The sequence below is a fragment of the Tunturibacter empetritectus genome (genome assembly GCF_040358985.1).
Taxonomy (GTDB): Bacteria; Acidobacteriota; Terriglobia; order Terriglobales; family Acidobacteriaceae; genus Edaphobacter; species Edaphobacter empetritectus.
This window is the reverse complement of record NZ_CP132932.1, coordinates 3,678,243-3,733,860: the sequence shown is the minus strand read 5'-3', so window position 1 is coordinate 3,733,860 and position 55,618 is coordinate 3,678,243. Positions and strand designations below refer to the sequence as shown.

The window sequence follows — 55,618 nt, the reverse complement described above, 5'->3', positions numbered from 1 at the left end:
TCTGTTGCACTAAAAGCCTTTCATGAGGCCTCAAAAGTCTGCTTTATTATCATTGGCGTCTGGCTCGATAATGATCGTCTGATTGTCTACAACGGAGACCTCACGGGAAGGGTCGTATCTGTTGATGCTGATACCTGGACCGAAGAAGAACTTGGCTCAGTGATTAGCTGGGCGCAAAAATGCTCAACGTTACTTTTGATCCAGCGTTTGCAACGAGTCTCATTAAGTTTTCTAAGTTCAGTGTCTACGTTGTTCAAGAGGGTTGCCGCCTAGCTTGCTTGGAAGCAAACGTGACAAGTACAGCAGAAAGCCAAAGAGTCGTTGGCAAAGAAATTAATGTTGAAGCACTGATAAAAAATATCGTCGATCAACAAAGTGGTCGGTATACCACCTTCATGAACCTTTTTGCAGGTGGCTTTCAGGACACTCAGCTTAGGATGTATCGATGGCTTCTACATCCGGTCTTGACGGCAAAGTCTGAAAAACTTCAGGCAGGCTTCACGTATGCAGAATTACGGAAACACCTTCAAGAACACCACCCCTCAGGCAAGGCTTTGAATCCCGGTAATTTGACACAAGCACTACAGTACTGTTCCTCCCTTCAGGTCGAGAAAAATATTAAGCCAATTGTGCTTGATTATGATCAGACGGGTCTTCGACTCAATATTGTTGATCGTGGATTTATTGTGTGGCTTGAATACCAAGACAAAGCAGAACTTCTAGAGGCGCTGGATCTCGACAATCCAGATGAACCAACTTTGCCAGGATTTGAAGCGTCAACTTAGATGAATTGCGGGCCCTATTCACGCAGTCTCATCGCATGAGTAGGCATTCGCGCGCGGCGCGAACCGCACTACTCCCAACCCGCCCGGCACAAATTCATGCGAAAAATAAGGATCTTCTGCGAAGGGTAGGAACGTAAATCCACTAGGCCGCAAATAGAGGCATCACTTCATCTCCCCCACCGTCCCATCCGACCACGCCGTCACCGGAACCATAAAAATCGTCACCGGCTCAGGGTTCCCCTGCGCAGCGAAGACCTGTGACCCGTCGAGGTTCGCACCCCAGCTCGCAGCATCCGTAGTCGGCAGGAAGAACATCAGATGCGGACGCCAATGGCCGTCATGATCGTTCAGATTGCCCTGCTTCGACATCATGTAGCACATCGCCCCCTGCTCCGGCGCGCCAATGACCTTCGTCGCCACCGCCTCCTTCATGCGTGCCTCCACCTGATCCTTCGGCATCCCGGACAGCACCAACTCCGTCCGCTTCAGATACGCTGGCATCACCGACCGCGCAGCCGCCGCATTGAAGCAGTGCGGCGCACGCAGCTTCGGGTTCCAGAACTGTGGATCGTCAAAGGTGGTAGCCCACGAGCGCTCCACCAGGCAGACGAATCCGTTCTTCCCTTTCGCCGCCGTCTCGTAGCCGTGGCTGCCGAGCACCATCACCTCCGCATCACCGCTCACTGCCACATTCGCCGCACTGCGCGCCAGCGCAACCTCCTCCGCCACACTAGCCACGCGGTACTGCTCAATCGGAGCCATCGCCGGATACAGCGCCTTCGCTCCCTGCCCCCAGCCGACACCAGCCGCACCGAGTAGAGCCACACCACACACCACGCCAGACACTATCGTTCCAATCATTCGATTCGCCATCGCACAGCCTCCTTGAATAAGTCGCTTCACCTGCCTGGGCCGTCATTCCTGACCGTGAGACCGTTCACACGCGACAATGTTATGCCCAATGCCCATACCTCGCTTCTGAGATTTGGGCACTGACGCCACACGCGAACGGAAGATCCCAAACCTCTAACCGCGTGCTAAACTCCTCGCCACAAGGAGACACCCATGAAGCACGCCACCCCCGTGGCCGCCTTCTTAGCGGCCGCCCTCAGCACCACCGTTCTCATCTCGCAAGTCGAACAGAAGACCCAAAGATTCCCTCAGTTTGAAAATGAAGACGTCAAAATCTGGAAGACGATCGTCACGCCGCACCAGCCACTCGCCATGCACCACCACCATCATCCCCGCGTCATCATCGCACTCACCGGCGGTACCATGAACATCGTCGAGCCCTCCGGCGCATCCGAAACCCACGTGTGGGAGACAGGCAAAGCCTACTGGCTCCCTGCCATGGCTCCCAACACCCTCCACTCCGACATCAACGCCGGAGACAAGCCAATGGAGGTCATGGTCGTCGAACTCGAGAAGGAAAAATAACCCGAAACGAGAAGGGCAAAACCTGACAAGATGGCCTGACCACGGTCAACCAGCCCTACATCAAACTTTATGTAGCGTCTCTACAACTTTCAGGCCATCCAAACCGCCTCTCATCTCGTACCCCTTGCGAACGTCTCTTTCCAAAGAAGGAGGCACGAGATGTCGACTCATTACTGCCCCGAGGGGACACTGCTCCTCCAAAACCTTGCCGAAGCCATGCGCCGCCAGTGCGAACTCCCCGCAAAATCTAAAGCAATCGAAGAGATCGCCCGCGAAATGGACACCGCGGAAGCCGTCCAGGCAGCAAACCGGCACGCCGCCGACCATCTGATGGCCTGCCCCATCTGCCGCACCCCCTCGCCCACCCCAAGGATGACCTCTGTACCCAATCGCTTTCAAACGAAAGGACAGACCACCCAGGACCATTCAAGACAAAATTAGACCCATCGAAAACAGCCGAAAAATCGCATGTCAAGCCCCATATGCGCGAAAACCCGCTCCAGACGCGACTTTTCGCGTGGCGTATTCACTCCCCTCAAACAGTTATCCTGTAAGAGTGCGATATCGACTCTCACCAAGCGAGTTTCGAGACTCCATTTCGCCGTAAGTAATTCAAAACAAGTATTTTGCGCGCAACCCTCTTGTTTTCAAGATTTTACAGACACACTCCACCCCTAAGTCAATGTAAAGAAATAACTTCCTCCCAAAATACCCCGAGGGGGAGGGGGAGGGGTGCCTGCGCCGGAGCACAAAAGAGATTTGTTATCACGTTCGTAACAAAATCTGCATCACATCTCCATCTGGCGAATCTTCGCCGAACGGAGAAAAACTAAAGATGCTTATCGTTCTGATTATTCTGATCCTGGTGTTCGGCTTTGGAGGCTTTCGCATGGGACCTGGCCTCGGCTACTACGGAGGCGGTGGAATCAGTCTCATCCTCCTCATCGTCCTCATCCTGCTGTTGCTAAAGGTTATCTAGCCCAAAGTTATCTAACTGGACAGGCCCATTCCGCACGCCCGAGTGGGCCCGCTCAGTCCTCCCTGCCTCATCCCCCAGTTGAAACCCTAGTTGAGACTATCTTCGCAACAGGCTAGGATTAAGACGCTAGCCAAGCGTGCTCATGCCATCGACCATCCAAACCCGCAACACCCGCCAGAAAGATGCCATTCGCGCTGCCTTCGTGGAAGCCAACCGTCCGCTGTCCCCAGACGAAGCCCTCGCACTCGCCCAGAAAGAGGTCGATGCCCTCAGCATCGCCACCGTCTACCGCAACATCGGCAGCCTGGTCGACGACAGGTGGCTCACACCCGTTGACGTCCCCGGCCACTCCACCCGCTACGAGGTCGCCGGCAAGGCCCACCACCACCACTTCCAGTGCAACACCTGCGGCACCGTCCACGAACTTGAGGGCTGCGAGATGCAGTCCCGGCCGAAGCTCCCTCGCGGCTTCAAGTACGCCAGCCACGAGTTCTTCGTCTACGGTACCTGCTCCTCCTGCGCCAAATAGCGCCCTCTACCTCTTCGACCCACCCAGCAGCGATCCCAGCACCCCACGGATCAACTGCCGTCCTACCGTACTCCCCATCGTCCGCGCCGCGCTCTTCACCGCAGCCTGCAGCACCGTATCCCCCCGCTGCGAACTCCCCTGCCCCAGCACCCCGCCCAACGCAGTCCCAGCCGCCTCCAGGCTCCCCAACCACCCCGAGCCCGAACCCGCCGGAGACCCTGCTGAACCCGCCGCCCCACCCGAAGCCACAGCCTTCCCCTTCAGCCGCTCATACGCCGACTCCCGATCCACCACCGTCTCATACACCCCCGCCACCACCGAATTCTTAATAATTGCCGCTCTCTGTTCCGGAGTAATCGGACCGATCTGACTATGTGGAGGCATAATCATCGCGCGCTCCACAATCCCGGGAATTCCCTTCTCGTCCAGAAACGAGACCAGCGCCTCTCCTACACCCATCTCCGTAATCACGGCCTCCACATTCAACTTCGGATTCGCCCGAAACGTCTGCGCCGCCGCCTTCACCGCCTTCTGATCTCGTGGCGAAAACGCACGCAACGCATGCTGTACACGATTCCCCAGCTGACTAAGAACCGTATCCGGTACATCGATAGGATTCTGTGTCACAAAGAACACCCCAACCCCCTTCGACCGAATCAATCGCACCACCTGCTCAATGCGATTCTGCAAAACCGAAGGAAGGTCGTTGAACAGAAGATGAGCCTCATCGAAGAAGAACACCAGCTTCGGCTTCTCCTGATCTCCAACCTCCGGCAGCTTCTCAAACAGCTCACTCATCAGCCAAAGCAGAAACGTCGCATAAAGTTGTGGCGACCGCAGCAACTGATCCGCCGCCAGAATATTCACGACCCCTTTGCCACTAGAATCGACCTGCAGCAGATCATCAATGTTCAACGCGGGTTCGCCAAAGAAAAAGTCTCCTCCCTGCTGCTGCAGCACCACCAATCCACGCTGAATGCCGCCTATACTCGCAGTCGAGATATTTCCATACTGCGTCTGGTAGCTCTTCGTATCCTCGCCCACATGCAGCAACATCGCCTGCAGGTCCTTCATATCCAGCAATAGCAGCCCGCTGTCGTCAGCAATCTTGAATACGAGAGTCAACACACTAGCCTGCGTGTCATTAAGATTCAGAATCCTGCTCAGCAGCAGCGGTCCCATCTCACTGACAGTAGCTCTCACCGGATGCCCCTGTTTGCCGAAGACATCCCAGAACACCACGGGACATCCCGCAAAACTCCACTTACCCAGGCCTATCGCCGCAACTCGCGCATCGAACTTCGGCGAACTCTTTCCCGCCTGCGAGATTCCCGACAGATCTCCCTTCACATCTGCCGCAAATACCGGCACTCCAATCGAACTCAACGCCTCCGCCATCACCTGCAGCGTCACCGTCTTGCCTGTACCCGTGGCTCCCGCCACCAGGCCATGTCGATTCGTCATTCCCGGCAGCAGGTATAGTTCGTCCGCGCCCTTCGCAATCATCGGCATCTCAATCATCGATTCACTCCCAACTCAATCTGCCTGAAGACTACACGGCGTCGTGCCAACCTCAAAGCCACGCCGCTTCACCATCCGCACGACCTCAATCGTCTCCCCACTGCCTACTGGAACCTGCCTCCGTTCCACCTCTCGATATCCCTTTCGCGCATACAGCGACACTCCGGTCAACGTACTACCCATCTCAAAGTCCGTGAAGCCTGCTGCCACCGCCGCCTCCTCAGCAGCGTCAAGAATCAAGCCACCCAAGCCCATCCGCGCATAGTCAGGATGCACAAAGATCGCCCGAATCTTCGCCGCATTCTGCCGCGGATCCAATCTCTCCGGCGCGATCTTCTCCACTTGGTGATCCCCGCCATAAAGTGTCTTGCGAAAGCTCCATCCACCACATCCTGCAATCTCACCGCCTTCAGCGAAGGCTACAAAGTAAGTCCCATCCGCGATCAGCTGGCTATCCACAGTAAACACCGTAGCCAATGCGCCCTCTCTCTGCGCCGGAGAATAATCCGTAGTTTGAAGTCCCCGCACCGACGCCACGATGAGACTACGAATCTGAGCTACATCGTCCGAAGTAGCAATCCGCAAATGAAATCTTTTCATCTGAAAAGTGTATAAAAAGCGGTTCTGAACACGCCTCGCTCGCAGTCTTCTCAGTCAACTACAACCGCTTCAATGCTTTTATCAATCTCATCAATGTCCGGCCAAAATCGTAGCCTCCACCTTGTCCGTCTACTCAATCGCGTACTACACTCCTCCCCATGACGTTCACAATGCCTTACACTCTCAAGCTCGTCGCTGCAGCTCTTCTCCTCCCACTCACCACAGGCGCCGTCCACGCACAGGACTGGGCCAAGACCCGCCTCGAAGCCTCGCCCCGCCATCACGAATACGTCCCGCTCAAACACGGCGACCGCACCGTTCAGGCCTTCGTCGTCTACCCCGAAGTCAAGACCAAGGCCCCCGTCGTCATTCTCATCCACGAGATCTTCGGACTCAGCGACTGGGCCAAAGAGATGGCCGACGAGTTAGCCGCGCAGGGCTTCATCGTCATCGCTCCCGACCTGCTCACAGGCTTCGGCCCCAACGGAGGTGGCTCCGACGCCTTCCCCAATCAGGACGCCACCATCAAAGCCGTCTCCGCTCTTGATCCCGCCATCGTCAATGCAGACCTGGACGCCGCTGCGGACTACGGCAAGAAGCTCCCCGCAGCCAACGGCAAACTCGCCGTCACAGGCTTCTGCTGGGGAGGCGGCAAATCCTTCGCCTTCGCCGCTCACCGCAAAGATCTCTCAGCCGCCTTCGTCTTCTACGGCCCCGGCCCCTCGGACGTCACCACAATCACCGCCCCTGTCTACGGTTTTTACGCCGGCAACGATGCCCGCATTGGTGCAACCCTACCCGCTACCGTCGATGCCATGAAAGCCGCTGGAAAAAAATATGAGCCCATCACCTACGACGGCGCAGGCCACGGCTTCATGCGTGCCGGCGAAGATCCCAGCAACAACGTTCCCGGCAACAAGACCGCTCGCGAGCAAGCCTTCACCCGTCTCGTCACTCTCATCAAGGAGATGAAGGCGGCCCCGGTTGCCGCCAACGCCAGTCACAACAAAACCGTAGCGCAAAGATCGCAGCCGACCGCCTCCTGCCACGCCACAACAAATACTGTGAAAGCCAGCCCAACACCACAACCCACAGAGACAGCTGCAATAATGTAACTGTGGCCGCTGCGCTCAACATCTCGCTTCAGGATCAACTGGACCGCATCACGCAAAATACCCGTGCCCTCGTGCAGCCCGAGCGCCTCGCTGTCTCCGAAAGGGCGACCGAAGACCTCTTCAACACCGGCATCGAAGATCGCATCATGAAAACCGGAGATCAGGCTCCATCCTTCACCCTTGAAGACGCTCTGACTCACAAGCCCGTCAATTCAGCTGATCTACTCGCCCTCGCCCCACTCGTCGTCAACTTCTTTCGTGGCCGCTGGGACCCCTATTGCGTCACCGAACTTGAAGCCTGGAGAGATCTGTATACCGACCTACGCAGACGCGGCGCTATCTTCGTTGCGATCTCCCCGCAAACCACCCGCCAAAACAACTTCACCCTCGAGCAGCACGGCTTGCAATACCCTCTCCTCTCCGACCCTGGCGCAACCACTGCTGAAAAATTCGGCATAGCCCATACCATCCCGCAGCCTCTCCGCAGCTACTACCAGTCCATCCTCATCAACATCCCCTTCAACAACACCGGCCTCAGTTATCACAACGCCACAGAAGCCAGCTGGCGCCTCCCGATGCCTGCGGTCTTCGTCATCGACCAGACCAATACCATCGTCTTCGCCGAAGGCCACGCCGACTTCCGCGTCCGCCCTGAACCCGCCGACGTCCTCGCCGCTCTCAACCTGAGATAAAAACGCCGACCTCGCAGAGTTGCGAAACACCCCGTCAACATTCCACTTAATATTGAAGCTGTCTCGTGAACATCTTGCGATATCTGAGCCGTGCGTTTATCGTAGTGATAGTCCGTCTATCGAACACCTCGATAACGTCACGGAAAGGGATCCCGCATGAGCCTCACGCCTCGCCAACCCCTCGCATCGGCAGCCGAATCTCTCCCGCCCACTCCGCCCGCAGCCGCCAAACCCACTCCCGCCTCCTCTCTCGACGTCTTCACCGGCGATCCCAACTTTATGACCTCGCTAGCCCGCGGTCTTATCGTCATTCAGGCCTTCACCCAGCAATCCCCGCAGATGACCATCTCGCAACTCAGCGTAAAGACTGGCCTCTCCCGCGCCGCAGTTCGCCGCTGCCTCTATACCCTCACCAAACTGGGCTTTGCCGGCGCGGAAGACGGTTCGCGCTACTCCCTCCGTCCGCGTATGCTTACCCTCTCCCATACCTACACCACCTCCAACACCCTCTCCACCGCCGCCCAGCCTATCCTCGAACGCATGTCCGCTGCTCTCCGCGAGTCCTTCTCCGTCGCCACACTCGACGGCGAAGACATCGTCTATATCGCCCGCACCCAGGTCAACCGCGTCATGGCCGTCGACCTCCACATCGGCAGCCGCCTGCCCGCCTACTGCACCAGCATGGGCCGAATTCTCCTCGCCTACCTCCCGGCCGAACAACTCGAGCAGTACCTCGCCAAAGCCGTCCTCACCCCACACACCACACGCACCATTACCTCCGTCGAGAAGCTCCGCCTCACCCTGCGCAATGTGCGCCGCAACGGCTACGCCCTCGTCGATCAGGAGTATGAGGTCGGCCTCCGCTCTCTGGCCGTCCCCGTCTTTGCCTCTTCGGGCCGGGTCGTCGCCACGCTGAACCTCAGCGGCAATGCACCCCGTCTCTCCGTCCTCGAGATGCAGAGCCGCTTCCTCAACCACCTTCGCAATGCCGCCAACGAACTAGGCGCCTTCCTCAACTAGCATCAGCAAATCCTGGCGAACGAAGCTCGCGCGTCAAGCCATCATCTCCGCGAGCTTCAACACCGTCCGCCAGTTTCGCATCGTGCTCACGGTCTTCAGCTTCGAGTCAAAATACGCATTCGTCAGCTTTGTCTTCGCCGCTCCGGTCACGAGTTTCATATAGATCTCCCGCCCGATGACGGCAAACTCATCCGGTGCGGATCGCATCGCATCCAGCCCCGCCACCAGGTCCTGCCCCGGCCGATCAGCCAGAAAACAAACGTGCAGCATCTCTTCCGCAGTCCCAACCTTCAAAAACGGATTTGTCCGAATCGCTGCCTGCATCTCCGAAGCCGTCCGCAGCACCACCGGCACCTTCAACCCAAATTGCAATTCCACCTGATTCGTAATTGCGTCCTGCACTCCACCTGCCACCTTATCGCCTGCGCAGAAGACTACATTCCCGCTCTGAATGTAGGTCACCACCTCTTCACATCCAGAAGTGACGAAGAGTCCCGCCAGCTCTTTCATCGGCAGCATATTTTTACCGCCAACGTTGATGCCGCGCAGCAAAGCAACATATTTTCCAGTCGCTTTCGCCTTCATACTGTCACCTCTCAGACCGGCGCCACGCACCGCGCAAACGAAACTCCAGCCTTCGTCTCCACAACCACATCCCCGTCTCCCATCGGCACCACCACAGCCCTTCCGGGAATCAACTCCAACTCTCCATCAGGTGTCCTGACCACACCACTCCCCGCCAAACCAATAAGACAACCCGCTCCTGCAAAATCGACCGTCCGTTTCCTCGTCGCAGAGATCTCAAATCGATCCACCATAAAATATCTCTGCTCAATCAACCTCGTAAATCCATCCATCTCCCGTGGCGCAACCTTCCCCGCCTGTGTCTTAGACTTAATCACCTGTAAGCCCTTCTCCAGATGCAACTCCCGAGGCCGTCCATAGTCATAGAGCCGATAGGTCACATCGCTCGTCTGCTGCGTCTCCAGCAGCACCACCCCGGGCCCGATAGCGTGCACTGTCCCTGCATCCACGAATAACATGTCCCCCACCGACACTGGCACATGCTCCAGCAGCAGCTCCATCGTCCCACTCTCGACCGAAGCCGCGACCTCCTTCGCGCCAACGCCCGCCTTCAATCCCAGCGCGACCGTCGCACCCGGCTCCGCCTCCAGCACATACCAACACTCAGTTTTTCCCCGCGTCTCCCCCATCGCCCTCGCCTGCGCATCATCCGGATGCACTTGCACCGAAAGCTTATCCGCCGGAAACAAAATCTTTACGAGAAGCGGAAACTCGCCACCCATCTTCTCCCCAACCGAAGCCAGCGTCTGCCCCTTGAACGGTCCACTCTCCACCAGACACTGCGGTCCAGTCAGCCAGGCCTCCCCCACCAACTCGGTCGTCCCAGTCTCATCAAACCAGGGCTTGAGATCGCTCTTCCCCCACACTCTCTCGCTAAACCACGGCTTCAATCCAAACGGCGCAACTCTGGTCCCACTTGTCATACTTCAAGGGTATCAACTCCCACCTTTGGGTGGCATTACAAAAGTCTTACACCACGTCTGCCTTCACCCCTGATAGCGTCAGTAGTAGCAGTTCACCGGTACCCAAAACACAAGGACAGCGATACATATGACCCCGATCACCACCATCGAAGAAGCCCCGGTAAAGGCGCCCAAGCTCGCCGCCGTAGTCCCAGCTGTCGCCGAAGTCACCCAGAAGATCAAGCAGGACCTCCGCATGGGCCGCGAGCACCAGGAAGGCCGCATCAACTGGATCACCACCATCGCGATGGGACTCTTCCACGTCGGAGCCATCGCTGCTCTCTTCTTCTTCTCTTGGAAAAATCTCGCCGTCTTCCTCGTCATGTACTTCTTTGCGATCAACGTCGGCATCGGCGTGGCCTATCACCGCCTGCTGACCCATCGCGGTTATAAAGTTCCCAAGTGGGTCGAATACTTCGTCACCATGTGCGGCTGCCTCGCGCTCGAGGGCGGCCCGATCTTCTGGGTAGCCACCCACCGCGTTCATCATCAGAACTCCGACCAGGAAGGCGATCCGCACACGCCGCACGACGGCACCTGGTGGGCTCACGCCGGTTGGATCCTCTCCGGCCGCGCCCTCCACTCCGAGACCGCCCTCCTCGGCCGTTACGCCCCCGACCTCACCAAGGATCCCGTCCACGTCTGGCTCAGCAAATACCACTATGTTCCCCTCGTCGTCACCGGCCTCCTTCAGGTCGCACTCGGCGCAGCCCTCGCGCCCGCAGGTCATCACGCAGTAGGCGCTCTCGGCATGGTCCTCTGGGGAACCTTCCTCCGCGTCACCATCGGCCTCCACGCCACCTGGCTGGTCAACTCCGCCACCCACCTCTGGGGCAAGCGCCGCTTCGAGACCAAGGACGACTCCCGCAACAACTGGTGGGTCGCCATCCTCACCGGGGGCGAAGGCTGGCACAACAACCACCACGCCCATCCCGTCAGCGCCCGCCATGGCCTCGCCTGGTACGAGTTCGACATCAACTACTACTGCATCTGGCTCCTCAGCAAAGTCGGACTCGCGGAAAAAGTCCAGATCGCCAAATTCGATCTGAGTAACCCCAAACCGGCTGGCGTCATCTAGTCCACCAGTTAGAAGGAAAAATGGCCGTCACCCCAAAAGGTGACGGCCGTTTTTTATTCTGGATTCAATGTCGACAACCACCCAACTCCGCGCTATTCTCATCCGGAATCGAAACCGCTTCACGGGCCAGTGGCAATCTTCAAACTCGAAAAGAGGGCAAAATGAAGCGCAGAACCAAGCTCCTCCTGACCGCCACCCTTCTTATCGCCGGCGCCTGCGCCGTACCCACCCCCGCGATCGCGCAACCTGGTTACAGCGGCCCACCCCCCAGGATTACCTGCTCCTCCGACGACGGACGCAGAAACTGGTGTGATATCGGCCCCTCCCGCGACGTCCGTCTGGTCCGACAGATCAGCGACTCCCCCTGCATTCAGGACGACACCTGGGGCGTCGATCGTCGTGGCCTCTGGGTCGACCGTGGCTGCCGCGCCGAGTTCTTCATCGGCCGCAGAGAACCACCACCTCCTCCCATCACCGTCACCTGCTCCTCCAACGATGGACATAGGAACTGGTGCGACATCGGCCCCTCTCGCGATCGCGACGTCCGCATGGCGCGACAGATCAGTGGCTCTCCCTGCATTCAGGGCGACACATGGGGCGTCGATCAACGCGGCCTCTGGGTCGACCGTGGCTGCCGCGCCGACTTCCTCGTTGGTCGCTTTGAACCGCCACCTCCTCCCGTCACCGTCACCTGCTCCTCCAACGACGGAGGAAGAAACTGGTGTGACATTGGTCCCCGAGGCGTAGTTCGTCTCATCCGGCAGATCAGCGGATCCCCCTGCGTTCGCGGCCAGACCTGGGACATTGACAATCGCGGCCTCTGGGTCGACCGTGGTTGCCGCGCCGACTTCGAGGCCCGCTAGCACCAACCAGCAATATTTGCCTATCCTCAGACCCAACATTAGCAAAACAAAAAAAGCCGTCCTCCGAAAGGGTGACGACTTTTTAAAATTTTGCAACCAATCTCGACAAGCGTCCGTCTCCACGCTATCCTCATTCGGAATCGCAACCACTTCAAAGACCGTGCCAATCTTCAACTCGAAAGAGGCAAGATGAAGCTCACAACCAAGCTCCTCCTGATCGCCCTTCTCCTGATCGCGGGCACCTGCGCCACACCCACACCAGCAGCCGCGCAACCTGGCTACGGCGGCCCACCCCCGAGGATTACCTGCTCCTCCGACGACGGCCGCAGAAACTGGTGCAACATCGGCCCCTCTCGCGATGTCCGCCTGGTCCGGCAGATCAGCGGCTCCCCCTGCGTTCGCGACAGCACCTGGGGCGTCGATCGTCGTGGCCTTTGGGTCGACCGCGGCTGCCGCGCCGAGTTCATCGTCGGCCGCGCAGGACCACCACCTCCGCCGCCCGGCCCTGGCCCCGGTGCTATCGTCACCTGCTCCTCCAATGATGGAGGCAGAAGATGGTGTGACATCGGCCGCAGCCGCGATGTAAGACTCGTCCGGCAGATCAGCGGCTCCCCCTGCGTCCGCGGCCAGACCTGGGATGTGGACCGTCGCGGCCTTTGGGTAGACCGAGGCTGCCGCGCTGACTTCCGAGTCCGCTAACGCTCGCCCGTAGGAAGCCGATGACACCCAGATCGGCTTCCTGCGGCTACACTAAGCAGCAATGCTTCGCACCATTCGCGCCACTCAGTATGTCACCGCGCTTCGCGAGGGCGGCTCTCTTCCCGCAATTATCGAGGCTGACGACCTTGGCCTTTACGTCGTAAATTTCGCGGCGCCGGCCAGGGTCCCCTTGCGCTGGTAGCCGAACTCGTCGCCGGCGAAATCGGCCGCACCCTGGGTCTCAACATCCCCGAGCTTGTCTTCGCTCACGTCGATCCAGCCTTAGGACGTAACGAGCCAGACCAGGAGATTCGCGACCTCCTTCGCGCCAGCGCCGGACTCAACCTGGCCCTCGACTATCTGCCCGGCTCCTCCATGTTCGACCCCGCAGCAGGCGACAAAGCCGACCCCCAAACCGCCTCGCTCGCCGTCTGGTTCGACGCCTTCATCCTCAACGTTGACCGCACCCCCCGCAACGCCAATCTCCTCAACTGGCATAGCCAGCTCTACTTCATCGACCATGGCGCTGCCCTCTACTTTCACCACAACTGGCCCGACACCGGGCGCCTCGCCGACTCTCCCTTCGCCGACGTCCGCAGCCACATCCTTCTGCCTTGGGCATCGAAGCTGGAAGAAGTTGCGCTTCAGGCAACCACCCGCCTCAACGCTGCTCTCCTTCATGAAATCCTCGCGCAGATTCCCGACGAGTGGCTTCAATCCAGTCATCCCACTCCAGCCGAGGCACGCGCAGCCTATCTCGATCTCCTCACCCGCCGTCTGGCAGCATCCCCAATCTTCACCCAGGAGGCCGTCCGTGCTCGCGCCCATCTCATTTGACTACGCAGTCATTCGCGTCGTCCCCCGTGTCGAGCGCGAAGAGTTCCTCAACGCGGGCGTCGTCGTCTTCTGCCTGCAACAGCGTTTCCTCGAAGCCCGTATCCACATCGACAATCAGCGCCTTCGCGCCCTCTGGGCAGACCTCGACCTCGACCTGGTCCGAACTCACCTCGAAGCCTTCCCTAAAATTTGTGCCGCAGATCCAACCGCCGGCCCCATCTCCCAACTCAGCCAACGCGAACGCTTCCACTGGCTCGTCTCTCCCCGCAGCACCATCATTCAGGTCTCCCCCGTCCACACCGGTCTCTGCGATGCCCCGGAAGACCTCATGGACAATCTCGCCCGCCGTTATCTCCTTCTCTAACCCCCCCCCGCTATACTTCCAGCAAGCTATGAAGCTCCTCCGATCTCAAAGTAAGATCGCGTTGGCCGCGACGATCGTCATTCGACTCCTCCCCCTTTCCTGCGTAGCGCAACAAGTCGCTGTCCCTGTTAGTTCCATCAAGCAACACCTGAGCCTCTACAAAGGCAACGACACCAAACGCGAGGCAGCGCTCAAACAACTATTTATAGAAGCTGGCTGTCCCCCGGCCACGCTGTCCGAACAGATCGTCCCCACCAGAAAACAACCTAACGTCATCTGCCTGCTTCCCAGTGCTACACCCGCAACCATCGTCGTTGGAGCCCACTTTGATCATGTCGACAAAGGCGACGGTATCGTGGATAACTGGAGCGGCGCGGCGCTTCTCCCCAGTCTCTTTCAGACTCTTGCGGCTTCCCCTCGCCAACATACCTTCGTCTTTGTTGGGTTCACTGGCGAAGAAAGCGGCCTGGTCGGCTCCAGCTTCTACGTCAAGCAACTCAGTTCCGATCAGTTAGCGCACATCGAAGCCATGATTAATCTAGACACCCTCGGACTCGGCCCGACGAAAGTCTGGATCAGTCAATCCGATCCACGGCTGGTCAATACCATCGCTACCGTCGCCCACATTCTTGATATCCACATCGCCGGCATGAACGTAGACGGGTTCGGGGAATCTGACGAGGAGTCATTTGTAGCGCAGAAGGTCTGCACTCTCATGATCCATAGCCTTACCCCATCTAACGCCCACATACTACATCGTCCCGAAGACAACCCCACCGCTATTCATCTTGACGACTACTACGACACCTTCCGTCTGCTCGCCGCCTATCTTCCTGCTTTAGATGCCCTTCCCTTACCCAGCCACCACGTTTGCATCGCAAAGCCCGTTGACAACAGCAGCTTCTCTTCACCACGATTCAGGCGTCGCCTCCCGGCCACTTCCATACCTCATTGATGTACGCGCCTGCCCCACACCCCCGCTATACTTCCAGCAAGCCATGAACATCACTCGACGTCGCGGAGCTATCGCTTTCTTCATCACCCTCGGCGCTCTCCTGGTAGGTGGCCTCGTCACTCTCAACATCACCTGGATCATTCTTAACAAGCGCACCGTAGCCATCGCCGTCCTCGGCGTGATCCTCTTCGCAGCTCTCATCGCCGGCGTCGTCCTCAACACCGTCTTCCTCGTCCGTGAGATCCGCCGCAACGAGCGCCAGGACTCCTTCCTCAACGCCGTCACCCACGAGCTAAAAACCCCCATCGCCAGCATTCGTCTCTACCTCGAAACCCTCCAGCGCCGCCCCCTCGAGGAGCCCCAGCGCCAGGAGTTCTACAAGATCATGCTCTCCGACTCCGACCGTCTCCTCGCCACCGTCGAGCAGGTCCTCAAAGCTGGCCAGTTGGGCCAGCGGCACCGCCAGCAAAACCGCACCCTCATCAACATGGAGTCTCTCGTAGCTGACTGCATCGCCATCACGATCCAGCGCCACAACCTCCCCGCCGAAAACATCACCCTCGAACCCATCCCCGGAGTCATCCGCCTCTACACCCAGGGCATCGCCGAAGACCTCCGCACCGCCGTCCTCAACGTCCTCGACAACGCCGTCAAGTACTCCCCTGATGGCGTTCACATCCGCTGCTCGCTCGCCATCTCCAACTACACCTGGATCGCACTTCGCGTCACCGACACCGGAGTCGGTCTACCCGCCAACCAGTTCAAGCGCATCTTCACGCGCTTCTACCGCGTCCCCGGCCGAGCCATGGCCAAGATTAAGGGCACTGGCCTCGGCCTCTTTCTCGTGCGCAACATAGCTCATCAACACGGCGGCGAAGCAACTGCCACCAGCCCCGGTCCCGGCCTCGGCACCACCATCTCCATCACCCTTCCCCTCGCCACGCCAGCCTCTTCGGCAACTCCCGGCTAAGAGCGAAGCGCAGCATGCCACTAATCTGTCATCTCGACCCGGCCTGACCACAGTCGGAGGGGAAGTGAAAAACCCTGCTGTCCTCACCCATTCACGTTCAATCCACTGCCACCACCCGACGTACAATCACATCAAAGCTCGTAGCTCACTTCAACCGACTTCGTGACCTCCATGTTTCTGCTCTGGAAATACTTCGCCCTGGGATTCAGCGCGCTCCTCCCGCTCATCAATCCCCTCGGCTCCGCGCTCATCTTCCTTGGCCTCGTCGGCGCTGCGCCCATCGACATCTATCGCGGCCTCGCCCGCCGCATCGCCATCAACACCGTCATCTTCTTCGCCGTGATCGAGCTCATCGGCTCATATCTCCTTGGCTTCTTCGGTATCTCGCTTCCCATCGTTCAAGTCTCAGGCGGAATCGTCATTGCCATGATCGCCTGGTCGCTCCTGAATCAACCGGACAGCACTCCCAATCCGGAGAAAACGGCAGCCGCCGTCCCCGCCGTCACACCGGCAGAGATTGACAGCCTGCAACAGAAAGCCTTCTACCCCTTCACCTTTCCCATCACCGCCGGCCCGGGCTGCATCGTAGTCATGCTCACCCTCAGTGTGCACACCGATCAGACCACACTCGAAGACAAAGTCCTGGCCCACGTAGGTCTCTTCATCGCCGTCATCGGACTCAGCGCTCTCGTCTATCTTTGTTACGCCTATGCGCCCAAAATAGCCCGGACTATCTCTCCCGCGACCGCGCACGGCATCCTTCGCGTCGTTGCCTTCATCCTGCTCTGCATCGGAGTGCAGATAGCGTGGAACGGCCTCAGCGACCTCCTCACACCTCTACTGCAAAAATAGTAACTATAAGAGTTACGCATAGAAAATTGAAAACACCATGACCGAACCCGCCGCCCCACTCATCGTTCTCGTCGAAGACGAAGAGCATCTTGCCCAGGGCCTACTCTTCAACCTGCAGGCTGAAGGCTATCGCGTCCACCATGAATCCGACGGCGACGCCGCCCTTGGCTATCTCCTCGCCCCAAAAACCACCCCCGAAGAGCACATCGCCGCAATCCTCCTCGACGGCATGCTCCCTGGCGCTGACGGCTTCACCATCGTCCGCACACTCCGCGAAGCCCACCACTACACCCCCGTTCTCATGCTCACCGCGCGCTCCCGCCCCGAAGAAGTTCTCGAAGGCATCGAGGCCGGTGCCGACGACTACCTCGCCAAGCCCTTCGACCTCAACATCCTTCTCGTCCGCCTCAAATCACTCCTCCGCCGCACCGCCTGGCAGAACGCCGCAACTCCCGAAACTCCACCACCTGCTATCGCCGATCAGACCGACGAATACGCCTTCAACCACCGCACCATCCGCTTCGATACCCTGGAGCTCATCGCCCCCAACCGCATCACCCACCTCACCCTCATGGAGGCCGATCTCCTTCGCTACCTCACCGAGCGCGAAGGCCAGATCGTCTCGCGATCCGCCATCCTCGAAGACGTCTGGCGAGTCCACGAAGACACCGACACCCGCGCCATCGACAACTTCATCGTCCGTCTCCGTCGATACATCGAAGACGATCCTGCCGACCCCCAACACCTCATCACCGTCCGCGGCATCGGCTACCGCTTCCTCGCCAACCCCTAGGCACTCTCTTCCGTAATCCTGAACGAACGACAGCCTTACCATCTGTATGTCTCACCAGCTGTATATGCAGTTGTTGGTTTCATCGATCACAGACTAGGACTCGTCATCTCGACCGGAGGCGGCGCACTTTGCCGCCGCAGTGGAGAGACCCCCGTATCTCGCTTTCGCCTTTACTCTGATCGGCCCGAACCGACAACCTTACCGCGCTTCCTTCCATCTCCGCGCCTCCACTGGCGCAAGAATCCGATGCACAGTGCTCAACAGCTCAGGCAGCCGGAACGGCTTCGCCAGAAAGCTCCACCCCTCCTGCTCCAACCGCAGCTTCTGCGCGCTGTCTACCATACCACCCGAGATCATCAGCACCGGCAGCCCACTGCGGATCATCTTCAGCTCCCGCGCCAGCTCCATTCCCGACCTGCCCGGCATATACAGATCCGTCACCAACAGATCGATCTCCGGCACACTGCGAAAGATCTGCTCTGCCCTCTCAGCATCGCCGGAGCTAAATACTCCATAGCCTTCATGTTCCAGAAACGTCCGCGTCAGCGCCCGCATATCCGGATCATCATCCACCAGCAAAATCTTGCTCGGCGAAAGCTCCGCGGCACGACGCTCAGAGGCAAAAATATCTAGCGACATCGGCGAATCATCATAGTTGTTCTGAATCCTTGCTCCCACTTCAACCACACACTCTCAGCTCGCGCTTCGGCATCAACAGCCACGCGAAGTTCTCGCATTCAGCATGTTGCTCTCAGAAGATGGAGTGCACAATCTCTCCGCGAGTTGCCTTAATCCAAACGCAACCCCTAACTCCTTCTCTCACAATCAGCAATCTTCCACACACGCGATACACTTGAACCAGTTCCACGAAACAGCAAACAAATGCGCATCATCACCCGCTACATCCTTCGCGAAGTAATCTCGCACGCCCTCCTCGGCGGAGCCCTCTTTACTTTCATCATCTTCATGCGCGACCTCGGGCGCATCCTTGACTTCGTCGTCCGCGACTCCGCCACCATGGGAGATGTCGCCCGAATCATTGCCTTCACCCTCCCCCCAGCCCTTACCGTCACCATTCCCATGGCCGTTCTGGTCGGCATCCTTCTCGGCCTCTCCCGCCTCGCCGCCGACAGCGAGATCACCGCCATGCGTGCCAGCGGAATGGGTGCCATTGACTTCGTCCGCATCGTCTCCATCGTCTCCGCCGTCGCCCTCGCGCTCGGCCTCTTCAACTCGCTCTACCTCGCCCCTCGCGCCGCCTCCGGCCTCATCTCCCTCGGCGAATCTCTTAAATCCTCGCAAGCCTCCTTCGAGGTCCAGCCCCGCGTCTTCTATGAAGAGTTCAAAGACCGCGTCCTCTACATCCAGGACGTCAGCCCCGCAGCCGGAGCCGCCCTCTGGCATCACGTCTTCCTCGCCGACCTAACCGAGCCAGCTGACCCGCACATCACCACCGCCGACCAGGCCATCGTCGTCAACGGCACCCCCAATACGCCCGACGCCCAGACCATCCGCCTGCATCTACTCAATGGCGGCCAGCACGACACCTCCTCCACCGACCCCAACCAATACAACATCTCCACCTTCTCGAGCACCGACGTCCCCATCGAGACCGAAGCCCCCGAAGACGCGCACCTCGGACGCGTCAACACGCCCATCCAGGCCCTCTCCCTGCCCGAACTCTGGCGTCGCGCGAAAGCGATCCAGGCCACCAGCGGCCACGAATCCTCCGTCTACCGCATCGAGTTCAACAAGCGCTTCTCCTATCCCTTCGCCTGCCTCGTCCTCATGCTCGTCGGCGTTCCCCTCGGCATCTCCTCCAAACGCGGAGGCAAATCCACCGGCTTCGTCCTCACCATCCTCCTCGTCTTCATCTACTACTTCCTCTCTTCCGTAGGAGTAGCCTTCGCGCAATCAGGCAAGCTCTCGCCCTTCCTCGGCGTCTGGGGAGCGAACCTCCTCTTCGCCGCCGCCGGCGCTCTTCTCCTCTACCAGATGTCCCGCGGAGGCATCGCCCTCAGCCTCGTCTCCACCATCGGCGTCTGGCTCAGCAAGCTCATCACCCGCCTCACCAGTAACGGCCACGAGTCCGCCAACGCACGCTCCAACCACGACGTCGCCACCCTCCTCCGCCGCTTCCGCAGCATCGTCCGCATCCAGTTCCCCCTCCTGCTCGACGACTACGTCATGCGCGAGTACGCCACCAACTTCGCCATCGTCCTCAGCTCCTTCTCCACCCTCTTCCTCATCTTCACCTTCTTCGAGCTCATCGGTCCCATCTTCAAAAACCGCACGCCCCTCATCACCGTAGGCGAATACCTCATCAACCTCGTCCCCTACATCCTCTACAACGTCACTCCCCTTTGCGCTCTGGTCGCAGTTCTCGTCACCTTCGGCGCCCTTAGCCGCACCTCCGAGCTCACCGCGATGAAGTCCAGCGGCATCAGCCTCTACCGCATCATCACGCCAGTCCTCGTCGTCACCATCCTCATCTCCGCCGGCCTCTTCGTCTTCGACGAGATTTACCTACCCGCCGCCAACCGCCGCCAGGAGGCTCTCCTCTCAATCATCAAAGACAAACCCACCCAGACCTTCTCCCGCCCCGACCGCCAGTGGATCTCCGGCCAGACCAACAACGCCGGCGAACCCTCCCGCATCTTCTACTACCAGTACTTCAACGCAGAAAAAGACACCTTCGCCAACCTCACCGTCTTCGAGTTTGACCCAGCTTCTTTCACCCTGCAACGCCGCATCTTCGCCGCAACCGCCCAATGGGACCCCAAAGTCAACAACTGGGTCTTCGACAACGGCTGGCAGCGCACCTTCTCCGGCGAAACCATCTCCAGCTATCAGCCCTTCACCGTAGCCACCTTCCCCGAGATTCGCGAGCAACCCACCTACTTCAAAAAGGAGTACATCCCCTCGCAGGAGATGAGCTACACCGAACTCTCCCACTACATCACCGACCTCAAGCAATCCGGCTTCGATACCAAACGCCTCAGCGTACAGCTCAACAAAAAGATCGCCTACCCACTCATCACCCTGGTCATGGCCATCCTCGCCATCCCCTTCGCCTTGTCTATGGGTAAAAAAGGCTCCCTCACCGGCATCGCCACAGCCATCGGTCTCGCCATCACCTACTGGGTCGTCGCCCTCATCTTCGAGTCCCTCGGCAACGTCAACACGCTGCCCGCAGTCCTAGCCGCCTGGACGCCCGATCTTCTCTTCGGCATCACCGGCACCTACCTCCTCCTCCGCACCCCCACGTAACTTCAGCAACAGTACAAGTCAAGCAGCAGCGGACCCGCCCGTCCGCCGCGCCGTCTTTCATCAATCCTCGATAGCCGCGGCCAGCTTGCCGAACAAGCTCTCCCAGCCCATCACATGACCATCTCGCGAAGCCTCTGTAGCGAACTGTTCATGCCGCAACCGAATCTCCGTTCCGCCTTCGACATCTCTCAAAAACACCGTCACCATCGAGGTCTCCGTCGGAGCCCAACTTCCATTCCACGTAAACTGCAGCAGCTCGTTCGGAATCACCCTTAGATACTCCCCGCGAACCGCTACCTGACGCTTTCTTTCTTCCTCCGTCATTCCCTCCTTGGCACACATCATCCCCTGCGATAAAACTTCGTAAACTCCCCCCTCACGCACATCGAGCGTGGCGCTCACAAAGTTCATATCTCCGGGCGCATGCCATCTCTGTAGAATCTCCGGCCGCGTCCATGCCTCGTAGACCCGTGCCCGGCTCGCCCGAATCACTCGTGTCAGCTCAAGCTTCAAAGCACTTCCATCATTCTTCTTCTGTTCCAGCTCCAGAGTTGCCATTCGGCACATCCTCTCCCGGCGTCTCCGCCGTCTCCAGGTAATTCTGAAGGGCATCCAACTGGCCCGTCCAGAAGGTTTCGTAGTAGGCAAGCCACGCCTGCGCTGCCCGCAAACTATCCGCATTCAACTGCACCATCCGAAAGTTGCCCTTCTTCTCCCGTCGAATCAAATCCGCCCGTTCCAGCACCTGCAAATGCTTAGAAACCGCCGCCAGCGACATCTTGTAGGGCTCTGCAATCTGCCCCACAGTTCTGGCCTCCCGGCTCACGTCCCGCAGAATCGCGCGACGCGTAGCGTCCGAAAGGGCATGAAACACGGAATCCAGAGAAGCACCCGACAATTCAACCAAGCGGTTGAATATAGTCCAAAACTAAAAACTATTCAACCAAACAACTAAATAGATTGGCCACAGCACTAAAAACCACCAGTTCACCTCCAGTTTGTCCAAAGGTCCTAAACTGGAATCACAATGACTGCAAAGCTCTCCTCGATCGCCCTCCTGGCCGCTTTCACTACTGCCGCCACCGCCCAAACCACCCCGAAGGCAACCACCACCACCCCGCACCACGCCACTGCCGCAAAGACCGCAACCACGCCTCCCAACATCCCCAAGGTAGTTGGCCTCCCTAGGCCCCTCTACACGCTTCGGTACATCGACACCAAAATCGGCACAGGCGCACCCGCCGAAGAGCGCAAGTACTACACCGTCCACTACACCGGCTGGCTTACCAATGGCACCAAATTTGACTCCTCCTTCGATCACCCCGGCGGCGAACCCATCACCTTCCCCTACGGAGCACACCGCGTCATCATTGGCTGGGACACTGGATTCCAGGGCATGCACGTCGGAGGAAAGCGCCGTCTCTTCGTCCCTTATCAACTGGCCTACGGCGAATCCGGCCGTCCACCCGTTATCCCCGCCAAAGCGGACCTCATCTTCGACCTAGAGCTCGTCGCACAGTCCGACACTCCGCCTCAGCCCAAGACACCTCCCACTGCGCCCGAGTCCCCTCAAAAGACCGCACCAACAACCCCGACTACCCCGACTACTCCGACTACCCCAACGACTCCTACTGCGCCAACAACTCAAACAACCCCCACCACGCCGACTACTCCGAGTACCCCAACCACTCCAACCACCAACCCTCCGCACCCTGAGACCCTCTAGCCTCATCTCATCAGAAGGACACTCAGAAACCAACATGTTGGAACGACTTAAACCGCTCGCACCCTACCTCAGGCGATATTGGAAGCATCTCGCCTGGGGCGGGGTCGCAGTCATCCTCTACAACACCATCAAGGTGCTCATCCCCATCGTCATCGGCCACGCTATCGACGACATGCAGCACGGCATCACCGAAACCAAAGTCGTCCACCACACTCTTCGCCTCCTTCTCATCGCAGTACTCTCCGCGATCTTTCTCTACATCACCCGCCAGGTCATCATCGGCGCCTCCCGGGAGATCGAGTTCGACCTCCGCAACGATCTCTTCAGTAATCTGGAACGCCAGGCTCCCAGCTTCTACCACACCACCCGTACAGGCGACATCATGGCGCGCACCACCAACGACCTCAACGCCGTCCGCCAGCTCCTCGGCCCGGCGATCATGTACAGCGCCAACACCGTCGTCTTCACTGCAGCCGCGCTGCCCTTCATGTATCGCATCAGCCCCAAGCTCACCTTCTTCGCCTTCGTCCCCCTCCCCATGGCCTCGATCCTCGTCCAGTACTTCGGCAACCGCATCCATCGCCGCTTCGAGCGCATTCAGGCCATGTTCTCCGACATCTCCGCCAAGGCACATGAGAACTTCTCCGGCGCCCGCCTCATCCGAGCCTTCGCCCAGGAAGACGCCGAGATCGCCTCCTTCGAGACCGCCAATCTTGAGTACATCAAGCGCAGTTTGCACCTGGTCCGCCTCATGGCGATGCTCTGGCCCACGCTCGAGTTCGTTCTCGGCCTCTCGCTGATGATCACGCTGCTGGTCGGTGGCCACGAGGTCGTAGCCCATCACATCTCCGTGGGCCAGTTCACCTCGTTTAATGTCTACATGGTGCAGCTCACCTGGCCCATGATCGCCGTCGGCTGGGTCGTCAACCTCTTCCAGCGCGGCACCGCCTCTGTCGTCCGCATCGACGAGCTCCTTAAGCAGCAACCCGCCATCACCGATCAGGACGTCACCCCGCAGCAACTCCATCGCTTCGAAAACGCGGAAGAGATCGCAGGCGACATCGAGTTCCGCAATCTAACCTTCGCCTACCCCAACGCACCAGCAGTCCTGAAGGACATCAACCTCCGCATCCCTGCCGGATCCTCGCTAGCCATCGTCGGCCCCACCGGCTCCGGAAAATCGACCCTCGTCGGCCTCATCCCGCGCCTGCACGACGCAGCTCCCGGCATGGTCCTCGTAGACGGCGAACCCATCCGCTCCTATCCACTCGCCGACATCCGCCGCCAGATCGGCTTCGTCCCGCAAGAGACCTTCCTCTTCTCCGACACCATCCACCAGAACATCGCCTTCGGCAAACCCGATGCCTCCGAGGAGCAGGTGCAGGACGCAGCCAGCATCGCTCACATCAGCAACGAAATTCTCGAGTTCCCCAAAGGCTTCGAGACCATGGTAGGCGAGCGCGGAATCACCCTCTCCGGCGGCCAGAAGCAGCGCACCGCCATCGCCCGTGCCATCATCCGCGAACCCCGCATACTTATCCTTGACGACGCCCTGGCCAGCGTCGACACCTACACCGAAGAGCGCATCCTCAACGGCCTCCGTCAAGGCATGGGCACCCGCACCACCATCTTCATCTCCCACCGAATCTCAACCGCCCGCAACGCCGACCAGATCGCCGTCCTCGTAGCCGGACGCATCGCAGAGTTGGGAACCCACGAAGAACTCATCGTGCGCAACGGCTACTACACCAGTCTTTTTGAAAAGCAGCGCCTCGAAGAAGAGCTAGCCGTAGCCACGTAGCAAGTCAGCCAGTTAGCTAGTTAGCTGCAAGCCTGACGAGGAGACGACTCGCATTTGCGAACTTGCTGACTTGCTGACTTGCTGACAAAACTAAGCCGACCAACCCGAAGCAGCACTCTCACCAACCGGCGCATACACCTCCGTCTGCGGGACAAATCGCTCTTCCCGAGTCCGCAGCTCTCTCGGCAGCACCTTGCCTGCCTCCGGATCACGTGCCACTACCATCCATGCCTCACGAACATTACGAACAAACCCAATCACCTCTTCAAACTGCTCCTTCGACTCCAGATGCGACGCCTCCAGCGTCATTGTAAACATCGTCGTGTAAAAATCCGCCAGCGAAGCAGCAACCGTCCCACCCAGATCCGGACGCAACCGCGCCTGAAGATACGTCAGGATATCCAGCACCTTCTTCACCGCGATGCGTCGCCCGCGAACGTCGTCTTCCTCCACACACTGCATCGCCCGATAAAGAAACCGAACCGTGCCATCGTAAAGCGCAACGATCTGCTCAACTCCGGTTGCGCCCGCCAAAGACTGCTGCTGATAGCTTCGTTCGCTCATTGATTTATCCATTCGGATTCTGGTTGTAGCCGGTAACGGCGCTGTAAATCTCATTCACTTGGCTCAGTTGGCTGGGAATGGACTGCAGGATCTGGTTCGCAGTGTTCAGCTCATCCGTAAGTTGTGTCTTCTGCTCCGAGAGCAATGAGTTTTCGTTCGTGATGTCTGCATTCAGCGCCTTCTCCTGCGCTGCATTCTGCTGCTGCGCAAGATAGATCGCGCCGTTGGGAGCCTGCGTTCCAAGATTATTCACCGCCGTTGAGAGCGTCTGGCCAAAGCTGCCTGAACTCTGAAAAAAGCCGGTAACGTCGGAGAGATTCGAGCTGAGCGCGCTGGTAAGCGTACTTGAGTCCAGCGTCAAAGTCCCGTCATTGTTCATACTGATTCCCAACTGGCCAAAATTGTTGATTGAGCCGCTCGCCGCCCCTCCGAAGAGCGCCCCCGTAAGCTGGCTCTGCAACTGAGCCAATATCGGACTCCCTAGAAGTGCTGGAGCAGTGCCAGTAGAGCTATTCGTCGCCTCGGTATTGATGTCCTTGACCACCGTGTTATAGGCAGAGACGAAGTTACTCACAGCTGTTCCTATGTCCGTCGTATTGTCGGTAACCTGCACTTGCACCTGCGTTCCCGGAGAAGCAGACGAGAGCAGCTGAAAGGTTACCCCGGGAATCGCGCCGGTCACGGTGTTCGACGGACTCGTGACCTGAACTCCATCCACGGTTATTCGAGCGTCTTGTCCCTGTTGGCCGCTACTGGGTGGACCTGGAAACGTTATGCTGGTGCCACCATCGGCCAGAGTGCTGGTGATAGTGGCCAGCTGTCCGGCCGCACCGCTGGTTCCGCTTACAAGCGAGAGCCGCGACCCGGAGGAATCCGTAATCACGCTGGCAGTAACACCGATGGCAGCCGAATTGATCGCGGCAGCCAGGCCCGTAAGCGTATTGCTGCCGCTGGTGGCGGTGTCAAACACTTTGCCCTGAATCGTCACGGTGCCGGTAAGCGTATCGCTGGCACTCGAAATCGCGGTCGAAACATCTGATGAGGTCTGTGCCAATTGAGTAATTGTGACCGTGTGACTACCGGCCACAGCCGACGAACCGGCAGAGGTAAGGCTCAACAAATCGGTATTGGAGCTCGATCCCTGCTTCTCCGCAAAGACCCCGTTAAAATCCGTAAGCGACTGCAAGGCCGTCGTGAGGCTTCCGAGGTCAGTCCCAAGCCCACTGAAGACCGTATCCTGGGCCTGCAACGCAGTCAGTTGATTATTCCACGGAGTTTCAATCGCCTGTTCCGACGCCTGAATCGCCGTGACGGTTGTCGCTACGTCAAATCCCTGGCCGCTGGTCGCCGATCCGAAACTTAATCCAACTGTACCCATGTCATCTTCCCGCTTTCCTACACGGCAACAAGCAATCGTCGAGCCAGCCTCAAAGCCCGTGAATTAGAGATCTCTCAGCTTGATCATCGGAGGCCCATAACCGAAGAAGCGGGGACCGGACCATCTCATCCGGCCGCCGCCCACTTCTACGTCTTACTGCAGCAGCTTCAGAATCTCCTGCTGCACGCTGTTGGCCTGGGCCAACGCGCTGATACCGGTCTGGCTCAGCACCTGGAACTTCGCCAGATCGCTGGTCGCCTGACCGTAGTTGGTCGAACGAATGCTGCTCTCAGCCGAAGAGAGATTCACCTCTTCGGTGCTTGCAACGTTTGAAGCGGCGTTCAACTGGTTGATGTTCGCGCCAATAGCACCACGCTGGTTCGACACGTCGGTGATAGCACCATTGACCGCAGCCAGAGCAGCCGCCGCGCCCGTCACCAGGGACAAGCCGGAAAGAGTCGCTCCCGCACCGCCTCCGGTTGCCGTACCGACACTCGCTGTAGTCAACGCACCGACCGTAGCAGCAATCGTCGTGGTTCCAGTTGCCGTTCCGTCGGTCACGACGAAGTTCGTCGCAGCTGCCGAAAAGACCGCGTTGCTGTTGAAGTTTGTAGCAGTGCCGATATTGCCAATTTCGGTAACGATGCTTTGAAACTCGGTATTCGCCGCAGTCGTCTGAGCAGCCGTCAGGCCGCCGTTCTGCGCTTCAGTCGCCAGCGTCGTCGCCCGGTCCAGCAGGTTCGTCACCTGCGACAGAGCGCCATCAGCGGTCTGCAGCAAGCCAACACCGTTCTGGGCATTCTGGGCCGACTGGGTCAGAGCAGCTTCGTTGGCATGAAGGCCATCAGCAACCGAAAGACCGGCCGCGTCGTCCGCACCGCTGTTGATGCGCGAACCGGAAGAGAGCTGTTGAAGAACAGTCTGGAGACTGCCCTGTGTCTGGTTGAGGTTGTTCTCTGCATAGGTTGCTGCAACGTTGGTAAGAATGCCCAAGGACATAGGTAAACGCTCCTGTACTGCTCGGTTTGAGTTACCGCGACGCCAGTCCCGGGTGTCCGACCGGCGAACTCACCTCCTTGCCGAAGCAGTCAGTGAGATCCGGTTCACCAAGCGGTAGGCTCCGCGTTCAAACCCCTCATCGGCACCCCCCGCGCCGACTTTACGCAAATCTCATTTCGCTCCACCGTCATAGTCACCTGCCTCCTGCTTCCTATTGACGGCAACTTCCCTGCCGATGAGAGATCTGGGAGGAGTCCATAAACACATGATCGAACTAACACGCCTCAACGGTAGTCCTCTCGCCGTAAACTGCGATCTCATCAAATACGCAGAAGCCTCACCCGACACCGTCCTCACCTTAATCACCGGCGAAAAGCTCATCGTCCTCGAGCCCTGCAGCCAGGTCTCGCAGCTCACCCTCGAGTTCCGTGCTGCGGTCCTTCGCCAGGCATGGCCCGAGGCCGCACCCGCCCTCATCGCAAGATCCGCACACGACGCCGACCAGCAGCTTCGTAACTCAGAAAAAAATCAAGACCGCAAAGCCTCTCACGAATAATCAACTTCACCCTGGAAGAGGAGACCCATGGATATCGCCAGCATTGGTGGCATCGCTCTCGCCCTCATCGGCATTCTCGCCGGCATGATGGTCGAAGGCGGCAGCATCGCCCAGATCACCCAGCCCACCGCGGCCATGATCGTCATCGGGGGTACACTCGGCGCCGTCATGCTCCAATTTCCCATGAACATCTTCCTCGCCGCCATCAAAGCCATCGTGAAGGTCTTCCTCCACAAGGGTTCCAACGGTGAAGCCACTCTTGCTCAGATCGTCGCCTTTGCCAACAAGGCCCGCAGAAGCGGTATCGTCTCTCTCGACGCCGACCTCTCCACCGTCACCGACCCCTTCCTCCGCCAGGCCCTCATGCTCGCAGTCGACGGTACCGAACCCTCCGAAGTCCGCAAGATCATGCAGCTCGAGCTCGACAACAAATCCGAGATCGAAGAAAAGATCCCCGCTGTCTTCGAGGCTGCCGGCGGCTACTCCCCCACCGTCGGTATCATCGGCGCGGTCCTCGGACTCATCCAGGTCATGAAGAATCTCTCCAACATCGATGAGGTAGGCCGCGGCATCGCCGTCGCCTTCGTCGCCACCATCTACGGCGTCGCCATGGCCAATCTCATCTGCCTCCCCGCCGCCGGCAAGCTCAAGTTCCGCCATCGCGAAGAGCAGATGATTAAAGAGATGATGCTCGAAGGTGTCATCTCAATCCTCGAAGGCATGAACCCGCGCATGATTGAGACCAAGCTCCGTACCTACCTCTTCGACTCGCATCCACCCAAGCCAGGCAAGGCCGTAGAGGCCGGCGCATGAGCAAGAAGAAACATCCCGAGCACGTCAACCACGAGCGCTGGCTGGTCTCCTATGCCGACTTCATCACCCTGCTCTTCGCCTTCTTCGTCGTCCTCTTCGCCTCCAGCCAGTCGGACAAGAAGAAGCAGCTCAAGCTCTCCGAAGCCATGCAGACCGCCTTCACTCCCCTCGGCACCTTCGACGCCCACTCAAAGACGCCGCCGCTCACCGACATCAACGCCTCCGCCATCACCAACTCCATCCCTTCGCCGATCGTGCGTCCCCTTCCCTCCTCTACCACAGAGAGCCCACAGGAATCGTTAGAAGAGACCGAAGCCCGCTTGCGCAAGCTCATCGCTCAACAAGTCGCCGTGGGTGGCATCCCTCCCGGCGGCATCGCCATGCGCATCACCCCCGACGGTCTCGTCATATCACTTCACGAAGCCGGCTTCTTTCTCTCCGGCTCCGCAGAGGTCCGCCCAGCATCGATCCCCATGATCTCCATCCTCGCAACCACCCTGCCCGCAGGGCCACTCCGCGTCGAAGGCCACACCGACAACGTCCCCATCCACACTTTGCAGTTCGCCAGCAACTGGGAGCTCTCCACCGCACGCTCCACCGCCATCGCGCGCCTCCTCTTGGAACGTGGTCCCATCAACCCCGCTAACCTCGCCGCCGCCGGCTACGCCGAGTTTCACCCCGTCGCCAGCAACGACACCGAAGACGGACGCACCCAGAACCGCCGCGTCGACATCATCCTCTTGCGAAAGCAGGCAGCTTCACAATAACCAGCTTCCAGCAAAAATGACCATGTCCGAAAACCGCGAGTTTTCTTCTCTCACCATGAGAGACTTCGTACATGGAGCTACCTGACAAAGAGACCTGCTACCGGGCCCTTCAGAGCCGTGACCCCCGGTTCGACGGCCTGATGTACGTCGGCGTCAAATCCACCGGAATCTACTGCCGCCCCGTCTGTCCGGCCCGTACGGCGAAGTATGAAAACTGCACCTTCTATCCCTCCGCGGCAGCAGCGCATGAGGCCGGCTACCGTCCCTGCCTGCGTTGCCGTCCGGAGACAGCGCCCGAACTCGCCTCATGGCGCGGAACCTCCAACACCGTCTCACGCGCGCTGGCACTCATAGCCGACGGTGCCCTCGACGGCGAAGGCAAGACCGTAGACGCACTCGCCGAACGTCTAGGCGTCGGGGAGCGTCAACTCCGCAGACTCTTCCTCCAGCACCTCGGAGCATCACCAATCGCCGTAGCCCAGACCCGGCGCGTCCTCTTCGCCAAACACCTCATCCACGAAACGCAGATGCCCATGGCTGAAGTAGCGATCGCTGCGGGCTTCAACAGCCTGCGCCGCTTCAACGAGCTCTTTCAAACCCTCTTCCATCGCCCACCCAGCGCCCTCCGGCGAAAGTCCTCCGCAAGCCGCCCAACCACCGACGCAGGCATCACCCTCCGCCTGCGCTATCGCCCCCCGTACGACTGGGAGTCCATGCTCAGCTTCCTCAAGGCGCGTGCCATCCCCGGCGTTGAAGTAGTAGAGAACGCTTGTTATCGCCGCACCGTAGAGATCGACGGATCGCGTGGAAGCATTGCAGTCACTCATCTCCCGCAGCGACAGAGCCTCAGCGTATCGATTCAATTCCCTGCCGTACAGTCTCTCCCTGCAATCGTAGCCCGTGTGCGTCGCCTCTTCGACATCGGCGCAGACATCGAGACCATCGACGCCCACCTCTCGCACGATCCGCAACTCGCGCCTTGGGTAGCACTACGGCCCGGTCTGCGCGCCCCCGGCGGCTGGGACGGCTTCGAACTCGCCGTACGCGCCATCCTCGGCCAGCAGATCAGCGTCGTTGCCGCACGCAAACTCGCAGGACAACTCGTAGCCCTCCACGGCAAGCCGCTACCAAAAAGCCCAAGCACCCATCCAGGCCTGACCCACACCTTCCCCACGGCAAAGCGCATCGCCGCGGCAAAATCTCTTGGTCTGGGCATGCCCGCCGCACGCCTCGCCTCGTTGAAAGCACTCGCGCACGCAGCAGCCGACAACCCAAATCTCTTCCGTCCGCTTGGGACTATCGAAGAAGTCATCGCAAAGCTCCGCACCATTCCCGGCATCGGCGACTGGACCGCGCAATACATCGCTCTCCGCGCCATCCGCGAGATGGACGCCTTCCCCGCATCCGACATCGGTCTGCTGCGTGGGGCAGCGAAGCTCGACGGAGTACCCGCAACTCCAAAGTCTCTTCTGCATCGCGCCGAGTCATGGCGACCGTGGCGCGCCTACGCGGCACAACATCTCTGGGCCGCCAACACCAACGAAATTCTGCACACCGAGGGAACCCATGCCTGAAACTCTTAGACTGCTGACAGACCGATTCGACACGCCGATCGGCGAGATGATCATCGTAGCCGATCATGACGGAAACCTGCGCGCCGTTGAATGGACAGATCATGAAGAGCGCCTGCAAAGGTCTCTGCGGCTTCACTACGGCCGCAACGGGTTCAAGCTTGAGCCAGCCAAAAATCCGTCGGGCTTATCCGACGTGATGAAGCGTTACTTCGCAGGAGAGCTTGCCGCAATAAACGTGCTCCCCGTCCAGACAGCAGGAACACCATTCCAACGCGAGGTCTGGCGCGCTCTGCGACAGATCCCACACGGCACAACCGTCTCCTATGGCAAGTTGGCCGCGCAGATCGGACGACCCAACGCCGTCAGAGCAGTAGGGCTCGCCAACGGCTCCAACCCCATCGGAGTCGTAGTCCCCTGTCACCGCGTCATTGGATCCAACGGCTCCCTCACCGGCTACGGCGGCGGCCTCGAGCGCAAACGCTGGCTACTAAATCACGAAGACGCAAATCCTCAACATAAGAAACAAACCGCAAGCCTTCCCCTCCAACTCACTTGAGAATACAATCGCAACAACAAAATAATCTCGACTAGATGTATCCCTTGCCACGGTCTCTCCGTCAAACCTCACAGCAATGAAAAAAACTGTGCACCTCTTCGCGACGCTGCTCTGCCTCCTGACTCTTCTCGTCAGTGCAGCCACCTGCGTCGAGATCGCACAGCCGAAGCAACAATCCTCCTGCGATCACTGCCCCAAACCATCGCCCTTCGATCAACATCTCCCCTCCTGTTGCAGCGCCCAGCAGCAGCAAGCACCCGCAGTTATTTCGACACAGGTTGAGCCGCAGCTTCTACTCCACACAGTCCACGTCTCTCCACTAAGCGACGAGATCCCATCCCCACTGCGCGCACCCATCCTTCGACTCACGGGACCGCCCCCACTCCCTCTCTGCACCCCACTCCGTATCTGATTCCCTCTTGAGCCCTTCGCGTTACAGCGCCTCCACGCTGTCTCCAGACAACGCACGCCTCAAGACAAGGAACTCTCATGCGCTCCCTCCTCACAGCGGCCCTGTTTTCGTTGCCCTTCCTCGCGTCATCATTAACACAGGCCCAGACAAATCCAGGTTCTATGCCAAACATGCCCGGCATGAAGATGGACCCCGATCAGACATCCACACCAGAGAAGACCACCATGCCGATGAGCATGGACATGATGAAGCCGCCATCAACCCTCATCGACACCATCCTCAATCACACCACCTCCGGCACCAGCGCCGAGCCCGCCTCCACTCCCGTCTCCATGCTCATGCGCAACTACCGCGGCTGGATGCTCATGCTCCACGGCACCGCCTCCATCTCCGACACCCAACAGCACGCTTCCAACCCCACAGGCCCTACCCCCGATCTCTGCCTGCAACTCGGCCCATGCCCCAGCCCGGCAATCACACGCGGCGGCGACAAGCTCTTCTCCACCAACTGGATCATGCCCATGGCCATGCGCCAGCTCGGCACGCACGGCCAGTACGGCCAGCTCACCCTCCGCACCATGCTCTCGCTCGAACCCGCCACCATCTCCAGCCGCCAATACCCCGAGCTCTTCCAGCAAGGCGAAACCGCCTTCGGCAAACCCATCATCGACGGCCAGCATCCACACGACTTCTTCATGGAACTCGCCGCCCTCTACGATCTCCACCTCGGCAGCCACACCCTCCTCAGCCTCTACGCCGCTCCCATAGGCGACCCCGCCATCGGCCCCACCGCCTACCCCCACCGCCTCTCCGCGTCTGAAGATCCCATCGCCGCACTCGGCCACCACCAACAGGACTCCACTCACATCGCCTTCAACGTCTTCACCGGCGGCATCACCTGGCGCTGGCTCCGCTTCGAAGAGTCCGGCTTCCACGGCGCCGAACCCACCGAGCAGCGCTGGGGCTTTCAACCCTCCCCCAACGGTCACGCCGTCGACAGCTACTCCTCCCGCATCACCTTCGCCCCAACAAAAAACCTGAGCACCCAATACTCCATCGCCCACATCGTCAGCCCCGAAGCCCTCTACCCGCACGAGAACCAACAGCGCCAGACCGCCTCCATCATGTACAACCGTCCCTTCGGCCGCACCACTGCAGACGGCGCCCACACCAACAACTGGTCGAACACACTTATCTGGGGACGCACAAAATCCCTCACAGACAGCAGCAAAGAAAACTCCTACCTCCTCGAATCCCTCCTCAACTTCCGCACCCGCAACTACGTCTGGACACGCATCGAAAACGCCGGTCGCTCCAACGAACTCCTCATCCCCCCCGGCTCCCCGCTCCCACCCAACTTCACCGAATCCCCCCTCGGCCACGTAGCCGCATACTCCTTTGGCTACGACCGCGACTTGCCACTTGCCCCTCACCTCCTCATCGCCCCAGGCGCGCAGTTCACCACCTACACCACCCCCACCGCCCTGGTCTCAACCTACGGCACCCACCCCTTCGGAGCCGTCGCCTTCCTCCGCCTCCGCATCACAAAGTAGCGACCCCGAAGAATCTAACCGCCCGCTACCCCCTTCTCTTAGGTAAGAACTTCTTCTTCAAACTTCCTGACCTCATTCAATTGTTGAAGCGCGTTTTGCAAACTACGTCCGAAGGTTGCGCGTTCCACGAACTGACGCAACTCCATATTGGAGGATCTCTGGGAATAGACATACATCCCGTACGTACCCAGCAACCCAGCAACTCCTACTACCACTCCAATCCAGATAACTGAAGGGGCGTAAGCATACAAATCCACGTGCGCAAGTCCCAACAGCAACATCAGCAAAGGTATCCACAGGAACCACCAGGAGAGACCCGCGACCACAACACAGATCCCATACGCTCGACGCACACGGGCCAATCCGCCTTGCACTTCAACCACTGGCGCGGCATAGTCAATGCGGCTCAGCGCGGAGAAGACAATCCCCGCTGTGATCACGCAGCCGATTCCATAGGCTTGTACGAACACTCCTCCTAGAATGACCGAAATCGCCGTTGGCTTTGTGCTCCAGAGCAGCCCGGCCAAAACAAGGAAAAGCACTCCAAAGAAAATCTGAAATACCTGGTTCAGCTTTAGCGGTCTTAGACTTCTACTAGCTGCATCCAGCTTCTGTTGACGCAACATAGCCACGCTCAATTGGTTTCCACGTTCGAGCGCCTTCTCCAATAACTGCCACGCTGCCTTGAGTTCGTTCAGTTCCATTGTTGTTCTCCTTCATTCAAATTTCGGTTCGAATCCGTTGTTTCAATCGGCTGATCTTCGTCGAAACGTTTGTCGGCGTAATTCCCAAAATCTCGGCGATCTCCTTTTGAGACCTGTCTTCGAGATACAGCAGCAGAAGCGCCCGTTCAAAAGGAGGTTCCCTCTCGATAAACCGATGCAGTCGTTCCATGCGATCAGTTGTACCGGGATCAGGCACCGGAGTAGCTTCATACCCATCTTCCTCAAGTGACGTAAAGACTCTGCGATGCTTCACCTCTTCACGCACAAAGCTGATGGCCACGTTCAAAGCAATGCGGTACATCCATGTCGTGAAGTTTCGGGAAGAATCATACTTTGGCCACGCCTTCCAGAGTTGGGCAGCGATCTCCTGTGCAAGGTCACCTCGGTCTTCCTGCCGCCAGCAATAGGTATTCACTGTCTTGAAGACAATGCCTCGATGCGCCTGGAGAAGGGTTTCGAACTCTTGCTGCATCTTGCCCGTCACGTCCCTGCTCCTTCCAGCTACCAATCTCCACGCGTCTGGTACATGATTCGCAGCAGAATCAAAAATGTCACACATTATTTGTTTCTGCTCCGATGATCGAGCCACCCTTTCGGAGCGTAGCCTTCGTCCGTCTCCGAATCGCCGCCAACTAACCTCACCAGGACTCTCAACAACATGCAATCCACCAACAAAAACCTCATAGCCATCAGCGGAGCACCCGGCGCCGGCAAAACAACCTTGCTCAACGTCCTGCAATCGCACGGCTACGCTTGTGTTCCCGAAATCGCCCGCCGCATCATCCAGGAGCAGATGCAATCCGGCGGCAACGCTCTCCCCTGGCAAGAGACAACCGCCTACATAAAACTCATGCTCGAAGGCTCCATCGCGTCGTTTCTTCAACACCAGCACGCGCAACATCCAACCTTCTTCGACCGCGGCCTCCCCGACACACTCGGCTACGCGCAGATCATCCAACTCCCATATCAACACCCAGACCAACGCGCCATCAAAGAGGCCTGCACCCTTCACCGCTACTCAAAAGTCTTTCTCGCCCCACCATGGCGCGACATCTACACAACAGACACCCAACGTAAACAGACCTTCGACGAAGCCCTCTTCAGCTTCGAACAAGCGATGAAGGCCTATACCCGTTGCGGCTACGATCCAATCCTCATACCTCTAAGCACCCCAAACGAAAGAGCCGACTTCATCCAGTCTCATCTCGATTTACGCTAAGGTAGCCAGATGAATCTCTTCGTCGCCACCACCAACCCAGGCAAACTCCGAGACTTCGCCGCCACAGCCTCTCCGCAGATCACACTCGCCCCCCTACCCAACCTCAAACAAATCCACGCCCCCTCCGAAGACGAGCCCACCTTCGAAGGCAATGCCCGCCTCAAGGCCATCTACTACTCCCACCACGCCCCCGGCGAAATCGTCATCGCCGACGACTCCGGCCTCGAAGTCGACGCCCTCCACGGAGCACCCGGCGTCCGCTCCGCCCGCTACGCCGACGACCACAACTTCTCCCCGACAGACCTCCCCGACAACGCTCCTCACACCCCCGACGAGCGCAACAACCTCTACCTCCTCTCGAACCTCACCGACATCCCTCTCACCGAACGAAGCGCCCGCTACCACTGCGTCCTCGCCGCCGCCCGCGACGGCCAAATCCTCGCCATCGGCCACGGCGCAGTCGAAGGCGAGATCCTCACCGCCCCCCGCGGCACCGACGGCTTCGGCTACGACCCCCTCTTCTACCTCCCCGCCCAAAACAAAACCATGGCCGAACTCGACACCGCCACCAAACTCACCTTCAGCCACCGTGGCCGAGCCTTCGCCGCACTCCTCAAATCCTTATCCGCGGAACTCTAAAAACCTGTCCAAACCCCGTCATCTCGTATTTGCATTTGCCTGTTCTCTTCCCCACTCAAAAACCCGTCATCTCGACCGAAGCGATTCACAGCTTCATCGTGACCGCGCAGCGGAGAGACCCCCGTATTTCGTCTCTTTCGCTTTCGGTTCGTAGGCCTGATCAAAAAAGTTGTGAGGGGGGGTAGCTAACCTCTAACCATCCCAAATTCAAGCTCCATCAACTTAATCGCACAAACACAACGATAACCGCACAAAATCCAGCACTTTGCTTGACGCTGCCAATCCCCGAGCGGAATAATCGCCCTGCTGCACTTTTTCGTCCCTGCAGCCTGCAGTCCTCACGAGCATACGAATCCGTGAATCCCGCACCAAGGAGTCCCCATGGCCACCGCCGCCCCGCCAGCCCCTCCTGCCGCCCAGCCCAGCGTATCCAAGCTCAAAGGTGTGCAGCCACTCCGCGCCGGCCAGGGCAACTCCTACCTCTGGCACAAGCTTCACTCCCTCTCCGGCATCGTCCCCATCGGCGCCTTCCTCGTCGAGCACATCCTCTCCAACTTCGAGACCCTCAACGGCCCCCTCGCCTACGCCCAGCAGGTCAAGTTCCTCAACTCCCTCCCGCTCGTCCGCGTCCTCGAGTGGACCTTCATCTTCATCCCCCTCGCCTTCCACGCCCTCTACGGACTCTTCATCGCCTTCCGCGGCCGCGTCAGCGTCAACGTCTACCCCTGGGCCTCCAACTGGATGTACGTCTCCCAGCGCATCACCGGCGTCATCGCCTTCTTCTACATCGTCCAGCACGTCTGGCGACAGCGCTTCAGCGGCATCTCCCTCCCCGAGAACCCTGGCGCCGCCTTCCATAAAGTACAGGTTGAACTCTCCAACCCCTGGATGCTCGCCGTCTACGTCATCGCAATGATCGCCACCACCTGGCACTTCGCCTACGGCATCTGGCTCTTCGCCGCCAAGTGGGGCATCACCCCCGGCGAAAAGGCCCGCAAGAAATTCGGCTACGTCTGCACCGCCTTCGGCCTCGCCCTCTGCCTCATGGGCCTAGCCAGCATCTACGCGGTCGTCTGGAAGTACCCCAACGCCCCCGTCAACGTAATGCCCGCCCAACCCGCCGGCATCGACCTACCCGCCCCAACAGTCCCCCCACCAAACTCCACCAATCCTGCACAACCGGGCCAAGTGCAATGAGGTCGCTCTTTGAATCAACCCCAGATCATTGCGCTCGTGCTGTGCGTCGTATGCATGTCAGTCTTGAATCTGGCGGCGTCTTTGCTTTTCATACAAATGATGGGCGAGGTCAATCGCACCAGAACCATTCCAGAGCCAGAATGGGGACGCAAGTCTCCTGCTCGAATCAAGAGAATCTTTCGAGAACATCGCGGACTTTATCCGACAAGCCGTCTCAGAATGATGACCGCAGCCTGCATGGGCAGCGCACTGTTCGCCTTTCTACTAATGCTGGTTCTTCTCTTCTCCAGCGCCCCTCATTCCAGCCGCGTATCCGACTCGCAAACGACAAAGTCTCTTAGGTAGGAAATTAAAATGGCAGCAACACCCAGAATCATCGTAGTAGGCGGCGGCCTAGCCGGACTAGCCGCCGTCATCAAGATCGCCGAAGCCGGCGGCAAGGTCGACCTCTTCTCCATCGTCCCCGTCAAGCGCTCCCACTCCGTCTGCGCCCAGGGAGGCATCAACGCCGCCAAGGACCTCAAAGGCGAAGGCGACTCCGTCCTCAAGCACTTCGACGACACCGTCTACGGCGGCGACTTCCTCGCCAACCAGACCCCCGTCAAAAACATGACCGCCCAGGGCCCCGCCATCATCGACCTCCTCGACCGCATGGGCGTGCCCTTCAACCGTACCCCTGAAGGCCTCCTCGACTTCCGCCGCTTCGGCGGAACGTTATATCAACGCACGGCGTTTGCGGGCGCGACCACCGGCCAGCAACTCCTCTACGCCCTAGACGAGCAGGTCCGCCGCTACGAGTCCGAAGGCAAAGTCACCAAATACGAAGGCTGGGAGTTCCTCTCCGCAGTCCTTGGATCGAAAGGTGAAGCGAGAGGCATCTGCGCCATGGACCTCCGGTCTATGGAAACGAAAACATTCCCGGCGGATGCAATCATCATCTGCACCGGCGGCAATGGAGCCATCTTCGGAAAATCCACCAATTCAGTAGTTTGCACCGGCTCTGCTCAATCAGCACTTTACCAACAGGGAGCCTTCTACGCCAACGGCGAGTTCATCCAGGTCCACCCCACCGCCATCCCCGGCGAAGACAAGCTCCGTCTCATGTCCGAGTCCGCCCGAGGCGAAGGCGGCCGCGTCTGGGTCCCCCGCGACAAGACCGACAAGCGAGTAGCCCGCTCCATCCCCGAAGCCGACCGCTGGTACTTCCTCGAGGAGCGCTACCCCAAGTACGGCAACCTCGTCCCCCGCGACATCGCCACACGCGAGATCTTCAAAGTAGTTTACGAGGATGGCATGGGCATCGATGGCCAACCAATGGTCTACCTCGACCTCACCCATCTCCCCCCCGAGCGCCTCAACAAACTCGAAGGCATCCTCGAGATCTACGAGAAGTTCGTCGGCGACGACCCCCGCAAAGTCCCCATGAAGATCTTCCCCGGCATGCACTACACCATGGGCGGTCTCTGGGTCGATGCAACCCAGCAGACCAACATCCCCGGCATCTACGCCGCAGGCGAAGCCGACTACTCCATTCACGGGGCCAATCGCCTCGGCGCCAACTCCCTGCTCTCCTGCATCTACGGAGGCTTCGTCGCCGGTCCGCAAGCCGTGGCCTACGCCAAAGCCCTGCCCGCGCAGGAAGGAGATGGTGGACACGCCGCCGAGCTGCAGCGGCAACAAGAGAAGAACAACGCCCTGCTCAACAGCAAGGGCACCGAAAACCCCTTCAAGATCTGGCGCGAACTCGGCGAGACCATGACCAAGCACGCCACCATCGTCCGCTACAACGCCGGCCTCGACGAAGCCGATGCCAAGCTCGTCGAACTCCTCGACCGCTACAAAAACGTCAACCTCTCCGACAAAAGCCAGTGGGCCAACACCAGCTTCGCCTTCACCCGCCAGCTCTACAACATGCTCGAGCTGGGCCGAGTCATCGTCCACGGCGCACGCCTCCGCGACGAGTCCCGCGGAGCCCACTACAAACCCGACTTCCCCAACCGCGACGACGAAAAGTTCCTCAAAACCACCAAGGCCGCCTACGTCGACGGAGCACCCGCAATCACCTTCGAAGAGGTCGACATCAGCCACATCAAACCACGCCCCCGCGTCTACACCGCCACCTGACAAACGCTGTTCTAAATAAAAATGCCAGTCCACCCACAAAAATCGTCATCTCGACCGAAGGCGGCGCACTCTGCCGCCGAAGCAGAGAGACCCCCGTATTTGTCTTTGCCATTGTTTTTTCTCTCACGGTCGCTCCGCAGCAGCGCAGCAAAGCGATCCGCTACCCCAAAATGTCGTCATCCTGAGCGCAGTGAAGGATCCCCGTATTTGCCGTTGCCTGTCCTTTCATCCCACAGCGCACCAAAGCAATCCTCCACCCCACATCAAGCAACAAATCTAACCCAAACGGATCACCCTAAATCCCGCGCACCCCATCTAACCGGGCATGGAAAACATCACTCTTGTCTACATCGCCCTTGCCGTCATATTCGCCTCCGTCATGGCGTATATGTATCTCTACACCACGCACCTTCGCCCCAACGAGCGGACCATGGCCCTCAAAGGCCGTCCTCCGGTCAGCAAAGAAGAAGGCATAGCAGTCGCAACATTGGAAAAAGAACGCCTGCACAAAACCGGCAGCTTCTAGCTCCATCCTTTGCGACTGCAATCCTCAGCAACAAACGCCTCCAGCTCACCCCCACGCCGAAGGCACAGGATATCCGCAGGCCCGGAAGCGGCTCTCCTGTCGCTGTCCATAAAAATGAAAATTTTGACGCCGTTTTTTTCCAAGAAAAACGGCACTGCAATGAATTCTCCGATTCGCAGTAACAGGTGTACCGCTTTAAGGAGCATCGAATGGCATCCAGCACCATCAAAGTTGAGATCAAGCGCCAGTCTACCCCGGACGCCCCCTCCACCACCGAGAACTTCGAGATCCCCTACCGCCCGGGGATGAACATCACCTCGCTCCTCGGCGAGATCGCGCTCAATCCCGTCGACGTCTCAGGCAAGCCCACCACGCCCATCACCTACGACGCCAACTGCCTCGAAGAGATTTGCGGCTCCTGCGCCATGCTCATCAACGGCAAAGCCCGCATGGCCTGCTCCGCCCTGGTCGACAAGCTCACCGGACCAAATCACGATCAGCCCATCACCCTCGCCCCGCTCAGCAAATTCCCCGTAGTCCGCGACCTCAGCGTCGACCGCTCCGTCCTCTTCGAAAACCTCAAGAAGGTCAAAGCCTGGGTCCCCATCGACGGCTCCTACGACCTCGGCGCAGGCCCCCGCCAGGCTCCTCAAATACAAGAGCAGCGCTATCCCCTATCGAACTGCATCTCCTGCACCATCTGCATGGAGGTCTGCCCCCAGTTCAACGACGTCACCAACTTCGTCGGCGCAGCCACCATCGCCCAAGCCAAGCTCTTCAACATGGACCCCTCCGGCTCCGTCCTCAAATCAGAACGCCTCCGCGCCTTAGCTGGAGACGGCGGCATCCAAGAGTGCGGCTTCGCGCAAAACTGCGTCCAGGCCTGCCCCAAACAGCTCCCCCTCACCGAAGCCATTAGCGACATGGGCCGCGACGTCTTCATCCAGCAAGTAAAAGATCTCTTCGCCAGATAGGGTAGCCATTGGGACATATGGCCGGGTGCCCCATCCTTTGCGGTTTCATCGCATAGGGTGGGGTATTCGCGCCACGCGCGAACCGCTCTTAGCCGGGTGCCCCATTCATGCCGGATGCCGGGTGCCCCACTCATGCGCCACAAATCTCCGGATGCCCATCGATAGCAACCTCACCGTGATAGATAAGAACGTAAAATTCCACCCCACGCACCAAACGAAGCCACCCACCCGCACCATAAGGGTCAAACCAATAAGCTCACATCAGGAGAAAAAATGATCCAACTAGTAGACGCCCGCCGCATCATCGCCGCAGCCGAAAAGAAAGCCGAAGAACTAGGCCAACCCATGAACGTAGCCGTAGTCGACCAGGGCGGCAACCTCATCGCCTTTGAGCGTATGACCAACGCCTGGCTCGGCTCCATCGACATCGCGCAGAAAAAGGCCTGGACCTCCCGCGCCTTCGACATCACCACCAAGGACCTCGGCGACAACTCCCAATCCGGCCATCAGTTCTTCGGCATCCACGCTTCGAATGACGGCAAGGTCATGATCTTCGCCGGCGGCATCCCTCTCAAGAAAGAGGGTAAGGTAGTAGGCGCCATCGGAGTCAGCGGAGGCTCCGGCGTACAGGACCACGCCGTAGCCGAAGCCGGCGCAGCCGCACTCTAGTCTTCGACATCCTTAAAGCTAACAAGGACGCACCACCGGCCAGCGGTGCGTCCTTGCCTCGTTACCACTCAGTCCAAACAGCTACTTCGAGAAAATTGAATTCCCCGGAGTTGTCTCTTCGTTCGAGTGGATCCGGTTTTGCGCACGCTTCGCGCTCTCCATCCCGATATGATCCAACTTCTTCTCGTCAGTCTTCCCAACCTCTGTGGCGGTAGACCCCTCTTCAATCGACTCGTGGGAAGGACGTGCTCCGGTTTTCGTAGAATCAAGACCCTGTGCCATACATCACCTCTCCCGGAAGAGATGGCACCGCCGACCATCAAGGTTGCTCCACCGCGCCATTCGCTCTCAACAAAACGCGAAAATAAATTTGGAAAAGCTGGCACTTTTTTCGACGTGCAAAAATGTGGTGCAACAACACCACCTTAGGCACGCAACCCACCACGATCTCACCACAAAAACACCACACCAATCGCACGTATTTTTCCAAAATCCCCTGCAAAAACCACGTTTACCCACGCACAGAAAAAATCGCAAAACTCCGCCTAGGAAATCACGCGTAGCCCGAAATCCCCCACTTGCTACAATCGGCTATCCCGCAACCGAAAGAGTGGCGAGCCAACATGCACAAACGCGGCATCTTCGTCTCTACCCTGCTCACCATTGCCATCCACGCGCCAGCACAGACAAACTCCCCAAAATCAATGACCGATCCAGCCGCCGTCCACCAATCCGCCATCGTCATCGACACCCACGCCGATACCCCCCAACGCTTCGTCGACGAACACTGGGACTTCACCGATCCCCTCAACGGCGGCATGCTCAACTACTCGAGCGCCAAACAAGGCAACCTAGCCGCGCAGTTCTTCTCCATCTGGGTCGACCCCAACCAATACCCCGCAAACGCCAGCGCCCACCGCACTCTCGCGCTCATCGACGGCACCCTCGAGCAAGTCCGCAAACACCCCGACAAACTAGCCCTCTGCGTCTCCGCCGATGACATCATCGCCACTCACGCCCAAGGAAAGTTCGCCGTCCTCATGGGCATCGAAGGCGGCCACTCCATCGAAAATGACCTCGGCCTCCTCCGCGACTACTATCGCCTCGGCGTCCGCTACATGACCCTCACCTGGTCCAATACCAACAACTGGGCCGACTCCTCCGGCGACATCGACGACGAAAAAGTCCACCACCACAACGGCCTCACACCCTTCGGCAAACAAGTCGTCGCCGAGATGAATCGCCTCGGCATGATGATCGATATCTCCCATGTCTCTGACAAGACCTTCTGGGACGTCATCGCCACCACCCGCATACCAGTCATCGCCTCCCACTCCTCCGCACGCGCCCTCACTCACGCCGCGCGCAACATGACCGACGAGATGCTCCTCGCCATGAAGAAGAACAACGGCGTCGTCATGGTCAACTTCTTCCCCGCCTTCATCGACGAGAACTGGCGCAAAGCCTGGGCCGCACAAGAGCCCGAGCGGAAAAAGGCGCAGCAGGCACTTGAAGCCGAATACAAAGCCAAGGGCTTACCCGTTCCCTATACCGCCTCTGACAAAGTTGATCGCGAGTTCGCCGCAAAGATCGGCCGCGCCCCTTTCAACTCACTCATCGATCACTTCGACCACGTCATCAAGGTCGCTGGCATTGACCACGTCGGCATCGGCACCGACTTCGACGGCATACCCGTCCCACCCGCAGGAATCGACTCAGCAGCCGACCTACCCAAAGTGACCGCAGCCCTCATGGCTCGCGGCTACACTGCCGACGACATGCACAAACTGCTCGGAGGCAACCTGCTCCGCGTCTTCCGCGAAGTGCAAGCCGCCTCCGATCACAACCCATAACCACTCTGACGCCGCAAGAAAGGCTAAACCTTCTCCGCAATCAAGCTAATCTTGTGAATCTTCGGAGCCTCCGAAAATAGCGTCTCCGCATTCGCCATCAGCGCCTTCGCAATCTCACCATTCAAATGCGCATCACGCCCAGCCTCGTCGTTGAAGGTGTCAAAGACTCCAAAGAACCCACCTTTATCTTCCTTGAACCCATACCAGTGCACGGTCCCGGCCTCTGCCTTCGCCATCTCCGCACCTTGCTTCAGGAAAGCCTCGACATCCGCCTCTTTCCCCGGCTTTGCCTTCAACTCCGCGTACAACGCAAACTTCGCCATTTCAAAAGTTCCTCCAACCAGTTGAGATGCAAAAACCTTCCCGCGGTTACTTCTCCTGCATCTGAATCGTTTGGAGCAAATATGAACAAAAATAAACCTTCCGTCATTCGTGGAATCGTCACCGGCCTCACAGCAGGTATCATCGCCACGCTCGTCATGGATCAATTTCAAAAGCTGAGTGCCGCAGCCCAGAAAGCCACAGAAAAACAGATTAAAATGTCTCATGGTGAGACTGAAGAACACATCGCTCAGGAACAAGCCCAGAAGGAGCAGCAAGCCGCCGAACAGGAAGGTTCCACCGAGATCGTTGCCCGTAAGATCGCCGAAACAACAGGCACCCCTCTCGACGACCAGGATAAAAAGACCGCAGGCCAGGCAGTCCACTACACCTTCGGCACACTCATGGGCGTGGTCTACGCTGTCTCCTCCGAACTCATCCCCGAAGTCACCACCGGCGCAGGCACCGCTTACGGCACGTTGCTCTTCCTCGCCGCCGACGAGGTGGCAGTTCCAGCCTTCCAGCTCTCGCCCGCACCTTCGAACACGCCAGCCACCGATCACCTCCAACACTGGGCTGCTCACGTCGTCTATGGAGGCTCGCTCGAACTCGTTCGCAGCCTCATCCGCCGCCTCTGGAGGTGAGCTGGTACCAGCCGCTCACATTGCTCCCATCGCCCGTCTGCGATAGCCTGTTCATTGGAGCTACCAACCGCATGATGCTTCGTACTCTCGCACTCTCCCTGGCCCTAGCCGTATCCGTCCAGGCACAGTCGACCCCAGCACAGTCGACCCCACCGCCCCCAGCCGACGCTCTGCCCGACGCCCCCAGCACCACCAGCAACATCAAGGCCCCCGTCGTCCCCACCGGCCCCACTGCGGTCATAGACACCACCATGGGCCGGCTCACCTGCAAACTCTACGACAAGCAGGCACCCATCACCGTCGCCAACTTCATCGGTCTCGCCGAAGGCACCAAAGACTGGACCGACCCCAAGACCCTACAGAAGATGCACCGCCAGCCCTTCTATAACGGCACCACCTTCCACCGCGTCATTCCCAACTTCATGATCCAGGGTGGCGACCGCGTCGGCGACGGCACCGGCGACCCTGGCTACTTCTTCCAGGACGAGATCGACCCCGACCTCACCTTCGATACTCCAGGCCTCCTCGCCATGGCCAACGCCGGCCCCGGACCCTCCGGCGGCGGCACCAACGGCTCACAGTTCTTCATCACCGAAACAGAAGTCCCGCAGCTCAACGGCAAGCACACTATCTTCGGCCAGTGCGACGCCCACACCGCCCTGCTCGTCGCCTCCATCGCGCGCGTAGAACGCAACCCCAACGACAAGCCACTCACTCCAGTCGTCATCAATCGCGTCACCATTGTGCGCGAGGGCCAACCCATGCCGCCGGAGCCCGTGGCACCACCAGCGCCTGCGACGACACCCGCCGCCGTTGCCGCGCCGCCCAAATAACCTTCCGGCCTCCGCGACCCAAACGGAAACGCCTCTCTGCTAACAAAGCAATCAACCTGTCACTGCAAGGAGACTTCGAATGCCCACCAAACCCGGCACCTACGCCACCTTCAAGACCACCGAAGGCACCATCGTCTGCGAACTCTTCGAAAAAGATGCGCCCGAGACCGTAGCCAACTTCATCGGCCTCGCCGAAGGTACCAAGGAGTGGAACAGCCGCAGCAAGAAAGGCGCCAAGCTCTACGATGGCTCCATCTTCCACCGCGTTATACCCCAGTTCATGATCCAGGGCGGCGACCCCGAAGGCACCGGTATGGGCGGCCCCGGCTACAAGTTCGCCGACGAGACCAAAGGCTCGAAGCATGGATTCCAGGAGAAGGGCAAGCTCGCCATGGCCAACGCCGGTCCGAACACCAACGGCAGCCAGTTCTTCATCACTGTCGCCGACACCAGCTGGCTCACAGGCAAACACACCATCTTCGGTCAAGTCGTCGAAGGCTACGACATTGTAGAAAAAATCTCCAAGGTCAGCAAAGACGGCATGGACCGCCCCAAAACCCCAGTCGTCCTCGAGTCCGTCACCATCGAACGCGTAGCTTAGCTTCGTTTGAGTAACTAGAGAGGCCTACTCTTGGAGTAGGCCTTTTGTTTGCGGGCTTTCTGAGATATTTGCTTTTGTTATTAGTGCTAGGGTTTTCCGTAAGATTGGGAGCGTTGGTGAAGACTACAGGGTACATTCTTTTTATGGCTGCCTTTGTTGTCTATGCAATGATCTGGCAGGCAATTTGGCAGCTTGTGAGTGAGAACAGACAGGCCTACCCCGATAAACGCTTTGGCCGCTTTTGGTGGGCTCCAGCTTGGCGTGTTCACAGAAATAGTTATCCCAGCAGCAACCTAAGGCGCCAAATTGTAATGCTCTTCATGCTGACGTTCGCATTATTGTGCGCCGCGATGGTTTGCATCGGATATTCCATGCTTCACGCCACGCAGCGGTGAGCTTTCCCAACCGAGTTCCCGAACTTTACATCTAGCGAACAAAACTCGCAAAGATCAGCAGTCCGATCGCCACCACCGCCGCCAACTGCATCCACAACACCGCAAGAAAAAACCACGCGGACGATCGTTCTCTACTATCCGCCGTATCCAGAATCTGATGGAAGCTCTGCGCGCCGTCCAAAGTAAACCTTCGTTCTGTGCGATTTCCCTGAAGCCGCGCACGTATCAAATCGTTCTCTTCAACGCGAAGATAGCGCAGGCCCCTTGTTATCTGCCTTGAGAGAACATCGGCGCAATACCTTCCTGCCATTAGCTATCGTTCGTATCCGCCGCCAGCCTTTTCCCAAATGAGAACCCATTGTTCAAGCAATAGAAAAGGCCTGCTCATCGAGCAGGCCTTTTCCGTCAACTAAAAAACTTCTAAGCCACCCCAATCACCGTGCAAAGCTCCTTCACCGAATCAGCGCTCTTCTGCAACGCGGCCTGCTCCTCCGGTGTCAGTTTGATCTCGATGATCTGCTCCAGTCCCTTAGCCCCAAGCTTGCAGGGCACGCCGACATACAAGCCTGAGATCCCATACTCACCCTGCAGATAAGCCGCGCAAGGCAGAATCTTCTTCTTGTCCTTCAGGATCGCCTCAACCATCTCTACCGCCGCAGCCGAAGGAGCATAGTAAGCCGACCCCGTCTTCAGGTGCTTCACAATCTCCGCGCCACCATTGGCCGTACGTGTCTCCAACTCCTTCAGCCGAGTCGGTTCAATCAACTCCGTAATCGGAATCCCAGCTACAGTCGAGTACCGCGACAGCGGAACCATCGTGTCGCCATGTCCGCCCAGAACAAACGCAGTTACATTCTCAACCGACACCTTCAACTCCTCAGCAATAAACGTCCGAAACCGCGCCGAATCCAGCACGCCAGCCATTCCAATCACGCGCTCACGCGGCAAGCCTGCATGTTTGAACGCCGTCTGCGCCATCGCATCCAGCGGATTCGATACCACGATGATGATCGTATTCGGCGACGCCTTGACCACTTCGCCCACAACCTTCGACATAATCCCATGATTCGTTGTCAGCAAATCATCTCGGCTCATCCCCGGCTTGCGCGCAATCCCCGCCGTAATTACCACCACATCGGAGTTCGCCGTATCCGCATAATCGTTGGTTCCGATGATGCTGCAATCGCGCTTCTCGATCGGCATCGCCTGCAGCAGATCGAGCGCCTTGCCCTGCGGCACACCCTCCACAACATCGAGCAGCACAACATCCGCAAGCTCCTTCGCCGCAATCCAATGCGCCGCCGTCGCTCCAACATTTCCCGAACCAACAATCGTTACCTTCTTCCGCATCATCTCTCCCTTATCGCGTTGCATGCCGCTCTCACTCTTTATTCTAAAGTCGACGCAGCGACTCTGCGTTCGATATCGCCCACGCTGAACGAATACCGCACAAAACCCGAAACAAAAAGACTGGGGGATGGCCCGCACACAGCGAGCCATTCCCTCCCCCTCACTTACATATTCTCGATCATGCGCGTCGCAAATTCGCTAGTCTTGGCCTTCGTCGCTCCCTGCATCCCACGTTCAAAGTCATACGTCACGAACTTCTGCCCAATCGTCTTTTCCATCGAAGACTCAATCAACCGCGCAGCCTCCGTCCAGCCAAGAAAATCAAACAGCATCACACCCGAAAGAATCACCGAACCGGGATTGATCACATCCTTATCGGCATACTTCGGCGCAGTCCCATGTGTCGCCTCAAACACAGCATATCCATCGCCGATATTGCCACCCGGCGCAATGCCCAACCCGCCTACCTGAGCCGCTGCAGCATCCGAGATGTAATCCCCGTTCAGATTCGTCGTCGCCAACACGCTGTAGTCCTCAGGCCGCAAGATAATCTGCTGAAAGATCGAATCCGCAATCCGGTCGTTGATCAAGATCTTCGTCTTCCACTTGCCAGCGCCGTGCGACGCACCGATCGAAGCCAGAACCGACTTGACCTCAGCAATCACCTCTTCGCCAAACTCTTTCGCCGCGAACTCAATACCCGGTTCAATCAGCGCAGCATTCTCCTCGGCAGTCAGCTTTGGATTCGCCTCCACGTTCCCCAGAATCCAGCTCTCCCGCTCCGTTACCGTCTGCTCGCGAAACTCCTGCGACGCAACCTCGTACCCCCACTCGCGGAACGCTCCCTCGGTGAACTTCTGGATATTCCCTTTGTGTACCAGCGTCACTGTCTTGCGTTTGTTGTCCAACGCATACTGAATCGCCGCTCGCACCAGCCGCTTCGATCCTGTAATTGAGATCGGCTTTACCCCCACACCCGAGTCCAACCGGATCTTCTTCTTGGTCCCCTTCAGCATGTCATCGTTCACAAACGCGATGAACTTCTGAGCCTCGGGCGTCCCTTCGCGAAACTCGATCCCGGCGTAGATATCCTCGGTGTTCTCGCGGAAGATCACCACATTCAGCTTCTCCGGATGCTTCACTGGACTCGGCACGCCTGCATAGTACTTCACTGGCCGGACGCACTGATAAAGATCCATCAACTGTCGCAACGCAACATTCAGGCTGCGAATCCCCCCGCCCACCGGCGTCGTCAATGGTCCTTTGATCGACACGCGAAAGTCCACCGTTGCTTTCACCGTGTCATCCGGCAACCAGTTCTTCGTCTGGCGATAAGCCTTCTCCCCTGCCAGCACCTCATACCACGCCACCGACCGCTTACCGCCATAAGCCTTTGCCACCGCAGCATCGAACACCCGCTGCGAGGCCTTCCAGATATCCCGCCCCGTTCCATCTCCTTCAATAAACGGAATAATCGGATGATCGGGAATCGTAAACTTTCCGTTGTTGTACTCGATCGCCTGCCCATTCGCCGGCACTGAAATTCCGTTGTAGCTCGTTTGCATCGTCATCGTCTCCGCAGAAGAAATCGAAGACCCACGCTACCATCCGCGCAAGACGAGTGGCAACCGGTATGCGGCATACACGTTCGTTTATCGAACCAGGTAGTAGTCCACCGTCGCAACCACGCGTACCTTCTTCATGATGCTTGCGTCCGCATCGTTCCCGCCGCTGCCACCCTCATCCCCCGCGGCCGCGCCACTCTCAGCAGCCGAGATCGAAAACACTCCCTGGTTCGCCGACCGAATCGAGCCCACCTGGCTCCCCGAGTCCGCCGCAAACCGATCCGCAGAAGCCCGCGCATTCCGTGTCGCCTCCGTAATCATGTCCGGCTTCAACGCATTCAGTCCCGTAAACTGATACCGAATCCCGCCCTGCTGCCCGTTCCCTCCGCCGACTACAATCCCCGCCTGCACCAGTTCCGCCGTCTTCTGCCCTGCCTTCGCGATCTTATCCACATCCTTCGACTGCACCGTCACCGTCTGCTCCACGATGTATCGCGGCCCCGTATTGTTCCCGCCATACTCATTCGCCAGTTTGTCCGTCACCTTGATCTGCCCCACCGAAATCTCGTTCGGCTGCACTCCCTGCACCGCAAAAAACTTCAGCACCGAGTTCTTATCCGTTTCACTCTTCGCAAACACCTGGGGCAGATCGTTCCCCGCCTCCTTGAAGCTCACCGGCCAGATGGCCGTATCCGACTTCACCGTCCGCTCCACCAGCCCCTTCACCGTCACATAACGATCCGCCAGCTTCAGGTCCTTGATCTGCGACCCCAACACCCATCCGCCCACCACCAAACCTAGCAGCAGACAAACTCCCACCATCGCCGCGGGAGCAAACAAGGAAGACCGTTCCGTATCCAAGAGAAAACCTCCATCCACACAACAGCAGCAGAATGCAGCAGCCCACTTCTCGTGTCAACGCGAAACGCAGCGATCCAAAAAGAAAAAGCCCCCGCATCATCGCGAGGGCCTCTGTCCGTAAGTCTGTCGACTTAGAAGATATTCCATAGCAGCTGGTTATAAACATCGTGATGGAACTGCACCTCAGGAGCCTTCACGATCGTCCCCAGAAGCCGCGCACAGCGATCCGCAGAAGCCTGCTTCAGATCTGCGTACCGAGCCTTCACATCCTCGCCCAGCAGCTCCGTCGTCCACTCCGCCGCACGGAAGTTCTCCAGTGCCGTGTAGACGTTGTCCGGCAGATAACGCTCCGCCTGACGCAGGTTCTTTATCTTCGCGGTATTGCCATGCAGCCCGCTCTTAAAGATCGAGTACAGCACCAGGTAAGGATTCGCATCCGGCCCGACCGATCGAACCTCCACCCGCGCCGACTTCTCGTTCCCGATCGGAATCCGAACCATCGACCCACGATCCGTTGCCGAAGCCTTGATCTGATTCGGCGCTTCAAAATGAGGATCCAGCCGGCGATACGCATTTACACTCGCATTTAGCAGTAGGCAAATATCGTTGCCATGCGTCAAAATGCGATCCGTAAACTGCCACGCCATCTTCGAGATCTTCTCCTCGCCCTTCGGATCCCAGAACAGATTCTTCCCGCCCTTGGTAATCGAGATATTCGTATGCATGCCGCTGCCATTCACCCCCACCACAGGCTTCGGCAGAAAGCTCGCCGTCATCCCCATCTGCGTCGCCACCTGTCTACAGATCAGCTTATAAAGCTGAATCTGGTCTGCAGCCGCCACGACCTCACCATAGCTGTAGTTGATCTCGAACTGTGAAGGCGCAACCTCAGGATGGTCCTTCTCATTCTCAAAACCCATCGCCCGCTGCACTTCCGCAGTAGTGTCAATAAACTCCCGCAGCGGATCGCCAGGCAGCGAGTGATAGTACCCGCCCTTATTCACATACTCGAAACTGCCCGTCTCGTGATAGCTCCGTTCCGCATCGATTCCCTCAAACAGGAACCCTTCAATCTCATTCGCCGCGTTCAGCGTGTATCCGTTCTTATCAAACAGCTCCTGCGAAAACGCCTTCAGTACTCCGCGAATATCTGCGCTGTATGTCGCGCCGTTCTTGTCGATTACCTCGCCGAACACCATCACCTTGCCTGCGCCGAATATATCCGCCGGCACCCAGTAAAACGCGCTCCAGTCGATCCCGAGCCGCAGATCGCTCTCCCGCTGCGCCGTAAATCCGCGAATCGACGAGCCATCAAAGGTCAGATTGTCATAGCTCTTCACTAGGAACTTCTTATCGTAGTCCAGCATGTGCAGACGGCCTTCAAGATCGCTGAACAGCACCGTCACCGCCTTGATCCGTCTCTCGTCGGTCAAATACTTCAACCGCTCCTCCCGAATCACATCAGCGTCAACTCGCTTCCTGCGCTGCTCCTTCGCCGCCAGGTTCAGATCCTCGAGTTCGCCATACGAAAGCTCCAGAAAATCACGAAATTCGCTCAAAATAACACTCCTTCTGCAATGAGATACACGCTGACTGCAACTGCTGGGAAAGATGTTTTTAGGTGATTGGAAGAGGATGCGCCTGACCGTAATCCGACAGCTCCACACCTCAAAACTAACAGAAAATTCACCGGCAAGAAAGCAAACTCCGCCATCCAACGCAAAGAACATCTGCGGCCGCTGCACTTCACACGCCTGAATCGTGGTCCGCATCAAACACGTCTAATCGAATGTCTGTCCGAACTCTCGGCGAAAAGGAGACCCATGCAATACAAAACTCTCGGTGACACCGGCCTTCTCGTCTCCACTCTCTGCTTCGGCACCATGACCTTCCACGGCGGCACAGGCCTCTTCCGCGCCATCGGCACCGTCGATCAGTCCGGAGCCGACGAACTCATCAAGGCCTCCGTCGACGCCGGCATCAACTTCTTCGACACCGCCGACGTCTACTCCGAAGGCGAGAGCGAAAAAGCCCTCGGCCAGTCCCTCAAAAATCTCAACACCCCCCGCCACAGCGTAGTCATCGCCACCAAGGTCTTCGGCCGCACCGGCCAGGGCCGCAACGAAGTCGGCGCCTCCCGCGGCCACATCATGGATGCTGTCGAAGCTAGCCTCCGCCGCCTCCAGACCGACCACATCGACCTCTACCAGATCCACGGCAACGACTTCATCACCCCAATCGAAGAGACCCTCCGCGCCTTGGACACGCTGGTCAATTCTGGCAAGGTCCGCTACATCGGCGTCTCCAACTGGCATGCCTGGAAGATCGCTAAAGCCCTCGGTATCTCCCAGTTCAAAAACCTCGCCCGCTTCGACACCCTCCAGGCCTACTACTCCATCGCTGGCCGCGACCTCGAACGCGATCTTGTCCCCCTGCTCGAAGCCGAGAAGACCGGCCTCCTTGTCTGGAGCCCCCTCGCCGGCGGCCTGCTCTCCGGCAAGTTCTCCCGCGACAATCAGCGCCCCGAAGGCTCCCGCCGCTCCGAGTTCGACTTCCCCCTCGTCGACAAAGAACGCACCTGGCGCATCCTCGACGTCATGGCCCCCATCGCCAAGGCCCACAACTGCAGCCCCGCACGCATCTCCCTCGCCTGGCTCCTCGCCAAGCCCGTCGTCACCTCCATCATCATCGGAGCCAAACGCCTCGACCAACTCAACGACAACCTCGCCGCCGTCGACCTCAAGCTCACCGCAGACGAACTCAAGCAGCTCGACGAAGTCAGCGCTCTGCCGCCCGAATACCCCGGCTGGATGCTCCCCTTCCAAAACGTCAACCGCCTCGAGCCCATAGCCCGCACCGTCCCAGTCACGCCAAAGAACTAGCCCCAAGAGGACACCGGCAGAAAGTCAGCGTCCTCCCGCAACCAAAGCCGGGCACCGGTGCCAAGCGTTGGGTGCCCCATTCATGCAGTCTCATCGCCGGGTGCCCCATATCTCGATTCTGAGATGTGGGCATTCGCGCCCCGCGCGAACCGCATTCCTTGGAGGCGTCAATCACCCAAAGATTAGCCTCTTGCAAATAACCCGTTCTCTGGCCGCAGACAACCTCACCTCGCCCAACAAACGCCTATAAACTTAGATCAGGATCATCATGACGACAACGAACAAGACAACCCCCAACAAACGCATCGGCCTCATTCAGATGTCCTGCGTCCCCGACACCGCAGCCAACCTCGACAAAGCAGCCGACCGTGTCCGCGAAGCCGCCCGCGCCGGAGCTAACGTCATCTGCCTCCCCGAGCTCTTCCGCGCCCAATACTTCTGCCAGCGCGAAGAGCACGCCCTCTTCGACACCGCCGAGTCCATCCCCGGCCCCTCCACCGAGCGCCTCTGCGCCGTCGCCAAAGAAGAGAAAGTAGTCGTCATCGCGTCTCTGTTCGAGCGCCGCGCCTCCGGTCTCTACCACAACACCGCCGCGATCCTCGAAACCGACGGCAGCATCAAGGGCATCTACCGCAAGATGCACATCCCCGACGACCCGCTCTACTACGAAAAGTTCTACTTCACCCCCGGCGACCTGGGCTTCAAAGCCATGAAGACCACCCAGGGGGACATCGGCACCCTCGTCTGCTGGGACCAGTGGTACCCCGAAGCCGCCCGCGAGACCGCCCTCCGCGGAGCCAACACCCTCTTCTACCCCACCGCCATCGGCTGGCACCCCTCCGAGAAAGCCGAGTACGGCGACGCCCAGTACTCCGCCTGGCAGACCACCCAGCGCGCCCACGCCATATCGAACGGAGTCTTCGTCGGTGCCGTCAACCGCGTAGGCCACGAGCACGGCGACGTCATTCACAACGGTGTCGAGATGGTTGGCCCCGGCGACCACACCCCGCAATCCGGCCTAGAATTCTGGGGTGGCAGCTTCATCGCCGATCCCTTCGGCCGTCTCATCGCGCAAGCCAGCCACGACAAAGAAGAGATTCTCATCGCCGAGATCGACCTCAAGCTCCAGGAAGACACTCGCCGCAACTGGCCCTTCCTCCGCGACCGCCGCATCGACGCCTACAACGGCATCACCAGCCGCTTCATCGACTAGATCCGCAGCCGACAAGCCCTCGGGACATACAGAGTGTTAGCACGCTGCGTTACGGCGCAGGCGTAAGACCGTGCCGTAACATCACCTGCGCAAGCGCGGCAGGATCAGGCGGCCCACCCACTGCGGAATTGGCAATCGCAGCGATCTCGCGGAAGTACGCCGGCCCCAGAATCCCCGGACTCACAATCGCAAGCACCTTGGCATCGACCGCCTCAAAGTTGTCAAAGCGATGAACCACTCCCCGAGGAATGCAGAGAGCTTCGCCTCGACGAACGTCCCTCCGCTCCCCATCTACCGTGAGACTCAGCACACCCTCAATTCCGTAGATCGTCTCTTCATAAGCGTCATGCCGGTGAGCGATCGGCACCTTCGCTCCACAGTTCAAATACCGCAACCGAACCGCCCGAGGAACCGCCCTCGACCAGAAATCGGATTGCAAGTTGTCCGATCCTAATCTCTTCCCGACCCATCACCATCAACTAGTCCTCTCCATCACGACTGATAAATTGCTCATCGTGCCGTCTTGTAAGTTGCATCATCATACCCTGCAGAATGCCAAACGACCGCACCGTAGGCCCTCGCGGACGTTCCAGTAACTCCCGTTACAATCTGACAATCATCCAAGGAGCCAGAATGCTTCCACGCATCGTTCTGTCCCTCGCACTCCTCGCTGCCTCTCCTGCCTTCGCCCAAACCACAAGCCCACATCCCCGCCGGCATCCCCCACTGGATCAAGCTCACCCCCGGCACCACGACCACCTACCTGGTCTTCAAAGAAAAGTAGTCCCTCCTCTTTCACACCGCAAACAGACTGCAACAAAACCCCGTTACACTTAAAAGGACATGTCGCAGACACCCGCCCATCAGCACTACCGCATGCCCGCCGAGTGGTCCCCTCACGCCGCCACCTGGATCGCGTGGCCTCACAACGCCGAAGACTGGCCCGGCAAATTCCAACCCATCCCCTTGGTCTACTCAGAGATCGTCCGCCACCTGTCTGGAGTGGAGGATGTGCACATCCTCGTCAACGACCTCGCCGCCGAGCGCCGCGCCACCAACCTCCTCCGCCGCGCCGGAGCCAACCTCGCCCGCCTCCACTTCCACCACTGGCCCACCGACCGCGTCTGGCTCCGCGATTCTGGCCCCATCTTTGTAAAAAAGATGGCTGAAGGCTCCATCAAGAAGAGTACCGAAGCCTCCACCAGACACCCGCAAGGCGAGCTAGCCATCACCAACTGGCACTTCAACGCCTGGGCCAAGTACGACAACTGGCATCGCGACGACCAGATCCCCAGCCACGTCGCCCAGCTCTACAACATGCCCCAGTCGCAACCCGAGACCATCAACTACATCGGCCACCCGCACCGCCTCGTCCTCGAAGGCGGCAGCATCGACACCAACGGCGCCGGCCTCCTCCTCACC

63 protein-coding genes (2 of these 63 only partly in view) are annotated in these 55,618 nt (G+C 58.8%); 42 read left to right on the top strand and 21 right to left on the bottom strand.

Annotation, left to right across the window (positions count from 1 at the left end):
• Both RBB75_RS15510 and RBB75_RS15505 read left to right on the top strand, forming a co-directional pair.
• Positions 1–273, top strand: partial view of a hypothetical protein gene (locus RBB75_RS15510; RefSeq protein ID WP_353068589.1) — the 3' end only. The gene continues 549 nt to the left of window position 1, outside the view; 273 of the gene's 822 nt are visible here — the last part of the coding sequence; the start codon falls outside the window, past its left edge; the stop codon is at positions 271–273.
• 17 nt (positions 274–290) lie between these two features.
• Positions 291–785 carry a hypothetical protein gene (locus RBB75_RS15505; RefSeq protein ID WP_353068588.1) on the top strand — a complete coding sequence of 165 codons (495 nt, stop codon included), beginning with the start codon at positions 291–293 and terminating at the stop codon, positions 783–785.
• 162 nt (positions 786–947) lie between these two features.
• Here the strand turns inward: RBB75_RS15505 and RBB75_RS15500 are convergent, their stop codons facing one another.
• A complete protein-coding gene (locus RBB75_RS15500) occupies positions 948–1,658 on the bottom strand; it encodes a hypothetical protein (protein WP_353068587.1) in 711 nt (236 codons plus the stop codon).
• Positions 1,659–1,850: 192 nt separating this feature from the next.
• Here RBB75_RS15500 and RBB75_RS15495 point away from each other — a divergent pair, with 192 nt between their 5' ends.
• From RBB75_RS15495 to RBB75_RS15480, 4 genes are all read left to right on the top strand, one after another.
• Positions 1,851–2,222, top strand: coding sequence for a hypothetical protein (locus RBB75_RS15495; protein ID WP_353068586.1), 372 nt, complete (start codon positions 1,851–1,853; stop codon positions 2,220–2,222).
• 159 nt (positions 2,223–2,381) lie between these two features.
• Positions 2,382–2,663, top strand: coding sequence for a hypothetical protein (locus RBB75_RS15490; protein WP_179637617.1), 282 nt, complete (start codon positions 2,382–2,384; stop codon positions 2,661–2,663).
• A gap of 394 nt (positions 2,664–3,057) precedes the next feature.
• Positions 3,058–3,201 (top strand): DUF3309 family protein, encoded by a 144-nt coding sequence (locus tag RBB75_RS15485; protein WP_179637616.1) that lies wholly within the window; start codon positions 3,058–3,060, stop codon positions 3,199–3,201.
• Positions 3,202–3,343: 142 nt separating this feature from the next.
• Positions 3,344–3,730 (top strand): Fur family transcriptional regulator, encoded by a 387-nt coding sequence (locus tag RBB75_RS15480; protein ID WP_179637615.1) that lies wholly within the window; start codon positions 3,344–3,346, stop codon positions 3,728–3,730.
• 6 nt (positions 3,731–3,736) lie between these two features.
• On the opposite strand, the gene RBB75_RS15475 is transcribed toward RBB75_RS15480, so the two are convergent.
• Both RBB75_RS15475 and RBB75_RS15470 read right to left on the bottom strand, forming a co-directional pair.
• The gene (locus tag RBB75_RS15475) at positions 3,737–5,251 is read right to left on the bottom strand and encodes a helicase HerA-like domain-containing protein (protein ID WP_353068585.1); all 1,515 of its coding nucleotides are present in this window, start codon (positions 5,249–5,251) and stop codon (positions 3,737–3,739) included.
• 15 nt (positions 5,252–5,266) lie between these two features.
• On the bottom strand, positions 5,267–5,836 hold the full coding sequence (locus tag RBB75_RS15470) for a GNAT family N-acetyltransferase (RefSeq protein ID WP_353068584.1): 570 nt from the start codon (positions 5,834–5,836) through the stop codon (positions 5,267–5,269).
• A 185-nt stretch (positions 5,837–6,021) separates the two neighbouring features.
• Between RBB75_RS15470 and RBB75_RS15465 the strand changes: the two genes are divergently transcribed.
• The 3 genes from RBB75_RS15465 (at position 6,022) to RBB75_RS15455 (ending at position 8,678) form a co-directional block, all read left to right on the top strand.
• Positions 6,022–6,966 (top strand): dienelactone hydrolase family protein, encoded by a 945-nt coding sequence (locus RBB75_RS15465; RefSeq protein ID WP_353068583.1) that lies wholly within the window; start codon positions 6,022–6,024, stop codon positions 6,964–6,966.
• Between the two features lie 2 nt (positions 6,967–6,968).
• Complete coding sequence (locus RBB75_RS15460) at positions 6,969–7,658, top strand: peroxiredoxin family protein (RefSeq protein ID WP_353068582.1); 690 nt, start codon at positions 6,969–6,971, stop codon at positions 7,656–7,658.
• 156 nt (positions 7,659–7,814) lie between these two features.
• Positions 7,815–8,678, top strand: a complete 864-nt coding sequence (locus tag RBB75_RS15455) for an IclR family transcriptional regulator domain-containing protein (protein ID WP_353068581.1) — start codon at positions 7,815–7,817, stop codon at positions 8,676–8,678.
• Positions 8,679–8,711: 33 nt separating this feature from the next.
• On the opposite strand, the gene RBB75_RS15450 is transcribed toward RBB75_RS15455, so the two are convergent.
• Together RBB75_RS15450 and RBB75_RS15445 are read right to left on the bottom strand one after the other, a co-directional pair.
• On the bottom strand, positions 8,712–9,263 hold the full coding sequence (locus tag RBB75_RS15450; RefSeq protein WP_353068580.1) for a DUF1697 domain-containing protein: 552 nt from the start codon (positions 9,261–9,263) through the stop codon (positions 8,712–8,714).
• Positions 9,264–9,274: 11 nt separating this feature from the next.
• Positions 9,275–10,186 (bottom strand): type I phosphomannose isomerase catalytic subunit, encoded by a 912-nt coding sequence (locus tag RBB75_RS15445; protein WP_353068579.1) that lies wholly within the window; start codon positions 10,184–10,186, stop codon positions 9,275–9,277.
• Between the two features lie 127 nt (positions 10,187–10,313).
• Here RBB75_RS15445 and RBB75_RS15440 point away from each other — a divergent pair, with 127 nt between their 5' ends.
• From RBB75_RS15440 to RBB75_RS15400, 9 genes are all read left to right on the top strand, one after another.
• Positions 10,314–11,303 carry an acyl-CoA desaturase gene (locus tag RBB75_RS15440; RefSeq protein WP_434557138.1) on the top strand — a complete coding sequence of 330 codons (990 nt, stop codon included), beginning with the start codon at positions 10,314–10,316 and terminating at the stop codon, positions 11,301–11,303.
• Positions 11,304–11,464: 161 nt separating this feature from the next.
• Positions 11,465–12,166: a DUF3011 domain-containing protein gene (locus tag RBB75_RS15435; protein WP_353068578.1), complete on the top strand. Its 702-nt coding sequence runs from the start codon at positions 11,465–11,467 to the stop codon at positions 12,164–12,166.
• Between the two features lie 189 nt (positions 12,167–12,355).
• Complete coding sequence (locus RBB75_RS15430; RefSeq protein WP_179637606.1) at positions 12,356–12,865, top strand: DUF3011 domain-containing protein; 510 nt, start codon at positions 12,356–12,358, stop codon at positions 12,863–12,865.
• Between the two features lie 222 nt (positions 12,866–13,087).
• A complete protein-coding gene (locus tag RBB75_RS15425; protein WP_353070397.1) occupies positions 13,088–13,702 on the top strand; it encodes a HipA family kinase in 615 nt (204 codons plus the stop codon).
• Positions 13,680–14,066: a DUF3037 domain-containing protein gene (locus RBB75_RS15420; RefSeq protein WP_179637604.1), complete on the top strand. Its 387-nt coding sequence runs from the start codon at positions 13,680–13,682 to the stop codon at positions 14,064–14,066. Before RBB75_RS15425 ends, RBB75_RS15420 begins: the two co-directional genes overlap by 23 nt.
• Before the next feature lie 28 nt (positions 14,067–14,094).
• Entirely contained in the window at positions 14,095–15,021 is a 927-nt protein-coding gene (locus RBB75_RS15415) for a M28 family metallopeptidase (RefSeq protein ID WP_179637603.1), read from the top strand.
• A gap of 43 nt (positions 15,022–15,064) precedes the next feature.
• Positions 15,065–15,991 carry a sensor histidine kinase gene (locus RBB75_RS15410; protein ID WP_179637602.1) on the top strand — a complete coding sequence of 309 codons (927 nt, stop codon included), beginning with the start codon at positions 15,065–15,067 and terminating at the stop codon, positions 15,989–15,991.
• Positions 15,992–16,162: 171 nt separating this feature from the next.
• Positions 16,163–16,843 (top strand): MarC family protein, encoded by a 681-nt coding sequence (locus tag RBB75_RS15405; protein WP_179637601.1) that lies wholly within the window; start codon positions 16,163–16,165, stop codon positions 16,841–16,843.
• A 37-nt stretch (positions 16,844–16,880) separates the two neighbouring features.
• Positions 16,881–17,636, top strand: coding sequence for a response regulator transcription factor (locus RBB75_RS15400; protein ID WP_179637600.1), 756 nt, complete (start codon positions 16,881–16,883; stop codon positions 17,634–17,636).
• A gap of 198 nt (positions 17,637–17,834) precedes the next feature.
• On the opposite strand, the gene RBB75_RS15395 is transcribed toward RBB75_RS15400, so the two are convergent.
• Positions 17,835–18,275 (bottom strand): response regulator, encoded by a 441-nt coding sequence (locus RBB75_RS15395; RefSeq protein WP_179637599.1) that lies wholly within the window; start codon positions 18,273–18,275, stop codon positions 17,835–17,837.
• Between the two features lie 243 nt (positions 18,276–18,518).
• Here RBB75_RS15395 and lptF point away from each other — a divergent pair, with 243 nt between their 5' ends.
• Complete coding sequence (gene lptF / locus RBB75_RS15390; protein ID WP_179637598.1) at positions 18,519–20,906, top strand: LPS export ABC transporter permease LptF; 2,388 nt, start codon at positions 18,519–18,521, stop codon at positions 20,904–20,906.
• Between the two features lie 60 nt (positions 20,907–20,966).
• Here lptF and RBB75_RS15385 read toward each other — a convergent pair whose 3' ends face one another.
• Positions 20,967–21,464 carry an SRPBCC family protein gene (locus RBB75_RS15385; RefSeq protein WP_179637597.1) on the bottom strand — a complete coding sequence of 166 codons (498 nt, stop codon included), beginning with the start codon at positions 21,462–21,464 and terminating at the stop codon, positions 20,967–20,969.
• A complete protein-coding gene (locus RBB75_RS15380; protein ID WP_353068577.1) occupies positions 21,430–21,780 on the bottom strand; it encodes an ArsR/SmtB family transcription factor in 351 nt (116 codons plus the stop codon). The genes RBB75_RS15385 and RBB75_RS15380 overlap by 35 nt, the downstream gene beginning before the upstream one ends.
• 153 nt (positions 21,781–21,933) lie before the next feature.
• On the opposite strand from RBB75_RS15380, the gene RBB75_RS15375 reads away from it, so the two are divergent.
• Together RBB75_RS15375 and RBB75_RS15370 are read left to right on the top strand one after the other, a co-directional pair.
• Positions 21,934–22,632, top strand: a complete 699-nt coding sequence (locus tag RBB75_RS15375) for an FKBP-type peptidyl-prolyl cis-trans isomerase (protein WP_353068576.1) — start codon at positions 21,934–21,936, stop codon at positions 22,630–22,632.
• 34 nt (positions 22,633–22,666) lie between these two features.
• The gene (locus RBB75_RS15370; RefSeq protein WP_179637595.1) at positions 22,667–24,433 is read left to right on the top strand and encodes an ABC transporter ATP-binding protein; all 1,767 of its coding nucleotides are present in this window, start codon (positions 22,667–22,669) and stop codon (positions 24,431–24,433) included.
• Between the two features lie 90 nt (positions 24,434–24,523).
• Here RBB75_RS15370 and fliS read toward each other — a convergent pair whose 3' ends face one another.
• The 3 genes from fliS to RBB75_RS15355 all read right to left on the bottom strand — a co-directional run bounded on the left by fliS (position 24,524) and on the right by RBB75_RS15355 (position 27,374).
• On the bottom strand, positions 24,524–24,997 hold the full coding sequence (fliS, locus tag RBB75_RS15365; protein ID WP_179637594.1) for a flagellar export chaperone FliS: 474 nt from the start codon (positions 24,995–24,997) through the stop codon (positions 24,524–24,526).
• Positions 24,998–25,001: 4 nt separating this feature from the next.
• Positions 25,002–26,375 (bottom strand): flagellar filament capping protein FliD, encoded by a 1,374-nt coding sequence (gene fliD / locus RBB75_RS15360; RefSeq protein ID WP_179637593.1) that lies wholly within the window; start codon positions 26,373–26,375, stop codon positions 25,002–25,004.
• A 153-nt stretch (positions 26,376–26,528) separates the two neighbouring features.
• Entirely contained in the window at positions 26,529–27,374 is an 846-nt protein-coding gene (locus RBB75_RS15355) for a flagellin (RefSeq protein WP_179637592.1), read from the bottom strand.
• A 265-nt stretch (positions 27,375–27,639) separates the two neighbouring features.
• On the opposite strand from RBB75_RS15355, the gene RBB75_RS15350 reads away from it, so the two are divergent.
• The 7 genes from RBB75_RS15350 to RBB75_RS15320 all read left to right on the top strand — a co-directional run bounded on the left by RBB75_RS15350 (position 27,640) and on the right by RBB75_RS15320 (position 33,605).
• A complete protein-coding gene (locus RBB75_RS15350) occupies positions 27,640–27,930 on the top strand; it encodes a flagellar FlbD family protein (protein WP_179637591.1) in 291 nt (96 codons plus the stop codon).
• A gap of 27 nt (positions 27,931–27,957) precedes the next feature.
• Complete coding sequence (locus RBB75_RS15345) at positions 27,958–28,743, top strand: flagellar motor protein (protein WP_179637590.1); 786 nt, start codon at positions 27,958–27,960, stop codon at positions 28,741–28,743.
• The gene (locus RBB75_RS15340) at positions 28,740–29,510 is read left to right on the top strand and encodes a flagellar motor protein MotB (RefSeq protein WP_353068575.1); all 771 of its coding nucleotides are present in this window, start codon (positions 28,740–28,742) and stop codon (positions 29,508–29,510) included. The genes RBB75_RS15345 and RBB75_RS15340 overlap by 4 nt, the downstream gene beginning before the upstream one ends.
• 71 nt (positions 29,511–29,581) lie before the next feature.
• Complete coding sequence (locus RBB75_RS15335; RefSeq protein WP_353068574.1) at positions 29,582–31,084, top strand: AlkA N-terminal domain-containing protein; 1,503 nt, start codon at positions 29,582–29,584, stop codon at positions 31,082–31,084.
• Positions 31,077–31,640 (top strand): methylated-DNA--[protein]-cysteine S-methyltransferase, encoded by a 564-nt coding sequence (gene ogt, locus RBB75_RS15330; protein ID WP_353068573.1) that lies wholly within the window; start codon positions 31,077–31,079, stop codon positions 31,638–31,640. The genes RBB75_RS15335 and ogt overlap by 8 nt, the downstream gene beginning before the upstream one ends.
• A 76-nt stretch (positions 31,641–31,716) precedes the next feature.
• Complete coding sequence (locus tag RBB75_RS15325; RefSeq protein WP_353068572.1) at positions 31,717–32,052, top strand: hypothetical protein; 336 nt, start codon at positions 31,717–31,719, stop codon at positions 32,050–32,052.
• 161 nt (positions 32,053–32,213) lie between these two features.
• Positions 32,214–33,605 (top strand): hypothetical protein, encoded by a 1,392-nt coding sequence (locus RBB75_RS15320; protein WP_353068571.1) that lies wholly within the window; start codon positions 32,214–32,216, stop codon positions 33,603–33,605.
• 38 nt (positions 33,606–33,643) lie between these two features.
• Here RBB75_RS15320 and RBB75_RS15315 read toward each other — a convergent pair whose 3' ends face one another.
• On the bottom strand, positions 33,644–34,309 hold the full coding sequence (locus RBB75_RS15315; RefSeq protein WP_353068570.1) for a hypothetical protein: 666 nt from the start codon (positions 34,307–34,309) through the stop codon (positions 33,644–33,646).
• Between the two features lie 16 nt (positions 34,310–34,325).
• Positions 34,326–34,814 (bottom strand): RNA polymerase sigma factor, encoded by a 489-nt coding sequence (locus RBB75_RS15310; protein ID WP_353068569.1) that lies wholly within the window; start codon positions 34,812–34,814, stop codon positions 34,326–34,328.
• 174 nt (positions 34,815–34,988) lie between these two features.
• Between RBB75_RS15310 and RBB75_RS15305 the strand changes: the two genes are divergently transcribed.
• From RBB75_RS15305 to RBB75_RS15275, 7 genes are all read left to right on the top strand, one after another.
• Complete coding sequence (locus RBB75_RS15305) at positions 34,989–35,549, top strand: AAA family ATPase (protein WP_353068568.1); 561 nt, start codon at positions 34,989–34,991, stop codon at positions 35,547–35,549.
• A 9-nt stretch (positions 35,550–35,558) separates the two neighbouring features.
• Positions 35,559–36,188: a non-canonical purine NTP pyrophosphatase gene (locus RBB75_RS15300; RefSeq protein WP_353068567.1), complete on the top strand. Its 630-nt coding sequence runs from the start codon at positions 35,559–35,561 to the stop codon at positions 36,186–36,188.
• 381 nt (positions 36,189–36,569) lie between these two features.
• Positions 36,570–37,385 carry a succinate dehydrogenase gene (locus RBB75_RS15295; protein WP_353068566.1) on the top strand — a complete coding sequence of 272 codons (816 nt, stop codon included), beginning with the start codon at positions 36,570–36,572 and terminating at the stop codon, positions 37,383–37,385.
• Positions 37,386–37,739: 354 nt separating this feature from the next.
• On the top strand, positions 37,740–39,509 hold the full coding sequence (gene sdhA / locus RBB75_RS15290; RefSeq protein ID WP_353068565.1) for a succinate dehydrogenase flavoprotein subunit: 1,770 nt from the start codon (positions 37,740–37,742) through the stop codon (positions 39,507–39,509).
• Positions 39,510–39,834: 325 nt separating this feature from the next.
• On the top strand, positions 39,835–40,035 hold the full coding sequence (locus tag RBB75_RS15285) for a hypothetical protein (protein ID WP_179637577.1): 201 nt from the start codon (positions 39,835–39,837) through the stop codon (positions 40,033–40,035).
• A 209-nt stretch (positions 40,036–40,244) separates the two neighbouring features.
• Positions 40,245–41,009: a succinate dehydrogenase iron-sulfur subunit gene (sdhB, locus tag RBB75_RS15280; protein WP_179637576.1), complete on the top strand. Its 765-nt coding sequence runs from the start codon at positions 40,245–40,247 to the stop codon at positions 41,007–41,009.
• A gap of 273 nt (positions 41,010–41,282) precedes the next feature.
• Positions 41,283–41,678 (top strand): GlcG/HbpS family heme-binding protein, encoded by a 396-nt coding sequence (locus RBB75_RS15275; RefSeq protein WP_353068564.1) that lies wholly within the window; start codon positions 41,283–41,285, stop codon positions 41,676–41,678.
• A gap of 81 nt (positions 41,679–41,759) precedes the next feature.
• Here the strand turns inward: RBB75_RS15275 and RBB75_RS15270 are convergent, their stop codons facing one another.
• Positions 41,760–41,960: a hypothetical protein gene (locus RBB75_RS15270; RefSeq protein WP_353068563.1), complete on the bottom strand. Its 201-nt coding sequence runs from the start codon at positions 41,958–41,960 to the stop codon at positions 41,760–41,762.
• Between the two features lie 341 nt (positions 41,961–42,301).
• On the opposite strand from RBB75_RS15270, the gene RBB75_RS15265 reads away from it, so the two are divergent.
• A complete protein-coding gene (locus tag RBB75_RS15265; protein ID WP_353068562.1) occupies positions 42,302–43,531 on the top strand; it encodes a dipeptidase in 1,230 nt (409 codons plus the stop codon).
• Between the two features lie 23 nt (positions 43,532–43,554).
• Here the strand turns inward: RBB75_RS15265 and RBB75_RS15260 are convergent, their stop codons facing one another.
• Positions 43,555–43,854: a putative quinol monooxygenase gene (locus RBB75_RS15260; RefSeq protein WP_179637573.1), complete on the bottom strand. Its 300-nt coding sequence runs from the start codon at positions 43,852–43,854 to the stop codon at positions 43,555–43,557.
• 81 nt (positions 43,855–43,935) lie between these two features.
• Here RBB75_RS15260 and RBB75_RS15255 point away from each other — a divergent pair, with 81 nt between their 5' ends.
• The 3 genes from RBB75_RS15255 to RBB75_RS15245 all read left to right on the top strand — a co-directional run bounded on the left by RBB75_RS15255 (position 43,936) and on the right by RBB75_RS15245 (position 45,930).
• On the top strand, positions 43,936–44,496 hold the full coding sequence (locus tag RBB75_RS15255) for a CbtA family protein (protein ID WP_353068561.1): 561 nt from the start codon (positions 43,936–43,938) through the stop codon (positions 44,494–44,496).
• A 71-nt stretch (positions 44,497–44,567) separates the two neighbouring features.
• Positions 44,568–45,329 (top strand): peptidylprolyl isomerase, encoded by a 762-nt coding sequence (locus tag RBB75_RS15250; RefSeq protein WP_179637571.1) that lies wholly within the window; start codon positions 44,568–44,570, stop codon positions 45,327–45,329.
• A gap of 79 nt (positions 45,330–45,408) precedes the next feature.
• Entirely contained in the window at positions 45,409–45,930 is a 522-nt protein-coding gene (locus RBB75_RS15245; protein WP_353068560.1) for a peptidylprolyl isomerase, read from the top strand.
• A gap of 426 nt (positions 45,931–46,356) precedes the next feature.
• On the opposite strand, the gene RBB75_RS15240 is transcribed toward RBB75_RS15245, so the two are convergent.
• From RBB75_RS15240 to RBB75_RS15220, 5 genes are all read right to left on the bottom strand, one after another.
• A complete protein-coding gene (locus RBB75_RS15240; protein WP_179637569.1) occupies positions 46,357–46,554 on the bottom strand; it encodes a hypothetical protein in 198 nt (65 codons plus the stop codon).
• A 191-nt stretch (positions 46,555–46,745) separates the two neighbouring features.
• Complete coding sequence (gene mdh, locus RBB75_RS15235) at positions 46,746–47,675, bottom strand: malate dehydrogenase (RefSeq protein WP_179638811.1); 930 nt, start codon at positions 47,673–47,675, stop codon at positions 46,746–46,748.
• 164 nt (positions 47,676–47,839) lie between these two features.
• On the bottom strand, positions 47,840–49,240 hold the full coding sequence (locus RBB75_RS15230) for an NADP-dependent isocitrate dehydrogenase (protein ID WP_179638810.1): 1,401 nt from the start codon (positions 49,238–49,240) through the stop codon (positions 47,840–47,842).
• A gap of 87 nt (positions 49,241–49,327) precedes the next feature.
• Positions 49,328–50,101, bottom strand: coding sequence for an SIMPL domain-containing protein (locus RBB75_RS15225; protein WP_257030879.1), 774 nt, complete (start codon positions 50,099–50,101; stop codon positions 49,328–49,330).
• Positions 50,102–50,232: 131 nt separating this feature from the next.
• Positions 50,233–51,663, bottom strand: coding sequence for a glutamine synthetase family protein (locus RBB75_RS15220; protein WP_179638808.1), 1,431 nt, complete (start codon positions 51,661–51,663; stop codon positions 50,233–50,235).
• 261 nt (positions 51,664–51,924) lie between these two features.
• Here RBB75_RS15220 and RBB75_RS15215 point away from each other — a divergent pair, with 261 nt between their 5' ends.
• A complete protein-coding gene (locus RBB75_RS15215) occupies positions 51,925–52,983 on the top strand; it encodes an aldo/keto reductase (RefSeq protein WP_353068559.1) in 1,059 nt (352 codons plus the stop codon).
• 268 nt (positions 52,984–53,251) lie between these two features.
• Entirely contained in the window at positions 53,252–54,196 is a 945-nt protein-coding gene (locus tag RBB75_RS15210; RefSeq protein WP_353068558.1) for a carbon-nitrogen hydrolase, read from the top strand.
• Positions 54,197–54,245: 49 nt separating this feature from the next.
• On the opposite strand, the gene RBB75_RS15205 is transcribed toward RBB75_RS15210, so the two are convergent.
• Positions 54,246–54,563, bottom strand: a complete 318-nt coding sequence (locus RBB75_RS15205) for a cupin domain-containing protein (protein WP_353068557.1) — start codon at positions 54,561–54,563, stop codon at positions 54,246–54,248.
• Between the two features lie 476 nt (positions 54,564–55,039).
• Here RBB75_RS15205 and RBB75_RS15200 point away from each other — a divergent pair, with 476 nt between their 5' ends.
• On the top strand, positions 55,040–55,618 hold the 5' portion of the coding sequence (locus tag RBB75_RS15200; protein WP_179637566.1) for an agmatine deiminase family protein. It continues 552 nt past the right edge of the window; the window shows 579 of its 1,131 coding nt (coding positions 1–579); it begins with the start codon at positions 55,040–55,042; the stop codon falls past the right edge of the window.

Bases quoted from the DNA above. Each gene is read 5' to 3' on its own strand.
- RBB75_RS15405 (WP_179637601.1), top strand. From the start codon at position 16,163: ATGTTTCTGCTCTGGAAATACTTCGCCCTGGGATTCAGCGCGCTCCTC.
- RBB75_RS15350 (WP_179637591.1), top strand. From the start codon at position 27,640: ATGATCGAACTAACACGCCTCAACGGTAGTCCTCTCGCCGTAAACTGC.
- RBB75_RS15475 (WP_353068585.1), bottom strand. From the start codon at position 5,251: ATGATTGAGATGCCGATGATTGCGAAGGGCGCGGACGAACTATACCTG.
- RBB75_RS15395 (WP_179637599.1), bottom strand. From the start codon at position 18,275: ATGTCGCTAGATATTTTTGCCTCTGAGCGTCGTGCCGCGGAGCTTTCG.
- RBB75_RS15320 (WP_353068571.1), top strand. From the start codon at position 32,214: ATGCCAAACATGCCCGGCATGAAGATGGACCCCGATCAGACATCCACA.
- RBB75_RS15440 (WP_434557138.1), top strand. From the start codon at position 10,314: ATGACCCCGATCACCACCATCGAAGAAGCCCCGGTAAAGGCGCCCAAG.
- RBB75_RS15265 (WP_353068562.1), top strand. From the start codon at position 42,302: ATGCACAAACGCGGCATCTTCGTCTCTACCCTGCTCACCATTGCCATC.
- RBB75_RS15275 (WP_353068564.1), top strand. From the start codon at position 41,283: ATGATCCAACTAGTAGACGCCCGCCGCATCATCGCCGCAGCCGAAAAG.
- RBB75_RS15340 (WP_353068575.1), top strand. From the start codon at position 28,740: ATGAGCAAGAAGAAACATCCCGAGCACGTCAACCACGAGCGCTGGCTG.
- RBB75_RS15335 (WP_353068574.1), top strand. From the start codon at position 29,582: ATGGAGCTACCTGACAAAGAGACCTGCTACCGGGCCCTTCAGAGCCGT.
- RBB75_RS15295 (WP_353068566.1), top strand. From the start codon at position 36,570: ATGGCCACCGCCGCCCCGCCAGCCCCTCCTGCCGCCCAGCCCAGCGTA.
- RBB75_RS15245 (WP_353068560.1), top strand. From the start codon at position 45,409: ATGCCCACCAAACCCGGCACCTACGCCACCTTCAAGACCACCGAAGGC.
- mdh (WP_179638811.1), bottom strand. From the start codon at position 47,675: ATGCGGAAGAAGGTAACGATTGTTGGTTCGGGAAATGTTGGAGCGACG.
- RBB75_RS15430 (WP_179637606.1), top strand. From the start codon at position 12,356: ATGAAGCTCACAACCAAGCTCCTCCTGATCGCCCTTCTCCTGATCGCG.
- RBB75_RS15385 (WP_179637597.1), bottom strand. From the start codon at position 21,464: ATGGCAACTCTGGAGCTGGAACAGAAGAAGAATGATGGAAGTGCTTTG.
- RBB75_RS15250 (WP_179637571.1), top strand. From the start codon at position 44,568: ATGATGCTTCGTACTCTCGCACTCTCCCTGGCCCTAGCCGTATCCGTC.
- RBB75_RS15375 (WP_353068576.1), top strand. From the start codon at position 21,934: ATGACTGCAAAGCTCTCCTCGATCGCCCTCCTGGCCGCTTTCACTACT.
- RBB75_RS15455 (WP_353068581.1), top strand. From the start codon at position 7,815: ATGAGCCTCACGCCTCGCCAACCCCTCGCATCGGCAGCCGAATCTCTC.
- RBB75_RS15415 (WP_179637603.1), top strand. From the start codon at position 14,095: ATGAAGCTCCTCCGATCTCAAAGTAAGATCGCGTTGGCCGCGACGATC.
- RBB75_RS15480 (WP_179637615.1), top strand. From the start codon at position 3,344: ATGCCATCGACCATCCAAACCCGCAACACCCGCCAGAAAGATGCCATT.
- RBB75_RS15215 (WP_353068559.1), top strand. From the start codon at position 51,925: ATGCAATACAAAACTCTCGGTGACACCGGCCTTCTCGTCTCCACTCTC.
- RBB75_RS15400 (WP_179637600.1), top strand. From the start codon at position 16,881: ATGACCGAACCCGCCGCCCCACTCATCGTTCTCGTCGAAGACGAAGAG.
- RBB75_RS15210 (WP_353068558.1), top strand. From the start codon at position 53,252: ATGACGACAACGAACAAGACAACCCCCAACAAACGCATCGGCCTCATT.
- RBB75_RS15260 (WP_179637573.1), bottom strand. From the start codon at position 43,854: ATGGCGAAGTTTGCGTTGTACGCGGAGTTGAAGGCAAAGCCGGGGAAA.
- RBB75_RS15370 (WP_179637595.1), top strand. From the start codon at position 22,667: ATGTTGGAACGACTTAAACCGCTCGCACCCTACCTCAGGCGATATTGG.
- RBB75_RS15500 (WP_353068587.1), bottom strand. From the start codon at position 1,658: ATGGCGAATCGAATGATTGGAACGATAGTGTCTGGCGTGGTGTGTGGT.
- RBB75_RS15315 (WP_353068570.1), bottom strand. From the start codon at position 34,309: ATGGAACTGAACGAACTCAAGGCAGCGTGGCAGTTATTGGAGAAGGCG.
- RBB75_RS15285 (WP_179637577.1), top strand. From the start codon at position 39,835: ATGGAAAACATCACTCTTGTCTACATCGCCCTTGCCGTCATATTCGCC.
- RBB75_RS15270 (WP_353068563.1), bottom strand. From the start codon at position 41,960: ATGGCACAGGGTCTTGATTCTACGAAAACCGGAGCACGTCCTTCCCAC.
- RBB75_RS15230 (WP_179638810.1), bottom strand. From the start codon at position 49,240: ATGCAAACGAGCTACAACGGAATTTCAGTGCCGGCGAATGGGCAGGCG.
- RBB75_RS15490 (WP_179637617.1), top strand. From the start codon at position 2,382: ATGTCGACTCATTACTGCCCCGAGGGGACACTGCTCCTCCAAAACCTT.
- lptF (WP_179637598.1), top strand. From the start codon at position 18,519: ATGCGCATCATCACCCGCTACATCCTTCGCGAAGTAATCTCGCACGCC.
- RBB75_RS15465 (WP_353068583.1), top strand. From the start codon at position 6,022: ATGCCTTACACTCTCAAGCTCGTCGCTGCAGCTCTTCTCCTCCCACTC.
- RBB75_RS15450 (WP_353068580.1), bottom strand. From the start codon at position 9,263: ATGAAGGCGAAAGCGACTGGAAAATATGTTGCTTTGCTGCGCGGCATC.
- RBB75_RS15305 (WP_353068568.1), top strand. From the start codon at position 34,989: ATGCAATCCACCAACAAAAACCTCATAGCCATCAGCGGAGCACCCGGC.
- RBB75_RS15495 (WP_353068586.1), top strand. From the start codon at position 1,851: ATGAAGCACGCCACCCCCGTGGCCGCCTTCTTAGCGGCCGCCCTCAGC.
- RBB75_RS15445 (WP_353068579.1), bottom strand. From the start codon at position 10,186: ATGACAAGTGGGACCAGAGTTGCGCCGTTTGGATTGAAGCCGTGGTTT.
- fliS (WP_179637594.1), bottom strand. From the start codon at position 24,997: ATGAGCGAACGAAGCTATCAGCAGCAGTCTTTGGCGGGCGCAACCGGA.
- RBB75_RS15485 (WP_179637616.1), top strand. From the start codon at position 3,058: ATGCTTATCGTTCTGATTATTCTGATCCTGGTGTTCGGCTTTGGAGGC.
- RBB75_RS15435 (WP_353068578.1), top strand. From the start codon at position 11,465: ATGAAGCGCAGAACCAAGCTCCTCCTGACCGCCACCCTTCTTATCGCC.
- ogt (WP_353068573.1), top strand. From the start codon at position 31,077: ATGCCTGAAACTCTTAGACTGCTGACAGACCGATTCGACACGCCGATC.
- RBB75_RS15345 (WP_179637590.1), top strand. From the start codon at position 27,958: ATGGATATCGCCAGCATTGGTGGCATCGCTCTCGCCCTCATCGGCATT.
- RBB75_RS15410 (WP_179637602.1), top strand. From the start codon at position 15,065: ATGAACATCACTCGACGTCGCGGAGCTATCGCTTTCTTCATCACCCTC.
- RBB75_RS15255 (WP_353068561.1), top strand. From the start codon at position 43,936: ATGAACAAAAATAAACCTTCCGTCATTCGTGGAATCGTCACCGGCCTC.
- RBB75_RS15325 (WP_353068572.1), top strand. From the start codon at position 31,717: ATGAAAAAAACTGTGCACCTCTTCGCGACGCTGCTCTGCCTCCTGACT.
- sdhA (WP_353068565.1), top strand. From the start codon at position 37,740: ATGGCAGCAACACCCAGAATCATCGTAGTAGGCGGCGGCCTAGCCGGA.
- sdhB (WP_179637576.1), top strand. From the start codon at position 40,245: ATGGCATCCAGCACCATCAAAGTTGAGATCAAGCGCCAGTCTACCCCG.
- RBB75_RS15355 (WP_179637592.1), bottom strand. From the start codon at position 27,374: ATGTCCTTGGGCATTCTTACCAACGTTGCAGCAACCTATGCAGAGAAC.
- RBB75_RS15300 (WP_353068567.1), top strand. From the start codon at position 35,559: ATGAATCTCTTCGTCGCCACCACCAACCCAGGCAAACTCCGAGACTTC.
- fliD (WP_179637593.1), bottom strand. From the start codon at position 26,375: ATGGGTACAGTTGGATTAAGTTTCGGATCGGCGACCAGCGGCCAGGGA.